The organism is Shimia sp. (genome assembly GCF_049116215.1).
GTDB lineage: Bacteria > Pseudomonadota > Alphaproteobacteria > Rhodobacterales > Rhodobacteraceae > Shimia.
The window spans coordinates 314233-370876 of sequence record NZ_JAGDZB010000002.1 but is presented as its reverse complement, the minus strand read 5'-3'; the positions used below and the strand labels follow the sequence as shown (position 1 = coordinate 370876).

The 56644-nt window shown below is 58.1% G+C and carries 57 protein-coding genes (1 of these 57 cut by a window edge); 39 read left to right on the top strand and 18 right to left on the bottom strand.

Translation table 11 applies throughout. The annotated features are described in order from the left end of the window. The 5 genes from thrC to JXR15_RS07370 form a co-directional block, all read left to right on the top strand. Positions 1–733 carry the 3' portion of a threonine synthase gene (thrC, locus tag JXR15_RS07390; RefSeq protein ID WP_422052590.1) on the top strand. It extends 656 nt beyond the left edge of the window, so only the last 733 of its 1389 coding nucleotides appear in the window; its start codon lies off the left edge, out of view; its stop codon occupies positions 731–733. Beyond that, positions 730–1992: a M16 family metallopeptidase gene (locus JXR15_RS07385; protein WP_422052589.1), complete on the top strand. Its 1263-nt coding sequence runs from the start codon at positions 730–732 to the stop codon at positions 1990–1992. The genes thrC and JXR15_RS07385 overlap by 4 nt, the downstream gene beginning before the upstream one ends. After that, complete coding sequence (locus tag JXR15_RS07380; protein WP_422052588.1) at positions 1992–2582, top strand: GNAT family N-acetyltransferase; 591 nt, start codon at positions 1992–1994, stop codon at positions 2580–2582. The genes JXR15_RS07385 and JXR15_RS07380 overlap by 1 nt, the downstream gene beginning before the upstream one ends. Positions 2583–2714: 132 nt before the next feature. Further along, positions 2715–3524, top strand: a complete 810-nt coding sequence (locus JXR15_RS07375; RefSeq protein WP_422052587.1) for an MBL fold metallo-hydrolase — start codon at positions 2715–2717, stop codon at positions 3522–3524. Between the two features lie 46 nt (positions 3525–3570). Next, positions 3571–4980 (top strand): FAD-binding oxidoreductase, encoded by a 1410-nt coding sequence (locus JXR15_RS07370; protein ID WP_422052817.1) that lies wholly within the window; start codon positions 3571–3573, stop codon positions 4978–4980. A 60-nt stretch (positions 4981–5040) separates the two neighbouring features. Here JXR15_RS07370 and JXR15_RS07365 read toward each other — a convergent pair whose 3' ends face one another. Further along, a complete protein-coding gene (locus JXR15_RS07365) occupies positions 5041–5580 on the bottom strand; it encodes an adenine phosphoribosyltransferase (RefSeq protein WP_422052586.1) in 540 nt (179 codons plus the stop codon). A gap of 162 nt (positions 5581–5742) precedes the next feature. On the opposite strand from JXR15_RS07365, the gene JXR15_RS07360 reads away from it, so the two are divergent. After that, positions 5743–5973: a hypothetical protein gene (locus JXR15_RS07360; protein WP_422052585.1), complete on the top strand. Its 231-nt coding sequence runs from the start codon at positions 5743–5745 to the stop codon at positions 5971–5973. Here JXR15_RS07360 and JXR15_RS07355 read toward each other — a convergent pair. From JXR15_RS07355 to JXR15_RS07345, 3 genes are read right to left on the bottom strand one after another with little or no spacing between them, the layout of a single operon-like run. Further along, complete coding sequence (locus JXR15_RS07355; protein ID WP_422052584.1) at positions 5970–6599, bottom strand: LysE family translocator; 630 nt, start codon at positions 6597–6599, stop codon at positions 5970–5972. The two genes, JXR15_RS07360 and JXR15_RS07355, sit on opposite strands and share 4 nt — an antisense overlap. Positions 6600–6614: 15 nt before the next feature. After that, a complete protein-coding gene (locus tag JXR15_RS07350) occupies positions 6615–7286 on the bottom strand; it encodes a DUF2927 domain-containing protein (RefSeq protein ID WP_422052583.1) in 672 nt (223 codons plus the stop codon). Continuing rightward, complete coding sequence (locus tag JXR15_RS07345) at positions 7283–8170, bottom strand: S-methyl-5'-thioadenosine phosphorylase (protein ID WP_422052582.1); 888 nt, start codon at positions 8168–8170, stop codon at positions 7283–7285. Before JXR15_RS07345 ends, JXR15_RS07350 begins: the two co-directional genes overlap by 4 nt. A gap of 300 nt (positions 8171–8470) precedes the next feature. Between JXR15_RS07345 and JXR15_RS07340 the strand changes: the two genes are divergently transcribed. From JXR15_RS07340 to JXR15_RS07330, 3 genes are all read left to right on the top strand, one after another. Beyond that, positions 8471–9052: a hypothetical protein gene (locus JXR15_RS07340; protein WP_422052581.1), complete on the top strand. Its 582-nt coding sequence runs from the start codon at positions 8471–8473 to the stop codon at positions 9050–9052. 309 nt (positions 9053–9361) lie between these two features. Then, positions 9362–11008, top strand: coding sequence for a SulP family inorganic anion transporter (locus tag JXR15_RS07335; RefSeq protein WP_422052580.1), 1647 nt, complete (start codon positions 9362–9364; stop codon positions 11006–11008). A 131-nt stretch (positions 11009–11139) separates the two neighbouring features. Beyond that, a complete protein-coding gene (locus JXR15_RS07330; RefSeq protein WP_422052579.1) occupies positions 11140–12051 on the top strand; it encodes an AEC family transporter in 912 nt (303 codons plus the stop codon). Here the strand turns inward: JXR15_RS07330 and JXR15_RS07325 are convergent. Both JXR15_RS07325 and JXR15_RS07320 read right to left on the bottom strand, forming a co-directional pair. Then, complete coding sequence (locus tag JXR15_RS07325; protein ID WP_422052578.1) at positions 12048–12680, bottom strand: CatB-related O-acetyltransferase; 633 nt, start codon at positions 12678–12680, stop codon at positions 12048–12050. The two genes, JXR15_RS07330 and JXR15_RS07325, sit on opposite strands and share 4 nt — an antisense overlap. Before the next feature lie 44 nt (positions 12681–12724). Continuing rightward, a complete protein-coding gene (locus JXR15_RS07320) occupies positions 12725–13330 on the bottom strand; it encodes a flavin reductase family protein (protein WP_422052577.1) in 606 nt (201 codons plus the stop codon). A gap of 91 nt (positions 13331–13421) precedes the next feature. Here JXR15_RS07320 and JXR15_RS07315 point away from each other — a divergent pair, with 91 nt between their 5' ends. Beyond that, positions 13422–13907 (top strand): GNAT family N-acetyltransferase, encoded by a 486-nt coding sequence (locus JXR15_RS07315; RefSeq protein WP_422052576.1) that lies wholly within the window; start codon positions 13422–13424, stop codon positions 13905–13907. Between the two features lie 517 nt (positions 13908–14424). Next, positions 14425–15192, top strand: a complete 768-nt coding sequence (locus JXR15_RS07310) for an EcsC family protein (protein ID WP_422052575.1) — start codon at positions 14425–14427, stop codon at positions 15190–15192. A 21-nt stretch (positions 15193–15213) separates the two neighbouring features. Here JXR15_RS07310 and ptsP read toward each other — a convergent pair whose 3' ends face one another. From ptsP to JXR15_RS07285, 5 genes are all read right to left on the bottom strand, one after another. Continuing rightward, positions 15214–17457: a phosphoenolpyruvate--protein phosphotransferase gene (gene ptsP, locus JXR15_RS07305; RefSeq protein ID WP_422052574.1), complete on the bottom strand. Its 2244-nt coding sequence runs from the start codon at positions 17455–17457 to the stop codon at positions 15214–15216. A gap of 323 nt (positions 17458–17780) precedes the next feature. After that, positions 17781–19019, bottom strand: a complete 1239-nt coding sequence (locus JXR15_RS07300; protein ID WP_422052573.1) for an aspartate kinase — start codon at positions 19017–19019, stop codon at positions 17781–17783. 192 nt (positions 19020–19211) lie between these two features. Continuing rightward, positions 19212–19856 carry an SDR family NAD(P)-dependent oxidoreductase gene (locus JXR15_RS07295; protein ID WP_422052572.1) on the bottom strand — a complete coding sequence of 215 codons (645 nt, stop codon included), beginning with the start codon at positions 19854–19856 and terminating at the stop codon, positions 19212–19214. A gap of 21 nt (positions 19857–19877) precedes the next feature. Then, positions 19878–20351, bottom strand: coding sequence for a DUF1178 family protein (locus JXR15_RS07290; RefSeq protein ID WP_422052571.1), 474 nt, complete (start codon positions 20349–20351; stop codon positions 19878–19880). A 69-nt stretch (positions 20352–20420) separates the two neighbouring features. Further along, positions 20421–20903 carry an NUDIX hydrolase gene (locus tag JXR15_RS07285; protein WP_422052570.1) on the bottom strand — a complete coding sequence of 161 codons (483 nt, stop codon included), beginning with the start codon at positions 20901–20903 and terminating at the stop codon, positions 20421–20423. A gap of 738 nt (positions 20904–21641) precedes the next feature. On the opposite strand from JXR15_RS07285, the gene mraZ reads away from it, so the two are divergent. The 11 genes from mraZ (at position 21642) to JXR15_RS07230 (ending at position 32600) form a co-directional block, all read left to right on the top strand. Next, positions 21642–22133, top strand: a complete 492-nt coding sequence (mraZ, locus tag JXR15_RS07280; RefSeq protein ID WP_366140704.1) for a division/cell wall cluster transcriptional repressor MraZ — start codon at positions 21642–21644, stop codon at positions 22131–22133. A 2-nt stretch (positions 22134–22135) separates the two neighbouring features. Further along, entirely contained in the window at positions 22136–23128 is a 993-nt protein-coding gene (gene rsmH, locus JXR15_RS07275; protein WP_422052569.1) for a 16S rRNA (cytosine(1402)-N(4))-methyltransferase RsmH, read from the top strand. Further along, positions 23128–23475 carry a cell division protein FtsL gene (ftsL, locus tag JXR15_RS07270; RefSeq protein ID WP_295177963.1) on the top strand — a complete coding sequence of 116 codons (348 nt, stop codon included), beginning with the start codon at positions 23128–23130 and terminating at the stop codon, positions 23473–23475. The genes rsmH and ftsL overlap by 1 nt, the downstream gene beginning before the upstream one ends. After that, a complete protein-coding gene (locus tag JXR15_RS07265) occupies positions 23472–25256 on the top strand; it encodes a peptidoglycan D,D-transpeptidase FtsI family protein (protein ID WP_422052568.1) in 1785 nt (594 codons plus the stop codon). The genes ftsL and JXR15_RS07265 overlap by 4 nt, the downstream gene beginning before the upstream one ends. Positions 25257–25277: 21 nt before the next feature. Further along, complete coding sequence (locus JXR15_RS07260; RefSeq protein ID WP_422052567.1) at positions 25278–26759, top strand: UDP-N-acetylmuramoyl-L-alanyl-D-glutamate--2,6-diaminopimelate ligase; 1482 nt, start codon at positions 25278–25280, stop codon at positions 26757–26759. Next, positions 26756–28198 (top strand): UDP-N-acetylmuramoyl-tripeptide--D-alanyl-D-alanine ligase, encoded by a 1443-nt coding sequence (locus tag JXR15_RS07255; RefSeq protein ID WP_422052566.1) that lies wholly within the window; start codon positions 26756–26758, stop codon positions 28196–28198. The genes JXR15_RS07260 and JXR15_RS07255 overlap by 4 nt, the downstream gene beginning before the upstream one ends. Continuing rightward, positions 28198–29280 carry a phospho-N-acetylmuramoyl-pentapeptide-transferase gene (gene mraY / locus JXR15_RS07250; RefSeq protein ID WP_422052565.1) on the top strand — a complete coding sequence of 361 codons (1083 nt, stop codon included), beginning with the start codon at positions 28198–28200 and terminating at the stop codon, positions 29278–29280. The genes JXR15_RS07255 and mraY overlap by 1 nt, the downstream gene beginning before the upstream one ends. Positions 29281–29560: 280 nt before the next feature. Further along, positions 29561–30379: a hypothetical protein gene (locus tag JXR15_RS07245; RefSeq protein ID WP_422052564.1), complete on the top strand. Its 819-nt coding sequence runs from the start codon at positions 29561–29563 to the stop codon at positions 30377–30379. 65 nt (positions 30380–30444) lie between these two features. Next, positions 30445–31845, top strand: coding sequence for a UDP-N-acetylmuramoyl-L-alanine--D-glutamate ligase (gene murD, locus JXR15_RS07240; protein ID WP_422052563.1), 1401 nt, complete (start codon positions 30445–30447; stop codon positions 31843–31845). A 162-nt stretch (positions 31846–32007) separates the two neighbouring features. After that, positions 32008–32325 (top strand): HPF/RaiA family ribosome-associated protein, encoded by a 318-nt coding sequence (locus JXR15_RS07235; RefSeq protein WP_422052562.1) that lies wholly within the window; start codon positions 32008–32010, stop codon positions 32323–32325. 101 nt (positions 32326–32426) lie between these two features. Then, positions 32427–32600, top strand: coding sequence for a hypothetical protein (locus JXR15_RS07230; RefSeq protein WP_422052561.1), 174 nt, complete (start codon positions 32427–32429; stop codon positions 32598–32600). 19 nt (positions 32601–32619) lie between these two features. Here the strand turns inward: JXR15_RS07230 and JXR15_RS07225 are convergent, their stop codons facing one another. Continuing rightward, positions 32620–33804 carry an NAD(P)/FAD-dependent oxidoreductase gene (locus JXR15_RS07225; RefSeq protein WP_422052560.1) on the bottom strand — a complete coding sequence of 395 codons (1185 nt, stop codon included), beginning with the start codon at positions 33802–33804 and terminating at the stop codon, positions 32620–32622. A 196-nt stretch (positions 33805–34000) separates the two neighbouring features. Between JXR15_RS07225 and JXR15_RS07220 the strand changes: the two genes are divergently transcribed. Together JXR15_RS07220 and JXR15_RS07215 are read left to right on the top strand one after the other, a co-directional pair. Continuing rightward, positions 34001–34492 carry an RNA polymerase sigma factor gene (locus JXR15_RS07220; RefSeq protein WP_422052559.1) on the top strand — a complete coding sequence of 164 codons (492 nt, stop codon included), beginning with the start codon at positions 34001–34003 and terminating at the stop codon, positions 34490–34492. After that, positions 34489–35226 carry an anti-sigma factor family protein gene (locus JXR15_RS07215; RefSeq protein WP_422052558.1) on the top strand — a complete coding sequence of 246 codons (738 nt, stop codon included), beginning with the start codon at positions 34489–34491 and terminating at the stop codon, positions 35224–35226. Before JXR15_RS07220 ends, JXR15_RS07215 begins: the two co-directional genes overlap by 4 nt. Positions 35227–35297: 71 nt before the next feature. On the opposite strand, the gene JXR15_RS07210 is transcribed toward JXR15_RS07215, so the two are convergent. The 4 genes from JXR15_RS07210 to JXR15_RS07195 all read right to left on the bottom strand — a co-directional run bounded on the left by JXR15_RS07210 (position 35298) and on the right by JXR15_RS07195 (position 38439). Next, complete coding sequence (locus tag JXR15_RS07210; protein ID WP_422052557.1) at positions 35298–36008, bottom strand: c-type cytochrome; 711 nt, start codon at positions 36006–36008, stop codon at positions 35298–35300. A 66-nt stretch (positions 36009–36074) separates the two neighbouring features. Continuing rightward, on the bottom strand, positions 36075–37367 hold the full coding sequence (locus JXR15_RS07205) for a sulfite oxidase (protein WP_422052556.1): 1293 nt from the start codon (positions 37365–37367) through the stop codon (positions 36075–36077). Between the two features lie 200 nt (positions 37368–37567). Further along, positions 37568–37753 (bottom strand): hypothetical protein, encoded by a 186-nt coding sequence (locus JXR15_RS07200; RefSeq protein ID WP_422052555.1) that lies wholly within the window; start codon positions 37751–37753, stop codon positions 37568–37570. Positions 37754–37770: 17 nt separating this feature from the next. Then, the gene (locus JXR15_RS07195; protein ID WP_422052554.1) at positions 37771–38439 is read right to left on the bottom strand and encodes a rhodanese-like domain-containing protein; all 669 of its coding nucleotides are present in this window, start codon (positions 38437–38439) and stop codon (positions 37771–37773) included. A 324-nt stretch (positions 38440–38763) separates the two neighbouring features. Between JXR15_RS07195 and JXR15_RS07190 the strand changes: the two genes are divergently transcribed. From JXR15_RS07190 to JXR15_RS07120, 15 genes are all read left to right on the top strand, one after another. After that, on the top strand, positions 38764–39930 hold the full coding sequence (locus tag JXR15_RS07190; protein ID WP_422052553.1) for a peptidoglycan glycosyltransferase FtsW: 1167 nt from the start codon (positions 38764–38766) through the stop codon (positions 39928–39930). A 12-nt stretch (positions 39931–39942) separates the two neighbouring features. Continuing rightward, positions 39943–41040, top strand: coding sequence for an undecaprenyldiphospho-muramoylpentapeptide beta-N-acetylglucosaminyltransferase (murG, locus tag JXR15_RS07185; protein ID WP_422052552.1), 1098 nt, complete (start codon positions 39943–39945; stop codon positions 41038–41040). A 1-nt stretch (position 41041) separates the two neighbouring features. Beyond that, the gene (gene murC, locus JXR15_RS07180) at positions 41042–42448 is read left to right on the top strand and encodes a UDP-N-acetylmuramate--L-alanine ligase (RefSeq protein ID WP_422052551.1); all 1407 of its coding nucleotides are present in this window, start codon (positions 41042–41044) and stop codon (positions 42446–42448) included. A gap of 63 nt (positions 42449–42511) precedes the next feature. Beyond that, the gene (locus JXR15_RS07175; RefSeq protein ID WP_422052550.1) at positions 42512–42781 is read left to right on the top strand and encodes a DUF2484 family protein; all 270 of its coding nucleotides are present in this window, start codon (positions 42512–42514) and stop codon (positions 42779–42781) included. After that, positions 42778–43044, top strand: coding sequence for a DUF2484 family protein (locus JXR15_RS07170; RefSeq protein ID WP_422052549.1), 267 nt, complete (start codon positions 42778–42780; stop codon positions 43042–43044). The genes JXR15_RS07175 and JXR15_RS07170 overlap by 4 nt, the downstream gene beginning before the upstream one ends. Further along, positions 43034–43348: a hypothetical protein gene (locus JXR15_RS07165; protein ID WP_422052548.1), complete on the top strand. Its 315-nt coding sequence runs from the start codon at positions 43034–43036 to the stop codon at positions 43346–43348. The genes JXR15_RS07170 and JXR15_RS07165 overlap by 11 nt, the downstream gene beginning before the upstream one ends. Before the next feature lie 77 nt (positions 43349–43425). Beyond that, on the top strand, positions 43426–44352 hold the full coding sequence (murB, locus tag JXR15_RS07160) for a UDP-N-acetylmuramate dehydrogenase (RefSeq protein WP_422052547.1): 927 nt from the start codon (positions 43426–43428) through the stop codon (positions 44350–44352). Between the two features lie 281 nt (positions 44353–44633). Then, positions 44634–45512: a D-alanine--D-alanine ligase gene (locus JXR15_RS07155; protein WP_422052816.1), complete on the top strand. Its 879-nt coding sequence runs from the start codon at positions 44634–44636 to the stop codon at positions 45510–45512. Beyond that, positions 45500–46375 carry a cell division protein FtsQ/DivIB gene (locus JXR15_RS07150; RefSeq protein WP_422052546.1) on the top strand — a complete coding sequence of 292 codons (876 nt, stop codon included), beginning with the start codon at positions 45500–45502 and terminating at the stop codon, positions 46373–46375. Before JXR15_RS07155 ends, JXR15_RS07150 begins: the two co-directional genes overlap by 13 nt. After that, complete coding sequence (ftsA, locus tag JXR15_RS07145; protein ID WP_422052545.1) at positions 46372–47706, top strand: cell division protein FtsA; 1335 nt, start codon at positions 46372–46374, stop codon at positions 47704–47706. Before JXR15_RS07150 ends, ftsA begins: the two co-directional genes overlap by 4 nt. 359 nt (positions 47707–48065) lie before the next feature. After that, positions 48066–49727, top strand: coding sequence for a cell division protein FtsZ (ftsZ, locus tag JXR15_RS07140; protein ID WP_422052544.1), 1662 nt, complete (start codon positions 48066–48068; stop codon positions 49725–49727). 209 nt (positions 49728–49936) lie between these two features. Next, positions 49937–50860: a UDP-3-O-acyl-N-acetylglucosamine deacetylase gene (gene lpxC, locus JXR15_RS07135; protein ID WP_422052543.1), complete on the top strand. Its 924-nt coding sequence runs from the start codon at positions 49937–49939 to the stop codon at positions 50858–50860. Between the two features lie 108 nt (positions 50861–50968). Continuing rightward, positions 50969–51823 carry an outer membrane protein assembly factor BamD gene (locus JXR15_RS07130; RefSeq protein ID WP_422052542.1) on the top strand — a complete coding sequence of 285 codons (855 nt, stop codon included), beginning with the start codon at positions 50969–50971 and terminating at the stop codon, positions 51821–51823. Between the two features lie 35 nt (positions 51824–51858). Next, on the top strand, positions 51859–53505 hold the full coding sequence (gene recN / locus JXR15_RS07125; RefSeq protein ID WP_422052541.1) for a DNA repair protein RecN: 1647 nt from the start codon (positions 51859–51861) through the stop codon (positions 53503–53505). Positions 53506–53650: 145 nt separating this feature from the next. Further along, entirely contained in the window at positions 53651–55339 is a 1689-nt protein-coding gene (locus JXR15_RS07120; RefSeq protein WP_422052540.1) for a chloride channel protein, read from the top strand. Between the two features lie 3 nt (positions 55340–55342). Here JXR15_RS07120 and JXR15_RS07115 read toward each other — a convergent pair whose 3' ends face one another. Both JXR15_RS07115 and JXR15_RS07110 read right to left on the bottom strand, forming a co-directional pair. Beyond that, complete coding sequence (locus JXR15_RS07115) at positions 55343–55984, bottom strand: DUF3299 domain-containing protein (RefSeq protein ID WP_422052539.1); 642 nt, start codon at positions 55982–55984, stop codon at positions 55343–55345. Between the two features lie 45 nt (positions 55985–56029). Then, positions 56030–56644: ABC transporter permease (locus JXR15_RS07110; protein WP_422052538.1), on the bottom strand; the 615-nt coding region annotated here is incomplete at its 5' end.

Below are 56644 nucleotides of genomic sequence, written 5' to 3'. Positions count from 1 at the left end.
AAACTCAATCAACTGGGCGCGGGTGCTGGCGCAGGTGGTGTATTACTTCACCTCTGCTGTGAGCCTTGGCGCGCCGCATCGCAAGGTGAGCTTCGCCGTGCCAACCGGCAACTTCGGCGACATCTTTGCCGGCTACATCGGCAAGAAGATGGGCTTGCCCATCGAGCGGCTGGTCATTGCGACCAACCAGAACGATATTCTGCACCGCACCATGGAAACCGGCGCCTACACCAAAGAAGGTGTGACCCCGTCAATCAGCCCGTCGATGGACATTCAGGTCAGCTCCAACTTTGAGCGCGCGTTGTTTGATGCATATGGTCGCGATGGCGGTGCTGTGGCGCAGTTGATGGAGGAGCTGAAGGACGGCTCCTTTGCGATCTCCCAAGGCGCGATGGAAACGCTGCGCGAGCATTTTGACAGCGGGCGGGCTTCGGAAGACGAAACCAACGCCACCATTGCCGATGAATTTACCGCGTGTGGAGAAGTTCTTTGCCCCCACTCCGCAGTTGGCGTAAAGGTCGCGGATGCCTATTTGGGCGAGGTGCCTATGGTCACTTTGGCCACGGCACACCCGGCTAAGTTCCCGGATGCGGTGGAAGCCGCGATGGGGGCACGGCCTGCACTGCCGCCGCATATGGCGGATATGATGGACAAAGACGAACGCGTGACCCGCGTGCCCAACGACTTGGGCGCACTACAGGCGTTGATCAAGGAACGGATAGCACAGCGTTGACAGTCAAACTGCACACACTCTCCAACGGATTTCAGATCGCCACAGAACATATGCCGGGGCTTGAGAGCGCCTCGATTGGCATTTGGGTGAGCGCGGGTGGCCGCCATGAACGCGCGCCGCAAAACGGTATTGCGCATTTCCTGGAGCATATGGCGTTCAAAGGCACAGAACGCCGGACCGCGTTGGAGATTGCGGAGACCATCGAAGACGTGGGCGGTTATATCAACGCCTACACCAGCCGCGAGGTCACGGCCTATTACGCGCGGGTGCTGAAAGACGACGTGGCCCTGGCGCTGGACGTGGTGGGCGACATTGTGTTGAACCCGATTTTTGATCCCAACGAGATCGAGGTCGAGCGTGGCGTGATCTTGCAGGAGATTGGCCAGGCGCTGGATACGCCAGACGATGTGGTGTTTGATTGGTTGCAGGAACGGGCTTATCCGGATCAACCGATTGGCCGCACCATTTTGGGTGAAGACGATCATGTGCGCCGATTTGGCCGCGAAGATCTGTCGGCCTTTGTCACTGAGCACTATCGGCCAGAGCGTATGATCCTGTCCGCGGCTGGCGCCGTGGATCATGATGAAATTGTGCGCATGGCAGAAGAGATGTTTGGTCATCTTGAGCGGGGGCCCGCAATTGAGCTGGTGCCGGCGCGGTTTGCCGGGGGCGAATACCGCACCGAAAAGGCACTGGAGCAGGCGCATTTTGCGATTGGCTTTGAAAGCCCGGACTATTGCAGCCCGGACATCTACACCGCGCAGATTTATTCCAGCGCTTTGGGTGGCGGCATGTCGAGCCGTCTGTTCCAAGAGGTGCGTGAAAAACGTGGGCTGTGTTATGCGATTTTTGCCCAGACCGGGGCCTATGCTGACACCGGCATGACCACGATTTACGCGGGCACCTCCGGCGAACAGATTGCAGAGCTGGCTGAGATCACCATTGATGAGCTGAAACGTGCGGCGGATGACATGAACCCGGTGGAGATTGCGCGGGCCCGTACACAGATGAAAGCCGGGCTGTTGATGGGGCTGGAAAGCCCGTCGAGCCGTGCAGAACGTCTGGCACGTATGCTGGCGATTTGGGGGCAAATCCCTACCTTGCCGGAAACAGTTGAGCGCATTGACGGTGTCAGTGATGCGGACGTGCGCCGTTTTGCGGAGCAGATGGCCAGCCAAGCCCGCAGTGCCATGGCGCTTTATGGCCCCGTCTCTGCGGCGCCTTCTTTGGACGCATTGGAAGCGAGGCGCGCTGCTTAATGCTGCTGACGCGTCGCAAGGTTCGGATCGAAACCGAGCGCATGACGTTGCGCCCGCCGATCCATGCGGACTTTCGCGAGTGGGCGGAGCTGCGCTCTGCCAGTGCGGATTTTCTGGTGCCTTGGGAGCCGGTGTGGGCCAGCAGCCATTTGAGCCGCAAGAGTTTCACCAACCGCGTGTACTGGGCGCAGCGCTCAATTTCCAACGACACGGCTGTGCCGTTGTTTATGTTCCGCCGGTCTGACAACACCTTGGTTGGGGCGATCACGCTGGACAACATCCGGCGTGGGCCGGCACAAGCAGGCACGTTGGGCTATTGGGTTGGGCAGCAGTTTGCGCGGCAAGGCTTTATGAGCGAAGCGATTGAGGCGGTGGTGCATCATGCCTTCTCCCGTTTGGACCTGAGCCGGATTGAAGCGGCCTGTCTGCCGGAGAATGTCGCCAGCCGCGGTGTGCTTGAAAACTCCGGTTTCAAGTATGAAGGCGTCGCTCAGAGTTACCTGCAAATCAACGGGCGCTGGCGCACGCATGTTTTGTATGCCGCCCTGCGTCATGACCGGCGCGGCCGGACATTGGCTGGGCAAGTTTAAGGGGCTTTGCCCCAACCTCAGCGGCACTGAGGCTTCCCCAGGATATTTGAGGCAAGAAGAAGCCCAAGAAACCGTGCCCCCCCCAATAGCGACGATTTCTGCTACTCTGTGTGAATCAGGGAGGGATGCAGAATGCGATTTTTGGTACTTCTGGGACTGATGTGGGCGACAGCGGTAAGTGCGCAAGATCGGCGGCCCAGCCATTGTATAGCGTTGGCGCAGGTGCCGGGCATTGAATATTTGCACAAGGCGTCTTTTCGAGAACCGGTGGACACCCACTCGGTGCGGATCAGCTATATCAGCCACGCCTCCTTCCTGATCCAGAGCCATGACGGCATTGATGTGGTGACGGATTATACTGGGTTTCTGGGCGCAACCACTCTGGTGCCAGATGTGGTTACAATGAACCACGCGCATAACACCCATTGGACCGCCAACCCGGATCCGGCGATCCCCAATGTCTTGCCGGGGTGGGGCGATTATGGGCTGGGGATTGAGCATCATCTGGATTTGGGCTCGATGCTTGTCCGCAATGTCTCCACCGATATTCGCAGCTTTGGCGGGGTGGAGGAGAAAGGCAACTCGATCTTTGTCTTTGAAGTTGCGGGGCTGTGCATCGGCCATTTGGGACATTTGCATCACGAGCCCAATGACGCGCAATATGCTGCTTTGGGCCGTCTGGATGTGGTGATGGCGGCGGTGGACGGTGGCATGAGCCTGGATGTGCCCACCATGATGCGGGTGCTCAAGCGGCTCAAGGCGCAGGTGGTGATCCCAATGCATTGGTTTGAAGACTGGACTTTGAGCGCGTTTTTGACCGGTATGTCCGATGACTATTTGATCGACAATGACGGGCGCTCCAGCCTGACGGTGAGCCTGCGGGACCTGCCGGATCGGCCCACCATCAAAGTGCTCTCGCCACGCTATCTACAAGACCCATAAGGGATTTTGCGTGGACCTTGCCGCGGGGGCAGCGTACATCAAGTCCATGAGTTTACATGATGCTTCCCCCGAATTTGTCCAATCCCTGTCTGAACAGCTGCCGGACGGCACCTTGCGCAGCCCGGAGCCGCGCTATCTTGAAGAGCCGCGCGGGCGGTCCTTTGGCAATGGTGGGATCGTGGCGTTGCCGCGCTCGGTCGAAGAGGTCGCAATCGTTGTGAAGGTATGTAATGCGGCCAGTGTGCCGGTGGTGCCTTATGGCGGTGGTACCGGGCTTGTTGGCGGGCAGATTGTCGAAGATGGCGCAAAGCCAGTGATCTTATCGCTGGAGCGTGTGAACAAGGTGCGAGACGTGCGGCCATTGGAAAACGTGATGATCGCGGAAGCGGGCGTAATCTTGCAGGACGTGCAGGCGGCGGCCGAAGCGGCGGACCGGCTGTTTCCACTGTCATTGGGCGCAGAGGGCACGGCGCGGATTGGGGGCAATCTGGCGACCAATGCGGGCGGCGTGAATGTATTGCGCTATGGCAATGCGCGCGACCTGTGTTTGGGGTTGGAAGCGGTGCTACCCAATGGTGAGATCTGGCACGGGCTGACGCGGCTGCGCAAAGACAACACCGGCTATGATCTGCGCAACCTGTTGGTGGGGGCGGAAGGCACGCTGGGCGTGATCACGGCGGCGACGCTGAAGCTGTTTGCCCGGCCAAAATCGGTGGCCACGGCAATCATGGTGGTGAAGGATCCGACAGCGGCCTTGCGCTTGCTGGCTATGGCGCGGGATTGCGCAGGGGAATCCGTCTCGGCGTTTGAATTGATGCACCGCAATGGCATGGATTTTGTGGCCGAGACCCTGCCGGACGTGCGTTTGCCGTTTGAAACACCACCGGAGTGGTCGGTGTTAATCGAGCTGGGCACCGGTTCGGGGGCGGAGGACCTGCTGGAAGAACTGTTTGGCGAAGCGCTTGAGGAAGGTTTGGTCGAGGACGGCCTGATTGCGCAAAGTGCGCGCCAGAGGGACGACTTCTGGAACCTGCGGGAGCATATTCCAGTGGCCAATAAGGCGATTGGCTCAGTGGCGAGTCATGACATTTCCTTGCCGCTGGAAGCCTTGCCCGAGTTCATCACCGAGATGAGCGCCAAAATTGCCGCGCAATGCCCGCTGCGCGTCAATTGTTTTGGGCACCTCGGCGATGGCAACTTGCACTACAACCTGTTCCCGCCCAAGGGCGGCGATCGGCATGACTACGATGATATTCGCCACAAATTGAGCGCGCAGATTTATGACCTTGTGCACCAATATGGTGGCTCGTTCAGTGCCGAGCATGGCGTTGGGCGGCTTAAAGTTGGTGATTTGCAGACATACGGCGACCCGGCGCGGCTGGCGGCGATGCGCGCGATTAAAACGGCGCTGGACCCGAAGGGGATCATGAACCCGGGCGCGGTGCTCGCGCCCTAGGTCTTCATTTGTCCAAAAATATCCTGGGGAGTCGCCGAAGGCGACGGGGCAACGCCCCTTTTACAGACCGTCGAACTCACAAAGCACGGAGACATCCATGCCCATGGCCTCAAGTTTCTTGCGGCCGCCAAGCTCCGGCAGGTCGATGATGAAGGAACAGCTGATGATCTCGCCACCAAGGCGTTCGATCAGCTTGATGCCGGCTTCAGCGGTGCCGCCGGTGGCCAGCAAATCATCTACGACCAGCACCTGTTCGCCTGGCTGAATGGCATCGTCGTGGATTTCGACAATCGCTTCGCCATATTCCAGCTTGTAGTCCTGCGAGATGGTGGTGCCTGGCAGTTTGCCTTTTTTGCGGATCGGCACAAAACCCACGCTCAACTGGTGGGCAATCGCTCCGCCTAGGATAAACCCGCGCGCTTCCAGGCCCACAACTTTATCGATGCGGGTGCCGGCGTAGGGGTGCAGCATTTGGTCAATCGCCATGCGAAAACCGCGTGGGTCGGCAAACAATGTGGTGACATCGCGGAACATGATGCCTTCGTGCGGGAAATCGACAATGGTGCGGATGTAGTCTTTGACGTCGGCGCTTTTGGGCATCTTTGGTTCCGGGGTTAAATTTCAGACGCAGCAGGTTTGGCGGATGCAGGCGCGGCGCGCAAGGGCGGAGTTTGTCGCGGTGGTGCGAGTTTGCTCTGGACGGGGACCACGTCCCCTCTGTAAGCAGATTTTGGGCAGGGATGCAGCTTGGGTGGGTGTCACATGGGATCAAAAGACGCGGCGCAGCCGGACAAGACCAAGGACAAGTCAAAGCCTAAGGAAAAGTCCAAAGTCAAAGTGAAGTCCAAAGCCAAGAAAGACAGTCAGTTGATCCTGCGGCTGGACAAGAAAGAGCGCGATGCCTTTGTCGATCTGTGCAAGGTTATGGACACCAGTGCTGCCCGCGAGATTCGCGGCTTCATTCGTAAGTTTATGAAGAAAAACAAACGTTAAGTGGCGCGTTTTAGCGTGGCTGTCAGCAGCCCCATGCCCATCAATGTGACGCCCCCCAGACGGGTCAAACCATGCATCACCGCTGGACGTTCAATGCGACTGCGCAGCCGGTCCGCCAGCAGCGCATAGGCCAGCGCGTTGAATGCCGCGAGCGTGACAAAGGTGCTGATCAGGATGGCAAATTGCGGCATCATCGCGGAGGTCGGATCAATGAACTGCGGCACAAAAGCGATGAAGAATCCGATGCCTTTAGGGTTTAAAGCGGTCACAGCTGCGGCCTGGCTAAGAACGCGAGACGGGGGCAGGTCGGTGGATTTGCCAATGTTTCCCAAACTGGCCTGACCTGCGCCCCGCATCATTTTGTATCCAAGCCAAAGCAGATAAATCGCGCCGGCCCACTTTAGAGCAGTGAACGCCGTGGCGGAGGCCAGCACCAAGGTGCCAAGACCCAATAGGGACGCCGTCATGGCGATCAAGTCGCCAAGCGCGACGCCCGCCGCTGTTGCGACTGCAACCTTGCGACCTTGGGTCAGCGCGTAGCTCAGCACCAGCAAGATCGTGGGGCCGGGGATCAGCAGAAGGGCGGTAGAGGCGGCGACAAAGGTCAGCCAGAGATCAAGGGACATCGCGGTGTTCCAGAGTTATGGGTAGTGGCGTCTGATGGCCATAAGGTCTTGCCCCTTTATCTGGGTAACAGACACGCCGTTTTCGGAGAATATGCTGCGATTGGTATAGTACGGATTTTTGATGTCGGTCAAAAAACCCAAACCTTGGGTGATTTCTTCGAGCACTGTCGATTTGATGGCGTTTGTGTGCAGGCCGGTGCTGATCACAATGGCGCCACGCTGAATGCGAAGGCCGTTGTTCCACCAGATGTGCACGTACGCGGCATCAATGGTGTTGCCGTCCAGACCGCTAATCCTGGTGCCTTGAAGCTTGGCGCCTTGTTGTACGTCCAGCATCAAAATAGGGAGTTTTGGTCGTTTCTCGCTGTACTCAAGGTGAATGCCGGCGCCGCTGGCGTTGAGCTCGGCGATGGCGTTTTTTGCGGCGGCCTCAACTTGGGCCACTCGTGATGTTGGAATGCCCGGGTCGATGCGCGTGATGCCCACCGTAAGGCGTCGAGCGTTGCGCTTAGACCATTTCACAACTGGCTTTTTGCACTTGGCTCCGGGGGCGGCGGCGCAGGACACAAGTTTATAGAACTGATCGTCGCTAAGCCGGCCATTGGTACTGACATATTCCTGTGCGTTTGCAGCACTGAAGGTGACGAGCGTGACAAGGGTGAAAACCGCACGAATCCGTGAGATCATGCCAGCACCCGGCCTGCGACCGCATCCAGCTTTTTGATCATCTCCGGATCGCGTTTGTCTGGCGCTGTCATGATGGCAAACTCCAGCGCCTTATCGCAGCCGTGTTCGCAGTCGGCGCGCTCGGCTCCCAAGAGAGCAGGCAGGCCACGTACAAGGTTACGGGCTTTCTCGCTGTTTCCGGTCAAAGTGGCAATGATTTCAGTGACATCCACTTCGCCGTGCTCCGGGTGCCAGCTGTCATAATCGGTGACCATGGCCACCGAGGCGTAACAGAGCTCGGCTTCGCGGGCCAATTTGGCTTCGGGCATGTTGGTCATGCCGATCACATCTGCGCCCCAGCTTTCGCGGTACATTTTGCTTTCGGCCAAGGTGGAGAACTGCGGGCCTTCCATAGCCAGATAGGTGCCGCCCTTGTGGACTTTGATGCCCGCATCGGTGGCGGCGGTGAAGCAGGCCTCTGAGAGGCGCGGGCAGGTTGGGTGCGCCACGCTGACGTGGGCGACAAGGCCAGGGCCAAAGAAGGATTTCTCGCGCGCAAAGGTGCGGTCAATGAATTGATCCACAATAACAAAATCGCCCGGTGCCATTTCTTCGCGGAAAGAGCCGGTGGCGGAGACAGAGATCACATCGGTCACGCCAAGACGTTTGAGCGCGTCGATGTTGGCGCGGTAAGGCACGGAGGTGGGCGTGTGCACGTGGCCGCGGCCGTGGCGTGGCAGGAAGGCCATTTTGACGCCATTCAAGCGGCCGGTGAGGATTTCGTCAGACGGCGTGCCAAAAGGGCTTTCGACCGCCTGCCATGTGGCGTCTTCCAATCCGTCGATGTCATAGATGCCAGAGCCGCCAATCACGGCGATCATGGTTTCTTTGGTGGCCTCAGTCATGCCCGTCTCCCAGTGCTACGCTTTGGGCAAAGTTGTGCGCACAAGGGGCCGGAATTGCAAGGAAAAGCCGGGTCGGTAACGCGTCTGTAATGCGTCGGTATCGCGGAGGTGCAAATTTGGCTGGCATCAGGCGTCGATGACGCGTTGGCGCAGGTGGCACAATTGTCGGGAACCTAAAAGGAGGTGCACGACAATTTTGGTGTCGTTGCCACAGCTATGCGGCTCTTTGGTGTGTGGTTGCCTTAGGGTTGTGGGCGTTATAAGGCTTTTCATCAACAATTGCACAGAAGAGGTGGCCAGTTGAAAGCACGTACCGTCGTTACCGCTCTTTCGCTTGTCGCTGGTTTGCCGCAGGCCGTACACGCAGAGTTTTCTAAGGAGCAGTTGGAAGTTCAAATTGCTGAAGCCGGTAAATTTGAATGGCATGACGCTAATGGAAACTTGGAGTCATGGACGCGGACTGAGATCTCGAATTGCCAACTCACGCTAAAAACCTTCAAATTTGATGATCAAAATAGCGTTTATTTGTTTTCGTCGGATATGATTGATGTGCGCAGTTTCGGACTAAATGATGCGGATGAGAAAACTGGACTGAATGTCACCGACCTGACGCGCAGTACGCCTGAGGCCAAAATGAAAGTAATTTACGTTGGCTACGTCCTCAAAAGCGGCGAGGAGCTTGTGCGCACACTGCCAATGGCTAGAGCCAACCCCGAAAAATCGTATGAAGTGGGGCCGGTAATTGAGGGCCGGCAGTATGTGATTGGGTCTCGATCCCGAGGAGGGTTTATGGCCACCGAACCATCAACCCTAGAACCTTTTGAGGAATGGCTGGACGCCATCGAGATATACGCCAAAGAGTACTGTGAGACGATCAGTTAAATTCGGTAGAACAGCCCTTTGGTGCCTCTGCGCAAATTGGTAGTGGAAGCCACGACGACGGAAGCGTCAGCCTTTCGAAGCTCAACTTATTCTTTCCAGGAACTTGGACCATGGCCCGGGTGTCTTTGATTTGCGATCCTGCTGCTTAAGAAGTGAGCGACAGTTGCGAACAAATCGCCACTCGTATTGCAGATTTGGCGCTAGGCGAACGCGCTAAGTGCCATCTCAGCAGGGCCGCTATTGTTTGTTAAGGGCAAACCCGCTAGGGAGGCGCGAAGCGAACACTCCCAAAATTACGCAGGTATCCATATGAGACGCGCGGCGTTGGCCATGCTGGCCAAGAATATTTCTCCCCCCAACCTGTCCATCATGCAGGACGAAGGGTTCACTCCAAGCCGGGTTAAGACCGAGGTGCTCTCCGGTTTGACCGTGGCCTTGGCCCTGGTGCCGGAAGCGGTGGCCTTTGCCTTTGTGGCCGGTGTGCACCCCTTGGTTGGTCTTTATGCGGCGTTTTTGGTTGGCTTGATCACCGCGCTGATTGGCGGCCGCCCGGGCATGATCTCTGGCGCAACCGGTGCTTTGGCGGTGGTCATGGTCGCCTTGGTGGCCGAGCATGGCGTTGAGTATCTGTTTGCGACCGTGATCCTGATGGGGGTTTTGCAGATCATTGCGGGCGCGCTGCATTGGGGCAAGTTCATCCGCCTTGTGCCGCATCCTGTAATGCTAGGCTTTGTGAACGGTCTGGCGATTGTGATTTTCCTCGCGCAGCTGACACAGTTCAAAGACCCTGCGAACACCGATGCATGGCTGGCTGGTCCGCAGCTGGCGATGATGTTGGGTCTTGTGGTTCTGACAATGGGCATCATTTGGGGTCTGCCGAAGCTGACCAAAGCCATTCCAGCGCCGCTGGCGGGCATTGGGATCACCGCAATTATCGTGATTGTGTTTGGCATCAACGTGCCAACGGTGGGTGATATGGCCTCGATCAAAGGGGGCTTCCCAAGCTTCCACGTGCCGTTTGGCTCTGGCGAAGGTATTTACCCGCCTGCGCTGTTGGCGCCGTTCAATCTTGAGACCCTGTGGATCATCCTGCCTTACGCGGTGATCCTGGCGGCAATTGGTCTGATCGAAAGCCTACTGACTCTGAACCTTGTGGGCGAGATGACCGGCAAGCGTGGTGGTGCGTCCCAAGAGTGTATCGCGCAGGGGACAGCCAACGTTGTGACCGGTTTCTTTGGCGGCATGGGCGGTTGTGCGATGATTGGTCAGTCGATGATCAACGTAAAATCCGGTGGCCGTACGCGGATTGCCGGGATTGCTGCGGCGCTGTTCCTGTTGGCGTTTATCGTTGTTGCAAGCCCGTTGATTGAGCGTATCCCGCTGGCCGCTCTGGTGGGCGTGATGTTCATGGTGGTGATCGGCACGTTTGCCTGGAACAGCTTCCAGATCATGCGCAAAGTACCCAAAATGGATGCCTTTGTGATTGTGCTGGTGACGGTTGTGACCGTGCTCGAAGACCTCGCCGTGGCGGTGGTTGTTGGCGTGATCGTAAGCGCGCTGGCTTACAGCTGGCAGAACGCGCGGCGTATCCACGCCAACACCCGTGAGAGCGAAAGCGATCCGGGCGCGAAGGTTTATGAGATCGAGGGACCGCTGTTCTTTGGCTCTGCTGAAGGGTTTGGCGAACTGTTTGAAGTGGACAGCGATCCGGATCATGTGATTGTGGACTTCGCCCGCTCCCGTGTTGTGGATCAGTCGGCGTTGCAGGCAATTGAAGCGCTGGCTGGCAAATATGAGGCGGCGGGCAAGCAGGTTGTGCTGCGTCACCTGAGCCGGGATTGTCATGAGTTGCTCAGCAAGGCAGGCAACCTGATGGTCGATAGTGATGACGATCCAGAGTATCAGATTGCCGTGGATTATCCTGTGAAGACCGGTGTGTTTGGCGGCGGGCACTAACCACTGCGTCCAATGACTGAGAAATGGGCTGGCCGAGAGGCTGGCCCTTTTTGTTTGGCAAGTCTTTGGGGGGCTCTTGTGCAATGGCGGTTTCAGGCGCAATAGAGGTGGGACACACCGGAGCAGCTCTTATGACTTTTCTTGCCATTCTGATCGGGCTTTTGCCGTCCTTCCTGCTCGTTGGGCTGGGTGGGCTGCTGCGCAAACGTTTGTCGGCCAATGCTTGGCAGGGCTTGGACAAGCTCAACTTTGAAATCCTGTTCCCGGCGCTGTTGTTTGTGGCGGCAAGTCAGCGACCTTTGGAGGTTGCTCAGGTGGTGGGCATTGCGCCATTGGTCTGGGCGCTTCTGGCGGTGGGGCTGGTTGTTGGCTATGGCGCGCGGCGGTTTGGGCCGGAGCGATTTTTGGATTTTGCCGGGGCGTGGCAGACCGCGTGGCGGTTCAACACGGCGCTGGCGTTTATTGCGATTGCCACCACAGAGAAGGCTGACGCCGGTGTGATGGCGGTGGCAATTGGCATGGCGGTGCCGATGGCCAATGTCTTTGCTGTGAGCGCGCTGAGTCGGGGCGGCAGCTTTGGACTGTGGGGCACGGTCAAGAAAGTGGCGCTCAATCCGTTTTTGATTGCCTCTTTGGGCGGCGTGTTGGTCGGGCTATCCGGTCTTACGATCCCGGCGCCGGTATTGGCTCCGTTGGAGATGCTGGCTGCGGCAGCGATCCCGATCGCGTTGATCTCGGTGGGGGCGACGATGAACTGGGGCGCCTTGGCGCGTATGGATTCGTTTAGCGGCATCATTTGCGCCACCAAGCTCTTGGTGATGCCGGTGGCGGCGCTGGTGCTGGCATTGGCGCTGGGGCTAGAGAGTGGCGTGGCGGTGGTGCTGGTGATCTGGGCGGCCTTGCCCACGGCGAGCGCGGCGCATGTTTTGGCGTCTGGGTTCGGGGCGGATAGGGAGCTGTCCGCGACACTGGTGGCGCAGACAACTTTGTTGGGGGCGGTGAGCCTGCCGGTGTGGATCACATTGGCGGAGGTGGTGTTCTAGACCGCCTTCAAGACGGCGACATCACCAGCCATGATGGCTGGGATCGCGCGCTCGATTTTTTCTTTGGGCCAGTCCCACCACGCGATGTCCAGAAGCTGCGCAATGGTCGCCTCATCAAAGCGCTTTTTCACTACAGTTCCTGGGTTGCCGGTGACAATGCCAAAGGGGGGCACCGTGCCGCGCACAACCGCGCCTGCGCCGATGATGGCGCCGTGGCCGATTTGTGCGCCTGGCAAGATCATAGCGCCATAGCCGAGCCAGACGTCGTGGCCGATAGTCGTATCCCGTTTGTCGGGTTGGTAGCCTTCCGGAACAGTGTGGCCAAAGACGGGGAAGGGGTAGCAGCTCAACCCGTCCATGGCGTGGTTCGCGGAGGACGTGATGAAGCGCACGCCGTGAGCGATCTGACAAAATTTGCCGATGCGCAGGGTCTCTTGGCTGAACGGGAAGAGATAGGGCGCGAGGTGCGACGCCCAGTCTTCCGGTGGGGTGAAGTCGGAGGCGTAGGTAAAGTCTCCGATGTCAAATTTTGGATGATCAATCACTGCAGACAGCAGCACAGTGCCTGCGTGTTTGCTGCCATCCGGCAGGGTGATCGGTAAGGCGGTATTGGGATCGGGAAGGGGCATGGAGCCCTCCTTAACAAATGTCCCTCGCGCCTGAGGCCCCTGACTTACTGATCGGGGCGGGCGAGGGTGAAGGTGTTGTCGACCACCGCGTAGTCCTTGTAGCCGAGGCGGCTCAGAGGGCGGTAGGTGGTGACGTCAAAGATACCATCCACAATGCAGTTGTCACGCAGGTGTACGCCGGTCACTTCGCCGATGGCCATGAAGTTGTTCTCGCCAAGCAGTGGCACAATTTGGGTCAGGCGGCATTCCAGTGAGGCGGGCGCACCCACAAGGCGCGGGCAGTCGATGGTGTCACATTGGGCGGCTTCCAGGCCCGCGGCCGCAAACTCGTCCTCATCTTTGCCCAGCGGTCCGGACGAGATGTTCATCGCGTCGCGGATGCTCTCCTCGACGATGTTCACACAGAACACTCCGGTGGCGCGGATGTTGGACAGGCTGTCTTTGCCCTCGGCCTGATCGTCTTTCTTGCCGGTGGAGGCAAACATCACCTGCGGAGGATTGTCCGCAAGGGCGTTGAAAAACGAATAGGGCGCGAGGTTGCGTACGCCATTGGTATCTTGGGTGGAGACCCAAGCGATCGGGCGTGGGCTGACGATGGCTTTGAACGGGTTGTGCGGCAGGCCGTGGCCGTCTTTGGGCTGATAGAACATCGGACTGACTCCATATTGGTTTGCAGGCAGTCCTAGCGTCATGTTAGGGGCGATGAAACCGCAAAATGAACGACGGGCATGAGGCGCGCAGGTGATTACGCTAGCTGTGGAAACCGGTGAAGATTGGTGGGAAGTGGAGGCGCTTTATGACCTCTGCTTTGCGCCGGGGCGTGAGGCGCTGTCTTCGTACCGTTTGCGGGATGGTGTGGACCCTGTGGCGGGGCTATCGCTTGTTGCTCGGGATGCTGACGGAATCTTGGCGGGGGCCATCCGTTACTGGCCGGTGAAGATTGGCGCTGTGCAGTCCTTGTTGCTAGGCCCGGTGGCGGTGCACCCGACACACCAAGGCGAAGGTTTGGGCCGATCTTTGATTGAGGACAGCTTGCAACGCGCGGCCCCTTTGGGTTGGCAGCGGGTGATGCTGGTGGGGGATGCGTCGTATTATCAGCGGTTTGGTTTTGAGAAGCTGGAGGGCGTGGTGATGCCGCCGCCGACCAATCCAGACCGTGTGCTGGGCCGGGTGCTTGCGGAAGGCGCTTGGGATGGTGTTGTTGGGGATGTGGAGAGTGTGGGGTAGGCCTGCAAAAATGGCACCGAACCTACCGAGTGTTCTGTGATTCGCCTCGCCGAGTTGCCGCAGCTACAGGGCTTGGCTTAGAAGCTTTATTAAACGTTTGGGAACGGCATCACCGAAAAAACTACTGAAATCTTACTCCGCACCAAATGAAGAACTGTCTCCAAACCCATAGCATGGGAAGTAGCAGTACAAGGCCTATCCGCCCCTCCTTGGAAGTTTCTCCAGGGATGAGCATTGAAGCGGCGGTGATACCCAAAAGGGCGACGGATACGGTTAGTAGAATTAGCGTAACCACGCCTAGTAACACTATTAAGGGGCTACGACGCATTGATTTTTCTATTCCGTTTTAGAATCGTACTAACGATTAGTCATGTCCCTAGAGCGCCTCAAGAAGCAAGCTTTAGATCAAGTATTTATTCGTGCAGTTTCTGAAATGGTTGTCAAAAAGCGTGCCCGTTCGTCTGGTGGCGACGCATACAACGGTTGAAACCGAGACCGGTCCTATTACCTCTAACCCATGAACCAAATCGAGATTCTACCGGACGTTCCGGAGCAAGACATTGACGTAAACACCGAATTGGACGCTTTGGCCAAGCGCTATGGCGGGGCCAGTGGGCTGGGCATGAAAGTGCTTGGCGTGTTGGGCATGCCGGTGGCGGGGTTGCTCAAGAGCTTGCCCAATGAGGTTCAGAACGGACTGGGCGGGGCGACAGAAGTGGCCTTGATGCAGGCGGTGAAGTGGGCCGATGGCAGCCGGGGCTTGGTGAAAGATCAGCCGGATTGGATCAACGCCAGCGTCACGGCGGCGCTGGGCGCGGCGGGGGGCGCTGGGGGGGTGACGTCGTCACTGGCGGAATTGCCGATCACGATCACGGTTTTGCTGCGCGCGATTCAAGGCGTGGCGGTGCAATATGGGTTTGACCCGAGCCATGAGAGCGTGCGGTTTGATTGTGTGCGCGTGTTGGCGGCAAATGGGCCATTTGAGGAAGATCGCGGCGCGGATCTGGCGATGCTGGAACAGCGGGCGGGACTAGCAATGGGCGGCACCAAATGGATCAGCACGGTGATTGTGCCCAAGCTGGCGCCGGTGCTGGGGCAGAAGCTGGCGGCGCAGATGGTGCCGGTGATTGGCGCGGCGGCAGGCGCGGCGACAAATTACGCTTACACCAGTTATTATCAGGACATTGCACATGTGCATTTTGGCCTGCGCAAGCTGGCGGTGGAGGCGGATGTGTCGCCGGAGATGCTGGTGGAAGGTATGCGCAAGCGGTTGGGGAAAGAGTAGCCGGGCGACCGGCCACTTCCATCAACTGCTGCTGCGCAGATATTCCATCACGTCAGGGCGCACCGATTGCTCGCCGCGCTCCCGTGCGGCGTGGATCACACGGCGCAGCTCTCCCAGATCGACCCGACGGATCAGACTTTTTACTGGGCCAATCGAGGCTGGTCGCATCGACAGGTTGCGCAGGCCCATGGCGGCGAGACAAACGGCCTCAATTGGGCGGCCCGCGTCTTCGCCACAGAAACTGAGTGGCGTGCCGGTGTCGATGCAGCGGTTTACGATGCCTTCGAGGAAAGTCAGGAAGCTGACGTTGAGCGTGTCATAGCGGCGACGTACGCGTTCGTTTTCGCGGTCTGCGGCAAAGAAGAACTGTTTCAGGTCGTTGCCGCCAATGGAGAGGAAGTCGACCTCTTCGTAGAATTTTTTGGGGGCAAAGGCCAAAGACGGGGTTTCCAGCATTGCGCCCACTTCGATCTCGGACGGGAGCGGATGGCCAAGGATTGTCTCGCGCTCAATGGCTTTGTCCACTTCGGCTTTAGCGGCTGTGTATTCTTCATACTGCGCAATGAAGGGGAACATGATGGTCAAGGGACGGCCATTGGCAGCCCGCAAAAGCGCTTGAAGCTGCATGCGCATAACGCCGGGTTTGTCCAAAGCCACACGCACCGCGCGCCAACCCAGCGCCGGGTTGGGCTCGTCTTGCGGCGCCATGTAAGGCAGGACTTTGTCTGAGCCAATGTCGAGCGTGCGGAAGACCACACGTTTGCCTGCGGCCGCGTCCATAACGGTGGCATAGAGCTGCGCCAGCTCGGTCCGTTTGGGCATTTGGTTGCGGATCAGGAATTGTAGTTCGGTGCGGAACAGGCCAACACCTTCCGCGCCAGAGGACTCCAGCGACGGCAAGTCAGCCATCAGGCCCGCGTTCATCGTCAGGTGCACCACCGCGCCATCGCGGCTTTTGGCTTCTTTGTCGCGGATGCTGGCGTAGCGTTCCTGCGCTTTGGCGGCCATGGCGATCTTGTCGCGGAAGGCGGTCACAACCGTGTCGTCCGGGCGCAGGTGCACAACGCCCTGATCGCCGTCTACCATAATGTGGTCGCCATTCAGCGCCTCGGTGGTGATTTTGTCGGCGTGGATCACCAAAGGGATCGCCAAAGCGCGGGCAACGATGGCCGCGTGGCTGCCGACCGAGCCTTCTTCCAGCACGATGCCCCGGAGTTTGCGGCCATATTCCAGCAGCTCGGCCGGGCCGATGTTGCGTGCAATCAGGATGGGATCGGTTGGCATGTCCGCGCCGGTCTCGCTGCCTTGGCCGGTGAGAATGCGCAGCAGGCGGTTGGACAAGTCGTCGAGATCATGCAGGCGTTCGCGCAGATACTGGTCGGTGACCTGCTCCATGCGGGCACGGGCGGTGGATTGTTCTTTCTCCACAGCGGCTTCTGCGGATAGGCCGCGGGCGATGTCCTGCTCCATGCGCTTCATCCAGCCTTTGGAATTGGCAAACATGCGGTAGGCTTCGAGCACTTCCAGCTGCTCTTTGTCGCCGCGTTTCACCCCATCGAGCATTTTGTCGACACCCACACGCAGCTCTTCGACAGCGTTGTGCAGGCGAGGGAGCTCCACATCCGGATCATCGGCCACTGGATTTGTGACCACGACGCGCGGTTCGTGTAACCAGACATGGCCCTCGCTTGCGCCTTCCTGTCCACAGGTGCCGCGAAAGAGTTCAGATTGCTGGTGCAGCGCACTCATGGCGGCGCCTTCGCCAATAAAGGCGCCCAGTTCGGTCATTTCGGCCAGCACCATGGCAACCACTTCCAAAGCGTAAACCTCATCCGGGGAATAGCCACGTTTGTCTTTGGACTGCACCACCAGCACACCAAGGTTGTCGCCCAGGCGCTGCACCGGCACGCCACAGAAGCTGGAGTAGATCTCTTCGCCGGTTTCCGGCATGTAGCGGAAGCCTTTTGCGCTGGGAGCGTCGTCAGTGTTCACCACTTTAGAGGTGCGCGCCACGCGGCCCACAAGGCCTTCGCCCACACGCATGCGGGTTTGGTGTACCGCTTCGGCATTCAGGCCTTCGGTGGCGCAGAGTTCCAGAGTTTCTTCGTCGCGAAACAGATAGATCGAGCAGACCTCTGTGCCCATAGACGTGGCAATCAGATGGGTGATTTTGTCCAGACGCTCTTGCCCAGCACTGTCCTCAGCCAAAGCATCGCGCAGACGCCCCAGAAGTTTGCGGCTCTCGGTCTCGGTTTTTTGCACCATCTGAGGTGGGGTCCTTGTCGCTACTCGGGGCCGAATAGAACACAACATAGAGGGAATCAAAACGGTTTATGCTGAAGTTCAGGCGGCAATATTACGCCGCAATGCAGCGATTTTTTGGAAGAAAATTCGAAAAAGGCGTTTTGGGGCTTATGGGGCAGGATTTCTTTGCGTAAAGGCGCGCGCTGCAGCGTAGCGAGGGCGTCGGTGCTGTGCGACCAAATGGAGGCCAAAAGAGGCAAAATGCCGCAAATTCGGGCGTTTATGAAGCGGCAATAAAAAACGCGCGGCCGGTGGGCCGCGCGTGGTGTTTTGGGGCAGACTGGTTAGCCAGCTTTTTCCAGCTCAAAGGCGTCGTGCAGCGATTGCACCGCCAGCTCCATATATTTGCGGTCAATCAACACCGAGATTTTGATCTCCGAGGTGGTGATGACTTTGATGTTCACGCCTTCGTCGGACAGCACTTTGAACATCTTGGCCGCGACGCCAGATTGCGAGCGCATGCCGATGCCCACAACAGAGACTTTGGAGACATCTTCGTCGATCACCAGCTCTGCGAAGTTCAACCCGCCGGAGGTTTTGAGCTCGTCCAGCGCGGTTCCGGCGCGTTTCACCTGATCGGTAGGCAGGGAGTAGGTCATATCTGTGCGGCCATCTTCCGAGATGTTTTGCACGATCATGTCCACGTTTACGCCTGCATCGCTGAGGCAGCCGAAGATGATGGAGGCGATGCCCGGGCGGTCGGCCACCGACAGCAGGGTCATTTTGGCTTCGTCGCGGGAGTAGGCCACACCGGCCACAACATTGGATTCCATGATTTCCTCCTCATCGCAGACCAGCGTGCCGGCCTCGTCGGATTGTTCTTCAAAAGAGCTGAGTACGCGCAGTTTCACTTTGTAGCGCATGGCCAGCTCGACAGAGCGAGTTTGCAGGACCTTGGCGCCCAGTGAGGCCAGTTCCAGCATTTCTTCAAAAGCAATTTTGTCCAGCTTGCGGGCTTTGGCGCAGATGCGTGGGTCGGTGGTGTAGACCCCGTCCACGTCAGTGTAGATGTCGCAGCGTTCCGCCCCGAAGGCGGCGGCAAACGCCACGGCGGTGGTGTCAGAGCCACCGCGCCCCAATGTGGTGATGCGGCCCTCGTCAGAGATGCCCTGGAAGCCAGCCACCACAGCCACGCGCATGCCTTCGCCAAATTTGGCGTTTAAGTTGTCGGTGGGGATCTCTTCGATCCGGGCCTGGCTGTGTGCCGAGGTGGTTTTGAGTGGCACCTGCCAGCCTTGCCAGCTGCGGGCCGGGACGTCCATTTCCTGCAAAGTCAGCGCCATCAGGCCAGCGGTGACGTTTTCACCGGAGCTGACAATGGCGTCATATTCGCGCGCATCATAGAGCGGGGATGTTTCATCCACAAAGCCAACAAGCTTGTTGGTTTCGCCGGACATGGCAGAGACAATGACAATCACGTCATAGCCTTTGGCCACTTCCACACCGACGCGTTTTGCGGCGCGGCGGATGCGGTCCAGGTTGGCGACAGAGGTGCCACCGAATTTCATCACAAGTACGGGCATGGCGCGTCCTTATATCGTAAGTCGCAGGCGGTGTACGCGGTTGATGGTCAAGAGGCAAGAAGGATTGGCGCGGGAGGCCGGCGTGTGTGGCGGTGGCGCAAAGCTTGAGGGCAGGGCGAGAGCGGGGGCCAACCCCTCCGGCACATGGGATGTGCCTCCTCCCCGGGATATTTAGGGAATGAGAATGCGGGGTCAGACCGGGTGCGCGCGGCCGTCCCAGGTTTCAAAGCAGCCGGTTGTGTCCAGACTGAGCGCGTGGAATCGCTCGACCAGCCCGGCGGTGGACTCAGCCACGGTGATGTCGCCGGCGTCGCCACCCATATCGGTTTTTACCCAGCCGGGATGATAGATGCCGACAGCGATGCCGATGTGTTTGAGGTCTTGTGCCAGGTTGAGGCCAAGGTTCAGCGCGGCGGCTTTTGACGCGCGGTAGATGTAGCCGCCACCTCCCACCTTGGTGGAGGAGCCCATCTGGCTTGAAATGATCGCAATTTTGGGGTTTTGCGCCAGTTGTAGGTTGGGCAACAGGTTTTGCACGGTCAGGAACACGCCAGTGACATTGGCGGCGAAGGAGTTGGCCCAAAGCTCTGGCGCGTAGCCGTCTGCGAGGTTTTGACCTTTGTCCAGAAACACACCGGCGTTGCAAATCAGCAGGTCTACCGGTTGGGTGTCCAGCGCCTGTGCCATGGCGCGCTGGCTATCTGCGTCGGTCACATCCAGTTGAAGGCATTCGCCGCCTGTGCGGCTGGTGCCGGTGACCTGATGGCCTTGGGCGCGCAGGGTTTGATCAAGCGCCAGTCCTATGCCGCGGTTGGCGCCGGTGATGACTACATGCATGGGGTGGCTCCTTGTGGGGGATCAGTTGGTCTTGCGGCCAATGTTGAAAGGCAGTGGGGCAACCGGTACGCCATCGTCAATCAGGGCTTTGGCCTCTTCTACCTTGGCTTCCCCATAGATGGGGCGCTCAGGCGCCTCGCCATCGTGCATGGCGCGGGCTTCGCTGGCGAAGTCTTTGCCAACGTAGTCCGAGTTGGCCTCGACGTGGGTGCGCAGTTCTTTAAGCGCCTGTTCTGCCGGAGACGCGGGAGCGCTCAACGGGCCGGGTGCGCTTGGTGTCTTGGGGGCTGGCGCCGGTGTTGTGTCTTGCGGCTGTGTCGCGGCGGAGCGGGCAGGGCGCACGCGCGGGGCCATCATTGCCTTTTCCACGTGGGTGTCGCCGCAGACCGCACAGGACACCATGCCGGCAGCCTTGAGTTTGTCAAAGGCGTCTGCGGATTGGAACCAGCTGTCAAAGCGGTGGTCGTTGGCGCATTTAAGTGTGTAGTTGATCATTGAAGTGACGTGCCTAGGTTCTGTTGCGCGAACATAGGCGTCCGGCCCCATGGGATCAAGCAAGCGTGGCTATGGCTTGGCGCGGATCATGTCGGGATCAAAGCTGCGCACCAATTGGGCCAAATCAGGATGATAGATGCGTTTGGCCGCCTTTTTGGGGCTGAGCCATTTGCGCTCACGCTGTCCGGCCTCCGGGTAGATGCGTGCGAGCTTGTCCACTTCGAGGGGGTAGACCAGCACGCGGATGGCTTGGCCGCGTTTGGCGCCGCGGGTTTTGCGATAGCGATAGGTGCCAAGGCAATATTTGCGGGCACGCCCGAGAATGCCCGCTTCTTCCCAGGCTTCTTGCGCGGCAGTTTTGTGAGGCTTGAGGCCGTCCATCGGCCAGCCTTTGGGCAGCAGCCATTGGCGGGTGCCACGTGAGGTGATCAGTAGTACCTCTGTCTTTCCTTTGTGGATGCGATAGGGCAGCGCGGCAAACTGGATGTTTTTTCCCCGCTTCTGCGCTTTGCGGATCATGGCCTCTGTCGCGGCCGGGTCAAGCAGGCCCATGTGATCTCCTAAGGCGTGTGCGTGCTGTGGTGGCGGTACTCTAGCAGGGTGCTTGGGGGGGCCAAGAGGCGGTGCGAGATTTCTTTCTGGCCTGTGTCTGGCCTGGGTTTGGGATTTTGTGGGAAAGATATGGGAATTATGTTTGGGAAATCATGGGATCGGCTTGGGAGGGGAGGCGGATTTGCGCCGAATCGGTTTGGCGATGGCGGGAATTTGCCTCTATTTCGCGGTGGTTGCGGGGTGCTCTTGACGTTCTGTGGAGAAAAAGTGGGATAACTTGGGAAAAATTTTGGCGCTGTGTTTGGGGTGCTATTTTGTGGGTGTTGGCACTGACTTCGGCTAGATGTTGCGGTGCGGTCTACGCTTTTTCCTTCTGATTTACGCGTTTGGGCCGGTTTTGAGCGCTCGGGCGAGCGGTTCGCCCGCAAATTCCTGTTGATTTCCATGAATTCCCATGGCATCCCTAATTACACGATGAAGACGGGACATAAAGAGAGGCGCTAAGACCTCCGATCCCAAGTCAGGTTTCATACAGGCACCCGCTTTCATCGAAAAAAAGAGATCCGGTGCGTGGGCGAGCAGAACATCCCCCCAGGTGGCACGCGCAACTGGACTACCCGCAAAAGCGGGACGAGGGCGGCGGATTGATCAGTGGCAGCAGATCAATCCGCCGTTTTCCCTTCCGGCCCCGGGGTGGTCGGAGCAACAGGTTGAAAGGGGCCATAGGCAGTGGCGCTCATGTTTCGCGGCGAAAGCCGTAACAAGGTGGATAGCAAGGGACGGATGTCGATTCCGGCCAAGTTCCGCCGTGTGCTTGAAGCAGGCGACCCTGAGTGGAAAAGTGGCGAAAACCCCAACCTGGTGATTGTCTACGGCGGCAAAACGCGCGATTTCCTGGAATGTTTCACGGTTGAGGCGATGGATGATGTGGTGGCCCGCATCATGAAAATGCCCCGTGGCAGCAAAAAGCGCCTCGCGCTTTCGAAATTATACCTCACCCAATCTCTGGAAGTGTCGGTGGATGAAACCGGCCGTCTGGTGTTGCCCAAAGAGCAGCGCGACAAGATTGGGCTTGAGAATATGGCCTTCTTCGGTGGTAAAGGCGATACGTTTGAGATCTGGAACCCAGAGACATATGACGCGACCCAAGAAGAAGCGCTGGAAGCGGATGATGATTTTGATCCGGACGCTGACCCCTCCATTTATCTCGATGGCGACGAGGATTTCTAAGCATGGCGACGTCAGATGAACCCGCCGCCAAACGCCCTCACATTCCCGTTCTACTTGCGCCGTTGCTGCGCGAAGTGGCGCCGGTGTCGGGCCGTTGGCTGGATGGCACCTTTGGGGCGGGCGGCTATACCCGTGGATTGATCGAGGCCGGGGCCAGTAAGGTTTACGGTGTGGATCGTGATCCCCTGGCGTTTGAGATGGCCGCGCCCTGGGTGGGCGACTATGGCGATCAGATTGAGCTGGTTGGCGGCGTGTTCTCCAAAATGGATGAGTATGCGCAGGATTTGGACGGGGTGGTGCTTGACCTTGGGGTGAGCTCCATGCAGCTGGATCTGGCAGAGCGCGGCTTTTCATTTATGAAAGACGGCCCGCTGGACATGCGCATGAGCCAAGATGGGCTCTCCGCTGCCGATTTGGTGAATGAGGCAGAAGAGGCTGAGATCGCCAATATTCTCTATCAATATGGCGAGGAGCGCGCGAGCCGCCGTATTGCAAAAGCCATTGTGCGGGAGCGGGCGGTTGAGCGGATCACCACAACATTGCGATTGGCGGGTATTGTCGAAAGTTGTTTGCCACGCTCCAAGCCGGGGCAGAGCCATCCGGCGACACGCAGTTTCCAAGGGCTGCGGATTGCGGTGAATGATGAATATGGTGAGCTGTTTCGTGGCTTGATGGCGGCGGAGCGGGCGCTCAAACCCGGTGGTTTGCTGGCGGTTGTGACTTTCCATTCGGTGGAAGATCGCATGGTGAAGCGGTTTATGCAGAGCCGCGCAGGCAAGACTGGCAATGTGAACCGATATGCGCCAGAGACCGAACAAGACAAACCGGCGTTTGAGCTGATCACCCGTAAGGCTGTTGGGCCGGATCCGGATGAGTTGGAAGACAATCCGCGGGCACGCTCGGCCAAGTTGCGCGTGGCGCGGCGCACCGATGCACCTTTCGGTGACATTGCGGAAAAAGCTATTGGCATGCCGACACTTGGGGGACGTAAGTGATGCGGATGGTGTTGTTCATCCTGGCCGCAGGGATGGTGATTGGGCTCTCGGTCTGGGCCTATCAAGAGAACTATCGTACTCAGGCGATGATTGGTGAGACCGAGCGCTTGCAGCGTGAGATCGGCGAGGCGCGGGCGCGTCTGGCTGTGTTGAAGGCGGAGTGGGCTTACCTCAACCGTCCGGACCGGCTGCGTGATCTGACGGAAATCAACTACAACGACATGCAGCTTTTGCCGCTGCGCCCAGATCAGTTTGGCCGCATTGAGCAGGTGGCGTTTCCATCTAACGACGCGCCGATTACGTTTGAGAATGCCGTCGAAGTCTCCTCTGAGGAGGCCAAGCCATGATCCGCAAGCCTTTACGCCCTCTGGCGTCGATTTTGCACGCGCGCAGTGCCGGAGAAAACCCCGATCAGATTGAACGTGCGAACCTGCGTGAGCGCCACGAAGAGATGCGCAACAAAGGGCGAGCGCGGGCTGAAGGCCGATTGTTGATCATGGGCGTGCTGTTTGCGGGCGCGTTTTTGACGGTTGGCGCGCGGATGGCTGTTGTCAGCACGTCTGAGGCCACCGAGCCGCGCACCAGTTATGCGGGTAGTCGTATTCAGGCGGAGCGGGCGGATATTGTCGACCGTCAGGGCCGCATTCTGGCGACCAACCTGGAAACACACTCCATCTATGCGCATCCGCATGAGATGATTGATCCGGCCTACGCGGCGCAGAAGTTGGCGGAGATCTTCCCTGATTTGGATGCCGCGAAGCTGGAGCGCCGGTTTAATGATGGGCGTAAGTTCTACTGGGTGAAGAAAAAGATCTCCCCGGAGCAAAAACAGGCCGTGCATGACATTGGCGAGCCGGGCTTGCTGTTTGGGCGTCGCGAAATGCGGCTTTATCCAAACGGGCGTCTGGCGGCGCATATTCTGGGTGGGGCGTCTTTTGGCGAAGAAGACGTGCATGACGCCGAATTGGTGGGTGTTGCGGGCGTTGAGAAGTACTTTGACGATGCGCTGCGTGATCCGGCCAATGGTGACAAAGCACTAACCCTGTCGATTGATTTGACGGTGCAAACCGCAGCGGAGCGGGTGCTTTGGGGCGGCATGAAACTGATGAACGCCAAAGGCGCGAGCTCGGTTTTGATGGATGCGCACACCGGCGAGATTGTCTCTATGGTGAGCCTGCCGGATTTTGACCCGAACAACCGGCCCAATCCACCCGTGCAGGGGCAGGCGGCGGACAGCCCGCTGTTTAACCGTGCGGTGCAGGGGCTGTATGAGCTGGGGTCGACGTTCAAGATTTTCACGGCAGCACAGTCGATGGAACTTGGGCTGGCGAACCCGGAAACTAAGATCAACACCGCAGGTCCGTTGCGTTGGGGTAAATTTAAAATCCGTGATTTCCGCAACTACGGCGCGCAGTTGACACTGACCAAGGTGATCGTGAAGTCTTCCAACATTGGCACCGCGCGTATGGCGCAGGTGATTGGCGCGGCGCGGCAGCAGGATTTCCTGAAACAGCTTGGCTTCTTTGAGCCAACACCAGTGGAACTGGTCGAAGCCAAAGGCGCCCAGCCGCTGTTGCCAAAAAACTGGTCCGAGCTGTCGACCATGACCATTTCCTATGGCCACGGTATGTCGGCCAGCCCGTTGCATTTGGCGGCAGGCTATGCGGCGATTGCCAATGGCGGCACCAAGGTGGTTCCGACGATCCTGAAACAGGACAACGTGGTTAAAGGTGAGCGGGTGATGACACTTGCCAGCGCCGAAGCCTCTCGACTGATGCTACGCAAAGTGGTGAGCGAAGGCACGGCCTCCTTTGGCGAGGTGCCGGGATACGCTGTCGGTGGCAAAACCGGCACCGCAGACAAGCCTTTGGAGAGCGGGCGCGGGTATTATGAGGACAAGGTGATTGCCACCTTTGCCGCCATGTTCCCAGCGCATGATCCCAAATATGTGCTGATCCTGAGCCTGGATGAGCCGGTGGAAACCTCTGGTGATGAACCGCGACGGACAGCGGGTTGGACCGCAGTGCCGGTGGCGGCAGAGATGATCACACGCGTGGCGCCGCTTTTAGGGCTGCGTCCCGAGGTTGAGCCTGCGCCTTTGGCTGATATAACGCTGACATCAAACTAAGCCAAATAAGGGCATTCACAGATGGCAGCAGGCACAAAACAGCTTTCAGAATTGGGTCTGACAGCCATGGGTGGGCTGAACCCGGCGATCACCGGTTTGGCAGTGGACAGCCGTGAGGTGAAAGATGGGTTTCTCTTTGCTGCTTTGCCGGGCACGCGGGTGCATGGCGGGACGTTTATCCAGTTTGCCCTTCGCATGGGCGCGGCGGCGATCCTGACCGATGCGGCGGGCGCCAAGATTGCCGAACAGGAGTTGGCCGCAAGTGACGCCGCGCTGGTGATTGCCGAAGATCCGCGTCAGGCGCTGGCCTATACGGCGGCGCTTTATTTTGGCAAGCAACCCGGGATCATGGCGGCGGTCACGGGCACCAATGGCAAGACCTCAGTGGCGACCTTCCTGCGCATGATCTGGCAGGAGTTGGGGCTTGAGGCGGTGAATCTTGGCACAACTGGGGTTGAGGGTGACTTCACGGCGCCGCTCAATCACACCACGCCAGAACCGATCACCTTGCATCGCACGTTGGCGGCTGCGGCGGACGCCGGGATTGGCTTTGCCGCGATGGAGGCCAGCTCGCATGGCTTGGCGCAGTGTCGTTTGGATGGGGTGCAATTGAAGGCGGCGGGGTTCACCAATTTTACGCAGGATCACCTCGATTATCACGAGACCTTTGACGAGTATTTCAACGCCAAGGCAGGGCTGTTTGGCCGGGTGTTGCCAGATGATGGCACGGCGGTGATCAATGTGGACGATCCGCGCGGACTGGATATGGCGATCATTGCCGGGGGCCGTGGTCAGGGTGTGATCACCGTGGGTAAGGCTGAGGCGGACCTCGCGCTGATGGCGCAGCGGTTTGATGCCACGGGGCAGGACATTCGGTTTACATTCCGGGGCAAGGCCTACCAACAACGCCTGAACTTGCTGGGCGGGTTTCAGGCGGAAAACGTCTTGTTGGCCTCAGGATTGGCGATTGCCTGTGGAGCGGAGCCGGAGCGGGTGTTTGAGGTTTTGCATGAGCTCAAAGGCGTGCGCGGGCGGATGCAGTTGGCGGCGACGCGGGAAAACGGCGCGGCGGTCTTTGTCGACTACGCCCACACACCGGATGCGGTTGCGACAGCGCTTCAGGCGATGCGCCCGCATGTGATGGGGCGTTTGATTGTGATTGTTGGCGCGGGCGGCGATCGCGACGCGGCCAAACGTCCGTTGATGGGGCAGGCGGCAGCGCAAAACGCCGATGTAGTCTATGTCACCGATGACAACCCGCGCACGGAAGATCCGGCCACGATCCGGGCGGCTGTCATGGAAGGCGCGCCAGAGGCCACAGAGGTGGATGACCGCGCCAAAGCCATTTTGTTGGCAGTGGATGCGCTGGGGCCCGGCGATACGTTGTTGATCGCAGGCAAAGGCCACGAAACCGGTCAGATTGTGGGCGAGGATGTGTTGCCGTTTGATGATTGTGAACAGGCCAGTGTGGCCGTGGCTGCTCTGGACGGGGGGATCGCATGAGCCTGTGGACATCTGAAGCGGCTGCAAAGGCCACCGGTGGCAAAGCCAAAACTGCGTGGGCCTGCAATGGTGTGTCGATTGACACGCGTACCATTGAACCAGGCGATTTGTTTGTGGCGTTGACGGCGGCGCGGGACGGGCACGAGTTTGTGGCGCAGGCGTTGGAAAAAGGCGCGGCTGCGGCCTTAGTGAGCCGGGTGCCGAAAGGCGTGTCTCCAGATGCGCCATTGTTGATTGTCGACGATGTGCTGGAAGGGCTGGAGGCGTTGGGTAACGCCGGCCGCGCCCGCACGGACGCGCGGGTTGTGGCGGTAACGGGTTCGGTTGGCAAAACCTCCACCAAAGAAATGCTGCGCGCCATTCTGGAAGAGCAGGGCCGGACCCATGCTTCTGTGGCGAGCTATAACAACCATTGGGGCGTGCCGCTGACCCTCGCGCGGATGCCGCAGGACACCGAGTTTGCGGTGATCGAGATTGGCATGAACCATCCCGGTGAGATTTCACCGCTGGCAAAGATGGCCCGCCCACATGTGGCCTTGGTGACCACGGTGGCGGCGGTGCATCTGGAGGCCTTTGAGAACGTTGAAGGTATCGCGCAGGAGAAGGCGGCGGTGTTTGACGGGTTGGAAGCAGGTGGCGTGGCGATTGTGAACGCGGACATTGAGACCGCAGACGTGTTGCGCAGCCATGCGCAGAGATTGTCAGCCGAGATCCAGGACTTTGGCGAAAGTGCAAAGGACTGGCGACTGGGCGACGTTAAGCTGACCGGCAACATCACTGTTGCCCGTGCCATTCACGGCGGCGATTTGGCGATGTTCAAAGTGCAAAGCGCCGGACGGCATTTTGCGATGAACGGGCTGGGGGCTTTGGCTTCTGCTGAGGCATTGGGTGCCGATTTGGCGCTGTCGGTGGCGGCTTTGGGCCGTTGGACGCCTTTTGTCGGCCGCGGCGCGCGGGAAACCATTTATCTCGATCCGGTGGAAACTGAACGCACGTTGGAGTTGATCGATGAGGCCTATAATGCCAATCCAACCAGCCTTGGGGCAGCGCTGGAGGTTCTGGCGGCTGCGAAACCAACAGATGGCGTGGGCCGGATTGGCAAGGGGCGGCGGATTGCCTTTGTTGGTGATATGAAAGAGCTGGGCCCGCAAGAGGTTGAGATGCATGCGGAGTTGGCTGCGCATCCGGCAATGGCTGACATTGATATTGTGCATTGCGTGGGGCCGTTGATGCGCCGTTTGCACGCGGCCTTGCCCGAAGAAAAGCAAGGGCAATGGGCGGAGACAACGGCGGAGATTGTCCCGGATGTACGCAAACTGGTGGATGCCGGTGACGTGGTTATGATCAAAGGCAGCCTGTCGATGGCATTGGCCAAGGTGGTTGACGCCATCCGCAAACTGGGCCATCCCGCCCCGCAATCCAAGAACGAGGACGCGTAATGTTTTATTGGCTGACCAGTCTGTCAGACGGCGGTGATTTTTTTAACCTGTTTCGCTACATCACTTTCCGCGCCGGTGGCGCGTTTATGACGGCACTGATCTTTGGGTTCCTGTTTGGGCGCCCTTTGATTGACGTGCTGCGCCGCAAGCAGGGCAAAGGCCAGCCGATCCGGGACGATGGTCCTGAGGGGCATTTTGTCAAAGCTGGCACGCCCACGATGGGGGGCTTGTTGATTGTTGGCGCGCTGGTGACCTCGACCTTGTTATGGGCACGATGGGACAACGGCTTTGTTTGGATGGTGTTGTTTGTGACATTGGCCTACGGACTGATTGGTTTTGCGGATGATTACGCCAAAGTGTCCAAGCAGAACACCAAAGGCGTGTCGAGCAAAGTGCGCCTGCTCCTGGGGTTCTTGATTGCAGGTGTGGCCGGGGTCTGGGCCACCTATTTGCAGCCCGAAACGCTGCAATTTCAACTGGCTGTGCCGGTGTTCAAAGAAGTCCTGATCAACCTCAGCTGGGCCTATATCCCGTTTGCCATGTTTGTTGTGGTGGGCGCGGCCAATGCGGTGAACCTGACAGATGGTCTGGATGGTCTGGCGATCATGCCGGTGATGATTGCCGCCGGTGCGTTGGGTGTGATTGCCTACGCCGTGGGCCGGGTCGACTTCACCCAGTATTTGGATGTGCACTACGTGCCGGGCACCGGTGAAATCCTGATCTTTGTGGCAGGGCTCATTGGCGGCGGTTTGGGCTTCTTGTGGTACAACGCGCCTCCGGCTGCGGTGTTTATGGGCGACACGGGCTCGCTGGCTTTGGGCGGCGCCATTGGCGCCATTGCCGTGGCGACCAAGCACGAGCTGGTTCTGGGCATCATTGGTGGTCTGTTTGTGGTGGAGGCGCTGAGCGTCATCATTCAGGTGCTCTACTTCAAACGCACCGGCAAACGTGTGTTCCTGATGGCGCCAATCCATCATCACTATGAGAAAAAAGGCTGGTCTGAGCCACAGATTGTGATCCGCTTCTGGATCATTGCGGTGATCCTAGCAATGATTGGACTGGCGACGCTGAAACTGCGATAAGGGGGTTTTATTGTAGTTTTGGAAAAGTGAAATGGGTTTAGATGATTTTGAAGGACATGAAGAACATAAAGCCGACCGTTGCATTCTCCATATAGGGCCGCCCAAAACCGGTAGTACGACCATTCAGCGAACTCTCAGCCGCGCGGCGCCAAAATTGGTGTCATCCGGAGTGCTGTATCCATCCGTCGCCGTGAATCATCGGTTCCTGGCGACTTTGTGCTCCAGCGATCCAATGCGTCTGCGTCAGGTGACGAAGCACAACATAACCCAGGCTGAGGTTATGGCGCGCAACTTGGAGAGCCAGCAGCTGTTTGAGGCCGAGTTCCGCGCCACAAAACCTCGGCTTTTGATATTGAGTTCGGAACACTTGGTGCAATTGCACCAAGACAGACGCGGGCTGGACACGCTGCGGGACTATCTATTGAGATTTGCAAAGCGTGTAGACGTCATATTCTATGTGCGTGACCCGCTTTTGTTGATGATCAGTCGGTTGTTTCACGGCATTAAGCGCGGTGACCGGAGGTTAAATGCTCCGTTGGGCAATATGCCCGAGTCTCCGGCGCCAGAAATAATTGAAGCCTATCGCGCAGTTTTTGGTTCTGACCATCTCAAGTTACTGATGTTTCCGGGGGATTTGACACGCAAGACGGACATTATGGAGAGCTTCTGGCGTACCGTGGGTCTGTCGGCGCTAGGTCGTGAAATTGACACCGTAAATGCGAACCAATCTCTCTCCGGTGCAGGGCTGCTGATTGCAGATGCTTTGTCAGACATTCAAGATGACAACTCAAACCGTGTTATGAATGGCTCTCGTCTGCAGCACATTCGCGGGCCAAAACTTCGGTTGGAGGCCGCCAGCGTCGCACAGATGCGCGCGCGTTGTGAGGAAACCTACAGATATTACCGCGAGACATGGGGCATTGAGTTCCCTGATCGCGATCTGGAAGGACCACCGCCGACACAGCAAGACCTTTTCACCGCTGACTCGGTGCAAGGGATCGCGCAAACCTTTTCCGAGGTGGCTGAAGAGTTGAAGGCGGCCAAGCGGGAAGTCGCGCAGTTGCGACGCAAGCTCAATCAGGAAAAAAGTAGACAATAGTGCCTGTGTTCCAGTCGTTTCTGGCTTAGATGACATAAGCGACATTGAAGGTAGGTAGATCAAAGATGATTCCAGTGCAGGGATTTGAAGGCGGAAAGGTCGCCGTTCTGGGGTTGGGCCGGTCCGGTTTGGCCACTGCAAGAGCCTTGCGCGAAGGCAGCGCGGAGGCAATTTGTTGGGACGACAATCCAGCCGCACGGGAAACCGCTGAAGGCGAAGGGTTCACCTGTCGTGATCTGTCACGCCAAGGCGAGTTTGAAGACATTGCCAGCCTGATTGTGTCGCCAGGCATTCCGCATCTCTACCCGGAACCCAACCCCGTGGTTGCGGCTGCTTTGGACGCAGGTGTGCCAGTAGACAATGACATCGGTCTGTTTTTCCGCTCTTTTGCAACGCGACAATGGGACAGTTTTGAAACCATGCCCAAAGTGGTGGCGGTGACAGGCTCCAACGGGAAATCCACCACGTCGGCGCTGATCCACCATGTGTTGAGCGAGGCGGGACGGCGCACGCAACTGGCGGGCAATATTGGTCGCGGGGTGCTCGATATTGACCAGGCCGAAGACGGCGATGTGGTTGTGTTGGAGCTGTCGAGCTATCAAACCGACTTGGCGCGCAGTCTGACGCCGGACATTGCAGTGTTCACCAACCTGAGCCCGGATCATTTGGACCGGCACGCGGGCATGGGCGGCTATTTTGCCGCCAAGCGCCGCTTGTTTGCCGAAGGTGGGCCGGATCGCGCGGTGATCGGTGTGGATGAGATTGAGGGCAAGTATCTGGCGGGGCAGCTGTCTGAAGGAGCTGCGGATGATCGGGTGATGCGGATTTCAACCGACCGCAAGCTGACCGGGGCGGGCTGGAACGTTTTTGCCCGCAAGGGGTACCTGAGTGAGTATCGAAAGGGCCGTCAGGCGGGCTCGTTAGACCTGCGGTCAATCAAAGGCCTGCCGGGGACGCACAATCATCAGAATGCCTGTGCTGCCTATGCGGTGTGCCGTGCGTTGGGCTTGGCGCCTCGGGTGATTGAGACTGGGTTTGCTTCGTTTGGTGGCTTGCCCCATCGCAGCCAGATCATCGCTGAGCAAGATGGCGTGACCTATGTAAATGACAGCAAGGCGACCAATGTGGATGCAGCCAAAAATGCGCTGGCGGCCTTCAAAAACATCCGCTGGATTTGTGGTGGTTTGGAGAAAGAGGGCGGGCTTGGCGATTTGGCAGAGAGTGCCGGTGGCGTAAAGAAGGCCTATGTTATTGGGCGTGAGGCTGCGGGCTTTGCGATGCAACTCAAAGGGGTCGAGGCTGAGGTGTGCACAGATATGGCGACGGCTGTAGCCAAGGCTGCGGCTGAGGCAGAGGCGGGCGATACGGTGTTGTTGGCCCCGGCCGCGGCGAGTTTTGACCAGTACAACAGCTTTGAAACACGCGGCGAAGATTTCGCGGACTGCGTTGCGGAGGCGCTTAAATAATACGGTTGGCTAAGGCGTCTTTTTAGGTACGTTTGACAGACATCAAAGTGGGCGGAAAATGGCCTGTTTATTCTGAATTCACGCAAGGAAATGAAGAGCTTGTTCCTTGTAAATCACGCAGACGTTCATAGGTCTGTAGTGTAACGATGAAAGGATCTGACGATGCAAATTCAGGTGAATACCGACAACTTCATTCATGGTGACGAGCGTGTGATCGAGGTGGCTGAGCTGGCCGTTTCCAACGATCTGCAGCACATGAGCGACCGTCTGACCCGAGTGGAAGTGCATCTGAAAGATCAGAACGCGGACAAACATGGGCCGGACCATATTCTGTGCACCATGGAGGCGCGTCCGCGTGGTAAAGGGCCATTGTCTGCGCACCATGAAGCGGCAGACATTCAGGCGGCGCTGAAAGGGGCGGCGAAGAAGCTGCGCACCCGCCTGACCAGTGAATTTGGCAAGGCAGGCAACCACCACTGAGCCATGGGATAATCTCAAAAGCTAAGAATTGCATGGCGTCGCCGGACTTTGGCGACGCCACTTTTGTGCTACGCTGTTTCTAAACTACGGGGGAAGGGACTGTGCATTTTGATTTAGCACATACGGTGATCATTGTTGTGGCGCTGGTCGTGATCAAACTTTTCGTGATTGTCACAGGGCTTGTTTCGGAAGAAGAGCGAAAGCAGGTCAGTTGGAAGATGATCCTCGCCTATTTTGTCGTCATTCTATTTGTGAACGCTGTGTGGGAGCACTGACTTATCAAGGCTGTTCCACTTACTCTAGTTTTGCTGAGATTTCTTGTCCGGCGGCCCATCCTGATGACCAGGCCCATTGAAAGTTGAAGCCGCCAAGCCAGCCCGTGACGTCGGCGGCTTCGCCAATCACATAAAGGCCGGGCATGGTTTTGGCTTCCATGGTTTTGGAGGACAACCCGTCCGTGTCGATACCACCCAAGGTGACTTCAGCTGTGCGGTAGCCTTCGGTGCCGGTGGGCACCAATTCCCAGCTTTTTAAGCTGTCACACAGGGTGCGCAGTGTGACGTCGGACTGATCTGCAAGATTGCCGGAGAGGTCCATTTCACCTGCCAGATGCTCGACCAAGCGGCTTGGCAAAAGTGTGGCCAGTTCCGTTGTCAAGTTGCGGCGGCCTTGGGCTTGGCGCCGGCTGCGCAATTCTTCAAATGGGTCGATGTCCGGAAACAGGTTGAGGGCAATCGGTTGGCTTTCTTGCCAATAGGAGCTGATTTGCAGCATCGCGGGCCCAGAGAGGCCGCGGTGGGTGAACAGCATGGCTTCGTCAAAGGCTGTACCGTTGGCTGTGGCTCGGACCGGATGGGCCACGCCGGAGATGGCTTTGAAGCGGCCATCGGAGAAGGTGAAGGGCACAAGTCCTGCGCGGGTGTTAGTGACCTTGAGGTCAAACTGGCGGGCGATGTCATAAGCCAGACCTGTGGCGCCCATCTTGGGAATAGATTTGCCGCCGGTCGCCAGCACGAGGTTCCGGCACGTCAGAGTTTCGCGGCGACCGGATTTTTCGATGTCGATGGTGAAGCTTGTTCCGCCATGTCCAACGGACACAATCTGGGTTTCCAGCCACAGCTCAGCCCCGGCTTGCGCCATCTCGGCCCGCAACATGGCGATGATGTCTTTGGCGGAGTTGTCGCAGAACAGTTGGCCTAGGGTTTTCTCGTGATAGGCGATGCCGTGGCGCGCCACCATGTCGATGAAGTCCCACTGGGTGTAGCGGCTGAGGGCGGATTTGCAGAAATGCGGATTGCCGGAAAGGAAGTTCTCGGGACCGGCATACATATTGGTGAAGTTGCAGCGTCCGCCGCCGGAAATCCGGATCTTCTCACCGGGCGCTTTGGCGTGGTCAAGCACCAGCGTGCGCCCGCCGGTTTGCGTCGCACACATCATGCCAGCGGCGCCAGCACCCAAAATTATGGTGTCCCAAGTCATGGGCGCGGGGTGCCTGATATGGCGGCTTGCGTCAAGGGGCGAGGGGGAGGGGGAACCAGTTGAGAATTTTGCAATTGGCCTGCATCTTATTTGGATTTCGATTGCACAAAAGCTGGCAGTGGCAGGTCTGATCCATTACGTTGTGCGTCATGAGACGCGACAGCTCACTAATTTGCAAACGGCCTGCGGCATAGTAATGACGATCGACGTCTTGCTACCGGAACTGCGCGCCTATGCGCTGTCTCTATCCAAACATCGGCATGATTCCGAAGATCTGGTACAAGATGCCATCGAGCGGGCATTGCGATCAGATAAGCGCCCCAAACCGCTGGCTGATCTGCGCCCATGGATGTTCCGCATCATTCGCAATCTGCATGTGGATGAGACACGAAAAAAACGGGTGCGCATGGAATATTCCAATATGCAAAGCCGTTTATCTAGTGATCTAACGCAAAGCCACAACCATGCCGAAGACATGACGGTGCGGATGACATATGCAACTTTACCCGCAGCCATGCGGGAGGTGTTGTTTCTGGTGGATGTCATGGGCATGAAATATGCCGAAGCTGCAGAGATTATGGATGTGCCGCATGGCACGGTGATGAGCCGAGTGAGCCGGGCGCGGCGCGCGCTGATCAAAGCAATGCAAGCCGGCCCTGAGGGGGCTGATGAGGATACCAAAAAATGACCGATCTAAACGACAGCGATTGGGACCTGATCAACGCCTATGCGGACGGCGAATTGCCTGACTCTGACTTGGCGGCCTTCGAGGCGCGCTTGACCAATGAGCCTGCGATACAAGAGGCGTTGCAGCAGGTGCAGATGGTGTCCAGCGCATTGGCGCAGATGCGCCCGGAGGTGGCCCCGGCTGCGACAAAGCCCGTGCAACCGGCAAACCGGAACTGGCGCCCGCTTGCGGCTTGCGCCTCTTTCGCGGCTGCGGCGATTGTGGCAGCGGGCGTGTTCTTCATGTCATCCAAGGCGCCAAAATCCGCCATTGAACTACATCAGGCTTTCTTGGACACAAACTACACACTGTCGTCAGGGTCCGATGTTCACACAATAGACGTGCAAGCAAATCCTCAGGCACCAGAATTGCTGATGGCCAATCTGTTTCTGGTGGAACAGGTTGCTTGGTCAGGGGATCGCAGTGCCGCGCATTACAAAGGGCGCAACAATTGCCGTCTGACGCTAATTTCCGGGCCAAATGTGACTGCCGGTGACGCACCGGACGGCATCCGGTCTGCGAAGTGGCAAACCGACGGGCGTGGCTTTGTGGTGATGGCGTCAGGCATGGATCAGCGTCGGTTCAACGCAATAGCGGAGTTTTTGCGTCAGGCGACCGATGCGCCCACGCAGCCCAATACGGTTTTGGCAATGAAACAGGCCACGGATGCGGCCGCGCCCTGTCAGCAAGTCTAAAAAAGGGATAGCCCATCACCATTCAAATCCGCGTTTGGGCCGGAATGGTGAAAGGCTTTGGTTGCGCAAGATTAGCTTTTGCCAGGGAAGTTGGGGCGGTCTTCGCCGTAGTGTTCGCTGAGATAGTTCAGAATGACGGTCAAATCCGGCTCTTCGATTTCACTCATGCCCTGATCTTCGACCATCCATTCAAACAGTTCGATCCAGCCTTCGCGGGTGAGACCCTGCTGAGCCACAATCATCTCTGAGTGACAGGCGGAGCAAGCGTAGTAGGTTTCTTCCACGCCCGGTGCGTCAAACAGGATTCCAAACTCGTACTCTTCTTCCTCTGCTTCGGCCGCTGCTGGCGCTGCTGCGGTGTCAAAACTCAGTGGCGCATCGCTGTTCTGATTGAGATAGGCAATCAGGTTGGCCCGGTCAGAGGTTTTCTTCATGCCTGCGAAGGTCATTTTGGTGCCTTTGACCAGCGCTTTTGGTTTGGTCAGGAAGGCGTCAAGTTGATCGACAGACCAGGTGCCACCAAGCGCAAACAGCGCCTTGGAGTATTTGTACCCGTCCACGCCCGCGATCGGCGCGCCCACGATACCATAGAGATTGGGGCCGGTCTTTTTCTTGCCGCCCTGATCCACGGTGTGGCAGGCCTTACATTTCTTGAATGCCTTTTCCCCTTTGGCAAGGTCTGCCCGGGACAGAAGATCGGCAACGGTTTCGGCAGTGGACATGGCTGGCAGAGCAATCGTGAGGCAAAGGCCCAGAGTTGCCCCGATGGCGGGGATACGCATGGCGGTCTCCTGAAGTGATAAAAATTTTAGTACGGACGGCGTCAACGCGCCGCCCGTGTGTTGGGGTTAGCTGACGCGCAGGCCAACCCGGTGCATGGTGTTGTTGAGATACCCTTTGGGGTTCCAATCAATGGCAAACGGCTGCATCTCGCCATTGCTGTCCGTGGCGCGGGCCCAGACTTCGTAGTAACCGGCCTGCGGGAACGACACGTTCGCGCGCCAGTTCTGCCAGGCGCCGGAGTTCACCGGGGCGTCTAGCTCTGCGTTTTGCCAAGTGGTGCCAAAGTCAGATGAAATCTCCATCTTTTCGATGGTGCGGTCACCGGACCACGCGTGGCCGCGCACTTCGGTTTCCATGCCCACATCCGCGCCATTGGCAGGGAAGGTCACCAGTGATTTCACCGGCATACGCTCGATGATCACAAAGTCCTCGGTCGCAACCTTTTCACCCGGAGCCACCGGACGGTTTGGCACACGGTAAGCCTTGCCGGTCATTTTAGGACCGTCATGCACCACGTCGCGCAGCTCAATGCGTGTCAGCCACTTCTGCGCCGTAGACGCAGGCCAACCCGGCACCACTAGACGCAGCGGCGCGCCGTTGAGAGGGTGCAGCGGTGCGCCATTCATTTCAAACGCGATCAAGATCTCGTCGGTCATCGCCTTGGCAATCGGCATCCCACGTGAAATTGGCAGCTTTTCTGGGTCGCCGGACAGGTGGGTGTCTGCACCGTAGTGGGCTGTGTAAACCACGTTGGACTGCACGCCGGCCGCTTCCAGAACGTCTTTCAGACGGACGCCGGTCCACTCAGAACAGGCCACCGCACCATAGGTCCACTGGTTGCCTTTGGCAGGTGGATTGAAGAAGCCACGGCCGTTGCCGCCACATTCCAACGTCAGGGCGCTGGTGACCACTTCGAATTTTTCTTTTAAGTCAGCAATGCTCAGCGTCATGGTCGTGTCGACAAAACCATCAATGGTCAACGTCCAGCTTGCCGCATCAACATCCACTGGCGGAATGCCGTTGTTGCGCACAAAGTGGCGCGAGGTTGGGGTGATCGCATCGTCCAGCAGCTCTGGCGGAGTTTCCGCATTCACCGGGCGGTCGTTCAGCAGCGTCAGACCGTCTTTGCCAACCAGAACGTCCTCAGACGCCATCGCTGCGGGTACAAAGCCAATCGGTATATTGCGGTGAAATGGGATCGACGTGCCCACCATGGCAGCCATTGTCGCCAGGCCTGTGCGTTTGAGGAAGCCACGGCGGTCTGGGTTGGGCACCCGACCAAAAAATTCCTTGTCCGCCTTTTCCGGATTTTCTGCAAAAAAGCTGTTTACGTCCTTAGTCTTGTCGTTGTCGGCCATATTGTCCTCCCATGGCGTCCTGCTGTTGGGCGCAGCCCACTGTTTGGTGGTTGCAAGGAAGAAACGGATGGGTGCGACAATTTATTCCCTTGAGATGCATGTTTTTTGGCAGGTGTGTGAATTTGTAGAGAAACTGCACAAAAAACCGCTCCAGACAGTTTGTCGGGAGCGGTTTTTGTCACTGGCTAGGAGGCGCTTTATCAGGCCACGTGGCTCGGCGTGTCTGTGTTGTCCAAACCCGACATGCTTGGTGGCATTGTTTTGAACTCGGCCACGGTGCAGGATAGGGGTTTGGATTTCGTCTGCACGCCTTGCATTGACGCGTTCACCTCAAAGAAGGCGGCCGCGTTTTCCTGTGTCAACTTGTCCAGACGTCCCACAGTCACGTTGATTTCGTTGATGCCTACTGAACGATGTCCGGCGTACCGGCACTTTTCAGGGTGTCATTTTGCGAACTGAACGCGGCGACGGCGGTGGCGTCTTTGTCAAAAATAACAAGAGCGGAGATTTCACCGGAGGCGGGCGCGCGGTTATAGGTGGACGACAGGTCCTCTTGCACGGCGGCAAAATCGCCGCCTTTCAATGCTGTCATACTGGTGCGCGACCAGGACACGGTGCGGCCATGGTTGGTCAGGGTCTTTTTACTGCGTTGCAGCACTTGCAGCGCCGCCACGCTGGCGCCTTCCCAAGCAGCGAAGCCATCGCGGAAGTAATTGACGTTGGGGAAGCTCCGCTCGACAGCCATCTCAGCGGCTTTGGAGGAGCGCATACAGGAGTGGCCGTTGCAGCAGAATACAAACGGTGCGTCTGCGGCGACAACCTCAGCCAATGCATCTTGGGTCAGGGCGGATTTTACGTCCAGATGCACGGCGCCAGGGATGCGGCCGGCGTCAAAATCGGATGGTTTGCGCACATCGGTGAAGGCAACACCGTCATCGAACAGCTGGCCCGCTTCTTCAGAGGACACCGTGGTTGCGCCGGAGACGGTTTCGGGGGAGGTGGCGGAAAGCACGGCAAAGGGCAGCAACGCCAGGGAGGCGCCTGCCGTAAGTGTGCGACGGAAGTTGTTCATTTTGCTCTCCAAGTTTGAAGGCCGGGGGGACCATTGGCGCTAGGTGGCGCGCAAACATTCTGAAATACTGATGATCTGTAAAACCTGAGTGATTTTTGCTTGGGCGCAGGGGTGGGTTGCGCACGGCGTGTTGGGAGTGTGTTAAGGCGCATATTTTTGCGACCGGTCTGTGCTGGCTACGAGTCGTTAATCTACCGCGGGTGGCCCTGTTGGCGTGAAAATGCCGTAGCGGATTCTCTTTACTTTCCATAAAGCGCTTTGGGTGTTAGTGTTTCACTCAGACCCGGAAAACGGGCGTTTTGAGGCAGAGATCGGCGGTTCCCGATGACAGAGATGGTGTATGGCGCGTTGCCTTCGCAGGCGCGTGAGCCCGTGCTCCCCAAGTGGTGGCAAACCCTGGACAAATGGACGATGGCGTCCATTGTGATGTTGTTTTTGATTGGCTTGATGCTGGGCATGGCGGCCAGTCCGCCTTTGGCGGCCAAGAACGGTTTTGCGCCGTTTCACTATGTGCAGCGGCAGGTCATCTTTGGCGGTGCGGCCCTCGTGGCCATGGTTGTCACGTCGATGATGTCGCCACAATTGGTGCGACGTCTGGCGGTGATGGGCTTCGTAGTGACCATGGTGGCGCTGGCCTTGTTGCCGGTGTTTGGCACCGATTTTGGCAAAGGCGCCACCCGTTGGTATTCGCTAGGGTTTGCGTCGTTGCAACCGTCCGAGTTTCTCAAGCCAGGGTTTGTTGTGGTCGCCGCGTGGCTTATGGCCGCCAATGAGGAGATCAATGGTCCGCCCGGACGGCGTTGGTCTTTCCTGTTGATGATGACCATTGTGGTCATGCTCGCCCTGCAGCCGGACTTTGGCCAGGCTTGCCTGATCCTGTTTGGCTGGAGCGTGATGTATTTCGTCTCTGGTGCGCCGATGTTGCTGATTGGTGGCATCTGCCTGTCGCTCATTCCGGTGGCCAATTTTGCTTACAACAATTCGGAGCACTTTGCCCGTCGGATTGACGGCTTTTTGGACCGCTCCGTCGATCCAACCACACAAATTGGCTACGCCACCGAGGCGATCCGCGAAGGTGGGTTGTTTGGTGTTGGCGTGGGCGAGGGCCAAGTGAAATGGTCGCTGCCGGATGCGCACACGGATTTCATCATTTCCGTAGCCGCCGAAGAGTACGGGCTGATCCTCGTGTTTGCGATTATGATCCTCTACGCGACCATTGTTTTGCGGTCCTATTTCCGACTCATGCGTGAACGGGACCCGTTCATTCGCCTGGCCGGCACCGGCCTTGTGGCGATCTTCGGCGTACAAGCGCTAGTCAACATGGGGGTCGCGGTGCGGCTACTGCCTTCTAAAGGCATGACTTTGCCATTTGTCAGCTACGGCGGCTCCTCCCTGATTGCAGGGGGGATTGCAGTTGGCATGATTTTGGCGTTTACCCGCTCGCGTCCACAGGGCGAAATCAGTGATATTTTACGGGGTCAAACCCGTTAACAGGTGGGTGCGATGAGCAAACAGCCTCTTTTAGTGATCGCTGCCGGGGGGACCGGTGGCCATATGTTTCCTGCGCAGGCTTTGGCCGAGGTCATGCTGCGCAAAGGCTGGCGGGTGAAGCTCTCCACCGATGCGCGCGGTGCGCGCTACACCGGTGGCTTCCCGCATACGGTGGAAATCGAAGAGATGAGCTCGGCGACCTTTGCCCGTGGCGGGGTGTTGGCCAAGTTGGTCGTGCCGTTCAAGATTTTGGGCGGCGTGCTGGGCGCGATGTCCAAGATGCGCAAAGACCGACCTGATGTGGTTGTTGGTTTTGGCGGCTACCCGACCATTCCGGCAATGGGCGCGGCCTGGCTGATGAAGTTGCCACGAATGATCCATGAGCAGAACGGCATTTTGGGCCGCGTCAATCAGGTCTTTTCCAAGAAGGTGGATGTTGTGGCCTGTGGCACTTGGCCAACAGCTTTGCCAGATGGCGTCGAAGGCACACCCGTAGGCAATCCGGTGCGTAAGGCGGTGATGGATCGCGCGGGGGCAGGGTACATTGCGCCCGGAGACTACCCGATGTCGCTGCTGGTGATTGGCGGCTCCCAAGGGGCGCGGATTTTGAGCGATGTGGTGCCAAGCGCGATTGCATATCTACCATCTGAAATTCTGAAAAACCTGCGGGTGAGCCATCAGGCGCGCGGCGAAGATCATGAGCGGGTGACGGCGTTTTATGAAGAACAGGGCATTTCGGCCGATGTGCAGCCGTTCTTCCAAGACGTGCCGTCGCGCATGAGCGAGGCGCAGCTTGTGATTTCCCGCTCTGGGGCGAGTTCTGTTGCTGACATCAGCATCATTGGGCGGCCTTCTATTCTGGTGCCTTTTGCTGCGGCAGCGGGTGACCATCAGACCGCCAATGCGCGCGGATTGGCAGAGGCAGGGGGCGCAATTGTGATCCCGGAAGGCCTGCTGACCCAAGAGACATTGACCGAAAACATCACAACCATCCTGTCCAATGCTGCCGGGGCCACACAGATGGCCACCGCGGCGTTGTCGGCGGGCAAGCCCGACGCGACCGAGACCCTTGTGGCGCTGGTCGAAGATCTGGCCAAGAAGGACCAATAATATGAACGCAGCAACCAAACTTCCCGGTGACGTGGGCGCCATCCATTTTGTGGGCATTGGCGGTATTGGCATGTCCGGCATTGCCGAGGTGCTGCTCAACCACGGCTATACGGTGCAGGGGTCTGATTTGAAGTCGACCAAGATCACCGAACGGTTGGCGGATATGGGCGCGACCATTTTTGAGGGCCAGCGGGCCGAGAACCTTGCGAACGCCGAAGTGGTGGTGATTTCTTCCGCCATTAAGCCGGGCAACCCAGAGCTGGATGAAGCGCGTTTGAAAGGCCTGCCTGTGGTACGCCGCGCAGAGATGCTGGCCGAGCTGATGCGTCTGAAATCCAACATTGCGGTGGCGGGCACCCATGGCAAAACCACCACAACCACCATGGTGGCGGCGCTGCTTGATCATGGCAAGTTTGACCCCACCGTGGTCAATGGCGGCATCATCCACGCCTATGGATCCAACGCACGTGTGGGCGATGGCGAGTGGATGGTTGTGGAAGCGGATGAAAGCGACGGCACGTTTAACCGTCTGCCCGCGACCATTGCGATTGTGACCAACATCGACCCGGAGCACATGGAGCACTGGGGCACCGAAGAAGCGCTGCATCAGGGCTTCTATGACTTTGTGTCCAACATTCCGTTCTACGGTCTGGCTGTCTGCTGCACCGATGATCCGGACGTACAGACTTTGGTGGGTAAGATCACCGACCGTCGTGTGGTGACCTTTGGTTTCAACGCGCAGGCTGATGTGCGGGCGGTGAACCTGACCTACAAGGCGGGCGTGGCGCATTTTGACATTCAGCTGCAGGGCGAAGACGCTGTGATCGAAGGCTGCACGTTGCCGATGCCGGGGGATCACAACGTGTCCAACGCGCTGTCTGCCGTGGCGATCTCGCGGCATCTGGGTATGAAGCTTGATGAAATCCGCGCCGGTCTCGCCGCTTTTGGCGGGGTCAATCGCCGCTTCACTAAAGTGGGTGAAGTTATGGGCGGCGTGCCTGTGATTGATGACTACGGTCACCACCCGGTGGAGATTGCTGCCGTGCTGAAAGCTGCACGGCAGGCGTTGGGTGACAGCGGTGGGCGCGTGATTGCTGTACATCAGCCACACCGCTATTCGCGTTTGCACTCGCTGTTTGAGGATTTCTGTACTTGCTTCAACGAGGCGGATGTTGTGGGCATTGCCGACGTCTTTGCGGCGGGCGAAGCGCCGATTGAAGGCGCCAGCCGCGATGACCTGATCAACGGATTGGTTGCACATGGGCACCGTCATGCGGTGGCGATTGGCCAAGAGGCGGACCTTGTGGCGCTTGTAAAAGAAACCGCCAAGCCTGGCGACATCGTGGTGTGTCTTGGTGCCGGTTCGATCAGCGCCTGGGCCAATGCGTTGCCCGGCCATCTGGGCTAAGTCCTTGTCAAATGTGTTGCGCGCGGTAGGCTGCGCGCGAATGACCTAGACGGGATGTTTAACGTGAGCCTTTCCTTGATCCTTGCCTGCCTTTGGGTACTGGCCTCCGCGCTGGTGGCGGCTTTGCCAATGCGCAGGCAATATGTGCCCGGTGTGGCCTTGCTGATCGCGGCGCCGGTGCTGATTGGCGTGATCTTTTATGAACATGGCGCTTTGCTGGGATTTGCGGCGCTGTTTGGCTTTGTGTCTATGTTCCGGCGGCCACTTCTGTATTTTGGCCGCAAAGCGCTTGGCCTGCCTGCGGAGCGCCATGAGCCGGAGAGCGACGCATGACCATTTCCATCACAGCGGCTTTTGTTTGGCTTATCGTGGCCAACTTGCGGGCGATGTTCCCATCCAAGGATCATCATTGGAAATTTGCTTATGTGATGATCGCAATTGGCATTCCGATCCTAATTGGCGTGGCGATCCAGAACAGCATCTGGCTCGCGCTGGTGCTATTGGGCATGGGGGCGTGGATCATGCGCTGGCCGGTGATTTACCTGTGGCGCTGGATCAAACGTGTGAGTGGTATGGAGACTCCAAGTGATCCTTGATTTTACCCTCGCGCTGAATGCGCTGATCTGGTTTGCAACGCTGATCCTGCCGCTCTACGGACTGATCACTGGCTACAAGCTGCGCCGAGACCTGATGATGCGGGCGAGTCTGTTGATTGTGTGTCTGGTTGTGGCTCTGCTGACATTGGAAGTGACATTGAATGTCTTTGCCACAGGCGCGGATCGTGAAGAGCTAACCGTCCTGCAAGGGTACCGTCCTTGGCTGTTCTTTGGCACGTCCGGCAGCTTGGCCCTTGGCTGGGCGCTTTTTGTCATGGGCAAAGCAGTGCGTGGGCGTAAGTAACCAAGCGCAGGCTCTTGCTGTGTGACTCGCGCTTCGGTATCGGTGCGCAACAGGCATTTTGATTTCAAGGAAATACCATGACGACATTGCCGACCCCACGTGGAAAGCTGACCGAAGGCAAAGAACTCTCCGGGCTGACGTGGATGCGCGTGGGTGGACCGGCGGATTTTTTGTTTCAGCCAGCAGATGTGGAAGATCTGGCCGCGTTCCTGAAGGCGTTGCCTGAAGATGTGGCTGTGTTTCCGATGGGGGTTGGCTCCAATCTGATTGTGCGCGACGGCGGCATGCGCGCTGTGGTGATCCGCATGGGGCGCGGGTTTAATCACATCGAAGTGGAAGGCAAGCGCGTGCGGGCTGGCGTGGCGGCATTGGATGCCCATGTGGCGCGGAAGGCGGCACAGGCCGGCGTGGATTTGACATTTTTGCGGACCATCCCAGGTGCGATCGGAGGCGCGGTGCGGATGAACGCGGGCTGTTACGGCAGCTACACAGCGGATGTGTTTGTCGAGGCCACAGCGGTCACCCGGGCAGGGGAGATTGTGACGCTCACCGCTGAGGATCTGAACTTCCAGTATCGGCAGACGGATTTGCCCGAAGGCTGGGTGATTGTCGAAGCGGTTTTGGAAGGCCCATCCGGGGATCCTGAAGAACTGGCGCAGCGTATGGAAGACCAACTTGCCAAACGCGACGCCACGCAGCCAACCAAAGACCGCAGTGCGGGCAGCACCTTCCGCAATCCGGCTGGGTTTTCCTCCACTGGCAAGGCGGATGACGTGCATGATCTGAAGGCTTGGAAAGTGATTGACGACGCTGGCATGCGCGGCGCCCGCGTTGGTGGTGCGCAGATGAGCGAGATGCACTCCAACTTCATGATCAACACCGGTGACGCAACTGCCGCAGATTTGGAAAATCTTGGCGAGGAAGTCCGAAAAAGGGTTTTCCAAAACAGCGGAATAGACCTACAGTGGGAAATCATGCGCGTCGGCGAACCGGCGGCGGATTGATGCCTCAGTCTGGACCCGTTAAACGGTCATTAACCAAGAACTGAGATCACTAATAAAACAAGGGCGCAAAGCCCGACTTTAGGGTCAATGACCCATTGAGCGCAGGGCCATGTGCCCACCCCGAGCAGGCAGTCCATGCCTGATGAATAAAACAACAGCCCAACGCGGCTGTGAAAAATGAGTCCAAAAAGGGCTTGTATAAGAACAGGGCCAAAAAGGGTCCGGGACATTGAGGCACAGTGGGACTGTCAGAGCAGGCAACCCCCAAGGTGGCAGTATTGATGGGCGGCCCCTCTGGAGAACGAGAGGTGTCACTGTCTTCAGGGCGTGAATGCGCCGCTGCCCTTCGGGACGCAGGATTGGACGTGGTTGAGGTCGATGCGGGCCCCGATCTGGTTGCGCGTTTGCAAGAGATCAAGCCGGATGTTGTGTTCAATGCGCTGCATGGCCGTTGGGGAGAAGATGGCTGTGTGCAAGGACTGCTCGAATGGCTGCGCATTCCCTACACCCATTCCGGCGTTCTGGCGTCCGCCTTGGCGATGGACAAACAGCGCTCCAAAGATGTGTTTAAGCGGGCAGGCTTGCCTGTTGTAGAAAGCGTGATTGCCGATAAGGTTGAGGTGTCCAAGCGCCACGTGATGGCGCCACCCTATGTGGTGAAGCCTAATAACGAGGGCAGCTCCGTTGGCATCTATATCGTCAACGAGGGAGCTAACACGCCGCCACAACTGGCGGAGACCATGCCGGATGAGGTGATGGTTGAGACCTTTGCGCCGGGTCGCGAGATGACCACCACGGTGATGGGCGACCGTGCCTTGGGTGTGACCGACATCATCACCGACGGCTGGTATGACTATGAGGCAAAATACGCTGAAGGTGGCTCCCGCCACGAGGTGCCAGCAAACATCCCGCAAGAGATTTACGACGCCTGCATGGACTACGCGGTGCGTGCGCATCAGGCATTGGGCTGTCGCGGTGTGTCGCGCACAGATTTCCGCTGGGACGAGAGCCGCGGTTTGGACGGGTTGATCATTCTGGAAGTGAACACACAGCCGGGCATGACACCCACGTCTTTGAGCCCCGAGCAGGCGGAGCTGATTGGTCTGTCTTTCTCTGACTTCTGTGCGTGGATGGTGGAGGACGCTTCATGCGATCGGTGACCGCGGTTCGCCGCGATAACGCGCCCTCTCGATGGGTCTACCGCTTTGAACGGTTGATGCTGACGCCGCTGTTCCGTCTATTTTTGCGGGTAGTGGTGCCGTTTGTTGTTGTGGCTGGTGCGACAACGGTCTGGCTGTCTGATGCGGACCGGCGCGAGAGCTTGAATCTGGCTGTGGCGGATTTGCGCCGCGATATTGAAACTCGGCCAGAATTCATGGTGTCTGCGATGACCGTGGATGGCGCATCGCAAGGCACCTCGGAAGACATTCGCGATATTCTGTCTTTGAGTTTCCCAACCAGTTCCTTTGATTTGGATTTGCCCGCCATTCGGGAGCGGGTCGAGGAGTTGCCGGCCATTGCCCGTGTTGCGGTGCGTGTGCGCCCCGGGGGCATTCTGGAACTCAATGTGGCGGAGCGCACTCCGGTTGTGGTGTGGCGCACTCATGAAGGGCTGACGCTGGTCGATCCGAAGGGCAATGTCACCGGTCCAGCCTTGTCACGTGTGGCGCATGCGCAGATGCCTTTGATTGCAGGCGAAGGTGCCGAATTGCATGTGCCTGAAGCCTTGCGCCTGTTCTCGGCCGCTGCGCCTTTGGGTCCGCGTGTGATTGGGCTTGTCCGCGTGGGCGAGCGGCGATGGGATCTGGTGTTGGATCGCGGGCAGCGGATCAAATTGCCAGAGCAAGGCGCAGTCGAGGCGCTGGACCGCGTGGTCGCGCTCAACAACGCCGAAGAGCTTTTGGAGCGAGATATAAAAGTGGTCGATATGCGTTTGGCGCATCGGCCCACAGTACAACTAACAGAACAGGCCGTAGACGCCTGGTGGCAAGCCAGCCAAACGACGGGGACAGTGGGACAATGACAGAGCTTTATCAGAGCCAGCGTGCCATGCGCGCGATGCGCAAAACGGCGATGCAGCGTGGTGTGATTGCGGTGTTGGATGTGGGGACGTCCAAGATTGCCTGTCTGGTTTTGCGATTTGACGGCACCGACCGTTTGGCCAGTGTCGAAGGTATAGGTTCCATGGCAGGGCAGTCCGGCTATCGTGTGATCGGCGCCAACACCATCATGTCCCGTGGTGTGAAGTTTGGCGAAATTGACACCATGCAGGAAACCGAACGTGCCATTCGCACCGTGGTACAGGCGGCGCAGAAGATGGCGAAGATCCGGGTGGATCATGTGATTGCCTGTTTCTCCGGTGCGGAGCCGCGTTCCTATGGTCTGGATGGTCAGATCGATCTGGAGGGCCACACCGTGGACGATCAGGATGTTGCCCGTGTGCTGGCGGCCTGTGACGTGCCGGACTATGGCGCAGAGCGCGAAGTATTGCACGCGCAGCCGGTGAACTTTGCGCTCGACCATCGGTCCGGCCTTGGCGATCCACGTGGGCAGGTGGGGCAGACGTTGACCACCGACATGCACATGCTGACCGTGGACAAGGCGGCGGTGCAGAACCTTGTGCATTGTATTCGCCGCTGTGATCTTGAACTCGCGGGCATTGCCTCCTCGGCGTATGTGTCTGGGCTGTCCGCTCTGGTGGAAGACGAGCAAGAGCTTGGCGCGGCCTGTATTGATATGGGTGGCGGGGCGACCAGTCTGTCAATCTTCATGAAGAAACACATGATCTTTGCGGACACCGTACGTATGGGGGGCGACCACGTCACCGGCGACATTTCCATGGGGCTTCAGGTGCCGACCTCTACAGCTGAGCGGATCAAGACGTTCTACGGCGGCGTTGTCGCCACTGGCATGGACGACCGCGATATGATCGAGTTGTCCGGAGACACCGGTGATTGGGAGCATGATCGTCGCACCGTTAGCCGCGCCGAGCTGATTGGGATTATGCGTCCACGTGTTGAAGAAATCCTCGAAGAGGTGCGTGCGCGTCTGGATGCGGCTGGATTTGAGCATTTGCCAAGTCAACAGATTGTGCTGACCGGTGGAAGTAGCCAAATTCCCGGATTGGACGGGCTGGCTTCCAAGATTTTGGGGCAGCAGGTCCGCCTTGGCCGTCCGATGCGGGTGCATGGATTGCCACAAGCCGCCACGGGGCCGGGCTTTGCCGCGACCGTGGGCATGTGCCTGTTCGCAACACATCCGCAAGACGAGTGGTGGGACTTCGACCTGCCGGTGGATCGTTACAACACACGGCCGTTTGGCAAAGCGGTGCGCTGGTTCAAAGAGAATTGGTGAGAAAGGGGACGCGGACGCGTTTTTGGGGGTGACCTCTGATTAAGCCTTGGTTAAGTTCTGGATAACCGCGATCAAAACGCGGGTCCGGAGCACCGAGCAGTGGTCTCCAAACATGAACATAGCAAACTCCTGCGGCGCTATTTGTGCCCTGGGTGCTTGTGTAGTGTTGTGTGACACTTGTCTTGCCCCGCAAAATCTGGCGGTTTCGGCAAGATGCCGCTAGTTTTTACATTTTTCCCCCATATTTTGTGGCGAAATGCGCTTTTTGGGATGACGATTCTGGAAAGCCTGTTTAATAATGGAGCTGAGTAGGCAGAAAATAGCCCGCTGTGGCGGGTAAACAACAGGCGGACAGTTCTATGACATTGAATCTGACGATGCCCGACGAGGGTGATCTGAAGCCCCGCATCACCGTATTTGGTGTTGGCGGAGCAGGCGGCAACGCGGTCAACAACATGATCGACAAGGAGCTTGAAGGCGTGGAGTTCGTGGTTGCGAACACCGACGCGCAAGCGCTTCAGCAGAGCAAATCTGACAGCCGTGTGCAATTGGGCGTGAAGGTCACCGAAGGTCTGGGCGCTGGGGCACGCGCAACCGTCGGTGCTGCCGCTGCCGAAGAAAGCATCGAGCAGATCGTGGATCACCTCGCAGGCGCACACATGTGCTTTATCACGGCAGGTATGGGCGGAGGCACCGGCACAGGTGCGGCCCCAATCATCGCGCAGGCAGCGCGTGAGCTGGGTGTTCTGACCGTGGGTGTTGTGACCAAGCCGTTCCAATTCGAAGGCGCAAAGCGTATGCGTCAGGCCGAAGAGGGCGTGGAACAGCTGCAGAAGATGGTCGACACGCTGATCATCATTCCAAACCAGAACCTGTTCCGTTTGGCGAATGAAAAGACAACCTTTACCGAAGCCTTTTCTATGGCGGACGACGTTCTGTATCAGGGCGTTAAAGGTGTGACAGACCTGATGGTTCGTCCGGGCCTGATCAACCTCGACTTCGCAGACGTACGCGCTGTGATGGATGAGATGGGCAAGGCGATGATGGGCACCGGTGAGGCCGAGGGCGAAGATCGCGCCATTCAGGCTGCTGAGAAGGCCATCGCCAACCCACTGCTGGATGAAATCTCCCTGCGCGGTGCAAAAGGCGTGTTGATCAACATCACCGGCGGCCACGACCTGACCCTGTTCGAACTGGACGAAGCGGCCAACCGTATTCGCGAAGAAGTCGACGCCGATGCCAACATCATCGTGGGTTCCACCATGGATGAAAACCTTGACGGCGGCATGCGTGTGTCCGTTGTGGCAACTGGTATTGATGCGGCTGAGACCAACTCTGCAATGCCTCTGCCGCGCCGCTCCATGCGTGAGCCTCTGACGGCGACGCCAACCATCGAAACCGCACAGCAGGTTCCTGCTGTAGAAGAAGTGGCCCCGGCGGCTGCAGTTGAAGCTGCGCCCGCAGTGGCAACTGCTGAGCCATCGTTGTTCCAACAAATGGACACGCAGCAGGCGGCAGCGCAGGAACAGATGGAAGACATCTTCGAAGAGGAAGCGCCCGCGGTTGCTGCTGCACCGGCTGCGCCAACTTTTGATGCGGCATCTGCTGGTGCAGACGTACCAGCGCCAGCTTACCAGCCAACGCCGGCTCAGGCTGTCCAGCCAGAGATGTTTGATGAAGAGCCACAGGGGTTTGTTGCGCCACAGCGTCCTGCGCCTGGCACTCCAACACCACAGCTGATGCAGCGCCTGCAAGCTGCTGTTGAAAAAGCGCCTGCTGCGCCGGCCCGCCCTGCGGTACCTGCGCCTGCACCAGAGCCTCGGGCAGAAGAGCGTCCACGGTTTGGTATCAACTCGCTGATCAATAAAATGACCGGTCATGGCGCCGAGCAGGGTGCGACACAAACCGCACAGCCTGTGCGTCAGCAGCCAGCGGTTCAAACAAGTGAGCCAGCGCCGCAGATGGACGAAGATCAGGAGCGGATTGAAATCCCCGCCTTCCTGCGTCGCCAAGCGAACTAATTTATTTGTGAAATACTGTGAATAGGCCGCCCAATTGGGTGGCCTTTTTCTTTTTAAAAACAATTAAGTGCGTCATTGTGCGCGATGTTTTGCCGATTTGTTACAGTGATGTTTCACACCGTTACAAAGCTTTATTTGAGAAGACAGGGCAAAGCGCCTACCTCACTATTGCGGCCAATGGGGTGTGCCGCGTCACTTTGGGGAAACCAGTGCAAGCAACGCTAAAGACACCAGTTCATTTTCAGGGCACCGGCCTTCACTCGGGCGCAACTGTGCACCTGACTGTTCGACCAGCCTCCACCGACTATGGGATCTGGTTCAAACGCACAGACGTCTTGCTTGGGGATGCGATGATCCCGGCACGCTGGGATGTGGTTGAGCAAACCGCGCTTTGCACCCGCATCAAAAACGAGGCTGGCGTCTCTGTTTCCACAATTGAACACTTGATGGCCGCTTTGGCTGGCTGTGGCATCCACAACGCCTTGATCGAAATTGACGCGCCGGAAGTGCCTATTCTGGATGGCAGCTCGGCAGATTTTGTACTCGGTTTTCTGAAAGCTGGCATCGTGCGCCAAGGCGCGCCAGTTTGGGCAATCCAAGTGTTGAAGCCAGTGTCTGTGACTCGCGGTGATGCAACAGCCACCCTGGTGCCCGCGGATGAAATGCGGATTGATTTTCACATCGACTTTACCGACGAGGCGATTGGTCAACAGACCAAAGAGCTGAACCTCGCCAATGGCAGCTTCATTCGCGAACTTTGCAACAGCCGTACCTTCTGCCGTCAGGCTGATGTCGACGCCATGCAGGCCAACGGTTTGGCCTTGGGTGGTGATCCGGCGGAAAACGCCGTGGTGTTTAACGGCGCTGACGTGCAGGCCAAAGGTGGGCTTCGCCACGCGGATGAACCTGTGCGGCACAAAATGCTGGACGCGATGGGGGATCTCTATCTCGCCGGCGCACCTTTGTTGGCGCATTATCAGGGCCACCGTGCAGGGCACTCGCTGACAAATGCCCTGCTGCGTGAGTTGTTCTCGCATCCTGACAATTGGCGTTTGGTGGAATGTGACGCTGCGCAAGCGGCACGCCTTCCAGGTGCTGGCGTGCACATGGGCGAATTCCCAGCCGTCGCATAAGGTCGGATTGAAACAATTCCGTCCAAAGGCGTTTTGCCCCGCAAATTTCTATGCTAACAGCATGTGAAAGAGGGGGGTAACCCCCACAGGGAGCAGAAGGTAAGCACTATGTCAGGCATCGGAACGCGCACCCGCCTACTCGGTTCGGTTCTGGCTTTGGCCTTTGCGGTGGCCTGTAGTGACAACAGCGCCAGTGATGCACGCCGTGGCTTGATTGACATGGAGCAATTCACGCCGGAGCAAATCTTTGAACGCGGTGAGTTTGAGATGGCACGCGACCGGGGTACCGACGCGGCGTTTTTCTTCTCTGAAATTGAGCGGCTCTATCCCTACAGCGAGTTGGCCAAGCGCTCGATGGTGATGCAGGCTTTTGCCTATCATTCCGATGGGGCTTACCCGGAGGCACGGGCCGCAGCGCAGCGCTATATCGATTTTTATCCGGCAGACGAAGATGCGGCCTATGCGCAGTATTTGCTGGCGCTGACCTACTATGATCAAATTGACGAAGTGGGCCGCGACCAAGGGTTGACCTTCCAAGCTTTGCAAGAGCTGCGCAAAGTGATCGAAATCTATCCGGAAAGCGAATATGCGCGATCCGCGATTTTGAAATTTGATCTGGCCTTTGACCATCTGGCATCCAAAGAGATGGAAATTGGTCGCTACTATCTGCGTCGGGATCACTACAGTGCAGCGATCAAGCGATTCCGTGTGGTTGTCGAAGACTTCCAGACCACGACACATGCGCCAGAAGCGCTGCACCGTCTTGTGGAAGCCTATCTGTCGCTGGGGCTTTATGGTGAAGCCCAAACCGCTGCGGCAATTCTCGGGCACAACTTCCAATCCACCGAATGGTATCAGGACAGCTACAAACTGCTGCGCGAAAACGGGCTGGAAGCCAAAGCGGACGGCAGCAGCTGGCTCAATCAGGTTTATCGCCAGACGCTGCAAGGCAAATGGCTGTAACAGGGGGCGGGGCATGCCCTGTTGTGTGAGGCCTAATGCTGCGCTCGCTTGAAATCCGCGACATGTTGATCATTGACCGCCTGGACCTTGCGTTTCAGCCGGGGCTGAATGTGCTGACCGGCGAAACCGGTGCCGGGAAATCCATTTTGCTGGACAGCTTGGGATTTGTGCTTGGCTGGCGTGGCCGTGCGGAGCTGGTGCGTGCCGGGGCCGATCAAGGGGAAGTGGTGGCAGAGTTTGATCTGCCAGAGGGCCATCCTGCCCATGCCATTCTGGACGACGCGGGCTTGCCTGGCGGCGATGAGCTTATCCTACGGCGTATCAATCGCAGTGACGGGCGCAAGACCGCTTGGGTGAATGACCGCCGTGTCTCCGGTGAAGTGCTGCGGCGGCTTTCCGAAACCTTACTGGAGTTGCACGGCCAACACGATGATCGCGGGTTGTTAGACCCCAAAGGCCACCGTGACGTGTTGGATCTCTTTGCCGGTACAGAGAAATTGCGCGCAAAAACGCGCAAGACATGGTCTCAAATGTCGGCCGCAGGCAAGGCGCTCAAGGCGGCACAGGTCGCCTTGGAAGAGGCCAAAGCAGAGGAAGATTTCTTGCGCCATGCGGTGGCCGAGCTAGACAAGCTGGATCCGCAGCCGGGGGAAGAAGCCGAGCTGGATACGCGCCGCCGAATGATGCAGAACGCTGAAAAAGTGCGCGCGGACGTGAGCCGCGCTCATGCGGCCCTTGGCAATGACGGTGCGGAAAGTGCGATGGGCGACGCGATGCGATGGCTGGGGGATGCCGCCGCGGAAACGGGTGATACTCTGGAAGCCCCTGTGGCCGCATTGGAGCGTGCTCTGAATGAGCTCGCGGATGCCATCGACGGCGTTGAACGTAGTCTTGAGGCTTTGGATTTCAATCCTCATGAGTTGGAAGAGCTCGAAGAACGCTTGTTTGCGATCCGTGGTTTGGCCCGGAAATATAACGTGTTGCCGGATGATCTGGGCACCTACGCTGAAGAGCTGCGCGCTCGATTGACTGCGTTGGATGCTGGCGAAGGCGACATCGCCGCTCTTTCGGCGGATTTGAAAGAAGCTGAAGCGGCATATGATGTGGCTGCAGATGCGCTGAGCGCCGCACGAAGCAAGTCCGCAAAGAAACTCGACAAAGCTGTGATGGGGGAGCTGGCCCCACTGAAGATGGAACGCGCGGTGTTCACCACAAGCGTGACACCTGGTGACGCCGGGCCGGATGGTCGAGACGCCGTGGAATTTGTGGTCGCCACAAACCCGGGGGCGCCCTCCGGCTCATTGGCCAAGATTGCTTCCGGTGGCGAGTTGAGCCGCTTTCTTTTGGCGCTCAAAGTGTGTCTGACCAATGATATCAGCGGTATGACCCTGATCTTTGACGAAATTGATCGGGGCGTTGGCGGCGCAACTGCGGATGCGGTTGGGCGTCGCCTCAAAGCGCTGGCCGAAGGCGGACAGGTGCTTGTGGTCACCCACTCCCCGCAAGTGGCGGCGCTTGGGGCGCATCATTGGCAGGTGGCGAAGTCGGTCAAACAGGGCCAAACCCTGAGCCGCGTGGTGCCGCTGGATGATGGCGAACGTGTGGATGAGGTGGCGCGGATGATCTCCGGCGATACCATCACACCTGAGGCGCGGGCGGCTGCTAAAGCTCTGATGGGGTGAACCTGTCCATCATTGGGACAAAAATCACGCACGCGCAGGCACTTTGGCGTGAAACCCCCTGCTTACCTCTTTGCGTTACAAGAAAATTCTGACTAGATCGAAATAACCACACTCGGCACTCTTACCCTGGAGATTTTGCAGCACTATGGCGAAGTCGGTAGGCTCCTTCCTTGCAGAAAGCGCACAAGACGCGGCGGATACCTGTCGTGGCGGTTGGAAGGTTTTGGTCAACAAAGGTCCAAGCCAGTTTCAGTTCTGGATCATTGCGCTTGGCATTGGGATTGCGGCGGGGTTTGCGGCGCTTCTGTTTCGCAAAAGTATCCACTGGTTACAGTCCACGCTTTACGGTGCAGAAGATGTGACGCTGCTGCATTCATTTGCAGACACTTTGCCGTGGTATTGGCTGGTGATCATTCCGACGATTGGCGGTCTGGTAGTAGGACTCATTCTCAACAAGTTTACACCGGACGGGCGCGTGCGCTCCGTGGCGGATGTGATCGAAGGGGCGGCGCTGCAGGAAGGCCGTGTAGAGCGCAAAGCGGGCATTGCCTCTGCCTTTGCCAGCCTGATCACCCTGTCTTCCGGAGGGTCGACCGGCCGTGAAGGTCCGGTAGTGCACGTGGCCGGTATGATTGCCACCTGGGTCAGTGTGCGGATCAACGCGGATGGGATTACCGGGCGTGATTTGTTGGGCTGTGCTGTGGCAGCGGCTGTGTCGGCAAGTTTCAACGCGCCAATTGCCGGCGCACTCTTTGCGCTTGAGGTGGTGTTGCGCCACTTTGCGGTGCACGCTTTTGCTCCGATTGTGATCGCTTCCGTCGCGGGTACGGTGATCAACCGTCTGGAATTTGGCGATGTGACCGAGTTCACGCTCAACACCGGCACCGCGCTGCAATTTTACCAGGAGTTGCCAGCCTTCCTGATCCTGGGGGGACTGTGTGGTCTGGTGGCTGTGGCGCTGATGTGGACGATTTTCTGGGCCGACGATATGGCCAGCCACTTGCAGGAAGACCTGCGCATCCCGCGTTGGCTGCGCCCCGCAATCTCTGGCGCGCTGCTCGGCATTTTGGCGATCTGGTTCCCGCACATCATTGGTGTGGGCTATGAGACCACCTCTGCGGCGCTGACCGGCAACCTGCTGCTGCATGAAGCTGTGGTGTTTGCGGTGCTGAAGGTGATCGCCGTGTCGATCACCATGGCAGGCCGCATGGGCGGCGGGGTGTTCTCACCGTCTTTGATGGTGGGCGCGCTGACAGGGTTGGCCTTTGGCATGATTGCCACGGCGATCTTCCCGGATGTGTCGGGCACCACGACGCTTTATGCGCTGGCCGGCCTTGGGGCTGTGGCTGCCGCCGTGTTGGGTGCACCCATTTCCACCACATTGATTGTGTTTGAAATGACTGGCGACTGGCAAACCGGTCTGGCGGTGATGGTGGCGGTGTCGATCTCCACCGCGCTGAGCTCACGTTTGGTGGATGGATCGTTCTTCCTCACTCAGTTGGAAAGGCGCAACGTGCACATTGCAGCAGGGCCGCAGGCGTATCTTTTGGCGATGTGTGGTGTCGGGAAGGTGATGCGGAGTAAGGATGATCCCAAGGCGGCCCCCGAGGAGCGCTGTTGGGAGATGGTATCTGAGGGGCTTTATGTCGATGGGACAGCCACGCTGGAAAGTGCGATGCCGATCTTTGAAAAGACTGGTGAAATCTTTCTACCGGTGGTGACGCTGGGCGGCGAAGATGCGCCTCCTGAGTTGCTTGGGGCCGTGTTCCAGGTGGACGCGCTAAGGGCGTATAACAAAGCGTTGGCAGCCACCGCGGCGGAAGAACACTCCTAAACCTCAGGAGTCGTAGGCAATCACACTGTCTGCTTCCATGGTGTAGGTCACGTCTACGTCTGCTTCGCCGTCCACCATGTACAGCGCGTGGCTGTCAAATTCGCTGCGCAATTCGCCGCTGATCCACACCGGTGTGTAGAGGCTGTCAGTGGGGTAGCCCGCAGGATAGCGCACATGCACAATTTGATTTGCTGGCGGCGGAGGGGTGTGGATGCAGGCGCCGACGGTGGGTACCAGAAGGAACTCAACAGCCAGATTGCCGTCGAGCTCGAGCGGTAGAAGGTAGCCAGGCATGCGGATGGTTTGGCCAACCAATTTGGTGTTTGGCGCCTGAGACTCGGCCTCCAACTTGGTCATGATGCGCAGCCGCTCTTCAAGCAGGAAGTCAGCGTCAATGCCCTCGTTGGCCAATTCCACCCTCAAGCTGGCGGCATCATCCTTGGCGTTGGCATCGGTCTCACTCAGATAATCCAATCGCAAAATGCGCGCCAAAGTTTGCATTTGCAGGTCTGTCAGATCTTCAAATGGGTTTTCAAAAGAAGACGTTGGACCTTCGAGATCGGTCCAACCAATTTCCTGAGCTTGTTCTGCGAAAGTCGCGGAGGCCGCCAATGATAGGGCTGCTGATAGTAAGAGCGCTTTCATGGCGGGGCCTCCGGATGTGATTTTTGTGCGTCCTATTTGCGCGGCTTATAGTCGTGTGGTCAAGCCGTCTGCCAACGTCATGCGATAGACACGCCATGCTGGCAACAGGCTGGCCAATCCGCCAAAACACAATACTGTGAGTAACAACTGGCCTTCACGCAGTGTGAAGAGGCTTTCGCCCAAGGTGACGCCAAACCGGTTGGCCAGAATTGGCTCTGCAAACAAGCCTGCCCCCCAAAAGATGAGCACACCAACGCCGATGCCTGTGGTGGTTACCAAAAGGGCTTCCGATACAATCATGAGGACCACATCGCGCGGTGTCGCCCCAACCGAGCGGAAGATGGCAAACTCGCGTCGCCGGGCTTCCAATGCAGCCGATAACATCACCACCATGCCAATCATACTGGCCACGACCACTGCCAAAGACATCAAGCGCAGCGCGTTTTCCGCTGTGCCGGTGATGGACCAGAGCTGCAGCAAAGCGACATTTGGCATCACAGCGGCCAGAGGTTCTGCTTTGTAGGTCGCAATGGCACGCTGCACGCCCAAAACGGCGGTACGGTTGCTCAGGCCTACATAAACGGCGTTGATCTGACCGGGCACAAAAGCGTGGTCGTGATCATGTCCATGATCGTGACCATCATGCACTTCGTGTTCGTC

Coding starts and splice junctions, on each gene's coding strand:
- JXR15_RS07220 (WP_422052559.1), top strand. CDS start 34,001: ATGACGATCGACGTCTTGCTACCGGAACTGCGCGCCTATGCGCTGTCT.
- JXR15_RS07375 (WP_422052587.1), top strand. CDS start 2,715: ATGCGATTTTTGGTACTTCTGGGACTGATGTGGGCGACAGCGGTAAGT.
- JXR15_RS07290 (WP_422052571.1), bottom strand. CDS start 20,351: ATGATCAACTACACACTTAAATGCGCCAACGACCACCGCTTTGACAGC.
- mraZ (WP_366140704.1), top strand. CDS start 21,642: ATGTTTCGCGGCGAAAGCCGTAACAAGGTGGATAGCAAGGGACGGATG.
- JXR15_RS07265 (WP_422052568.1), top strand. CDS start 23,472: ATGATCCGCAAGCCTTTACGCCCTCTGGCGTCGATTTTGCACGCGCGC.
- JXR15_RS07210 (WP_422052557.1), bottom strand. CDS start 36,008: ATGCGTATCCCCGCCATCGGGGCAACTCTGGGCCTTTGCCTCACGATT.
- JXR15_RS07380 (WP_422052588.1), top strand. CDS start 1,992: ATGCTGCTGACGCGTCGCAAGGTTCGGATCGAAACCGAGCGCATGACG.
- JXR15_RS07260 (WP_422052567.1), top strand. CDS start 25,278: ATGGCAGCAGGCACAAAACAGCTTTCAGAATTGGGTCTGACAGCCATG.
- JXR15_RS07130 (WP_422052542.1), top strand. CDS start 50,969: ATGTCAGGCATCGGAACGCGCACCCGCCTACTCGGTTCGGTTCTGGCT.
- JXR15_RS07320 (WP_422052577.1), bottom strand. CDS start 13,330: ATGTTCTATCAGCCCAAAGACGGCCACGGCCTGCCGCACAACCCGTTC.
- ftsA (WP_422052545.1), top strand. CDS start 46,372: ATGACAGAGCTTTATCAGAGCCAGCGTGCCATGCGCGCGATGCGCAAA.
- JXR15_RS07115 (WP_422052539.1), bottom strand. CDS start 55,984: ATGAAAGCGCTCTTACTATCAGCAGCCCTATCATTGGCGGCCTCCGCG.
- JXR15_RS07365 (WP_422052586.1), bottom strand. CDS start 5,580: ATGCCCAAAAGCGCCGACGTCAAAGACTACATCCGCACCATTGTCGAT.
- JXR15_RS07195 (WP_422052554.1), bottom strand. CDS start 38,439: ATGAACAACTTCCGTCGCACACTTACGGCAGGCGCCTCCCTGGCGTTG.
- JXR15_RS07120 (WP_422052540.1), top strand. CDS start 53,651: ATGGCGAAGTCGGTAGGCTCCTTCCTTGCAGAAAGCGCACAAGACGCG.
- murC (WP_422052551.1), top strand. CDS start 41,042: ATGAACGCAGCAACCAAACTTCCCGGTGACGTGGGCGCCATCCATTTT.
- JXR15_RS07285 (WP_422052570.1), bottom strand. CDS start 20,903: ATGGGCCTGCTTGACCCGGCCGCGACAGAGGCCATGATCCGCAAAGCG.
- JXR15_RS07370 (WP_422052817.1), top strand. CDS start 3,571: ATGAGTTTACATGATGCTTCCCCCGAATTTGTCCAATCCCTGTCTGAA.
- rsmH (WP_422052569.1), top strand. CDS start 22,136: ATGGCGACGTCAGATGAACCCGCCGCCAAACGCCCTCACATTCCCGTT.
- JXR15_RS07360 (WP_422052585.1), top strand. CDS start 5,743: ATGGGATCAAAAGACGCGGCGCAGCCGGACAAGACCAAGGACAAGTCA.
- JXR15_RS07205 (WP_422052556.1), bottom strand. CDS start 37,367: ATGGCCGACAACGACAAGACTAAGGACGTAAACAGCTTTTTTGCAGAA.
- JXR15_RS07170 (WP_422052549.1), top strand. CDS start 42,778: ATGACCATTTCCATCACAGCGGCTTTTGTTTGGCTTATCGTGGCCAAC.
- ftsZ (WP_422052544.1), top strand. CDS start 48,066: ATGACATTGAATCTGACGATGCCCGACGAGGGTGATCTGAAGCCCCGC.
- JXR15_RS07295 (WP_422052572.1), bottom strand. CDS start 19,856: ATGCATGTAGTCATCACCGGCGCCAACCGCGGCATAGGACTGGCGCTT.
- JXR15_RS07235 (WP_422052562.1), top strand. CDS start 32,008: ATGCAAATTCAGGTGAATACCGACAACTTCATTCATGGTGACGAGCGT.
- JXR15_RS07335 (WP_422052580.1), top strand. CDS start 9,362: ATGAGACGCGCGGCGTTGGCCATGCTGGCCAAGAATATTTCTCCCCCC.
- JXR15_RS07330 (WP_422052579.1), top strand. CDS start 11,140: ATGACTTTTCTTGCCATTCTGATCGGGCTTTTGCCGTCCTTCCTGCTC.
- JXR15_RS07350 (WP_422052583.1), bottom strand. CDS start 7,286: ATGATCTCACGGATTCGTGCGGTTTTCACCCTTGTCACGCTCGTCACC.
- JXR15_RS07245 (WP_422052564.1), top strand. CDS start 29,561: ATGGCGCGCAACTTGGAGAGCCAGCAGCTGTTTGAGGCCGAGTTCCGC.
- mraY (WP_422052565.1), top strand. CDS start 28,198: ATGTTTTATTGGCTGACCAGTCTGTCAGACGGCGGTGATTTTTTTAAC.
- murD (WP_422052563.1), top strand. CDS start 30,445: ATGATTCCAGTGCAGGGATTTGAAGGCGGAAAGGTCGCCGTTCTGGGG.
- JXR15_RS07325 (WP_422052578.1), bottom strand. CDS start 12,680: ATGCCCCTTCCCGATCCCAATACCGCCTTACCGATCACCCTGCCGGAT.
- ftsL (WP_295177963.1), top strand. CDS start 23,128: ATGCGGATGGTGTTGTTCATCCTGGCCGCAGGGATGGTGATTGGGCTC.
- ptsP (WP_422052574.1), bottom strand. CDS start 17,457: ATGGTGCAAAAAACCGAGACCGAGAGCCGCAAACTTCTGGGGCGTCTG.
- murB (WP_422052547.1), top strand. CDS start 43,426: ATGACGACATTGCCGACCCCACGTGGAAAGCTGACCGAAGGCAAAGAA.
- JXR15_RS07255 (WP_422052566.1), top strand. CDS start 26,756: ATGAGCCTGTGGACATCTGAAGCGGCTGCAAAGGCCACCGGTGGCAAA.
- JXR15_RS07310 (WP_422052575.1), top strand. CDS start 14,425: ATGAACCAAATCGAGATTCTACCGGACGTTCCGGAGCAAGACATTGAC.
- JXR15_RS07300 (WP_422052573.1), bottom strand. CDS start 19,019: ATGCCCGTACTTGTGATGAAATTCGGTGGCACCTCTGTCGCCAACCTG.
- recN (WP_422052541.1), top strand. CDS start 51,859: ATGCTGCGCTCGCTTGAAATCCGCGACATGTTGATCATTGACCGCCTG.
- JXR15_RS07225 (WP_422052560.1), bottom strand. CDS start 33,804: ATGACTTGGGACACCATAATTTTGGGTGCTGGCGCCGCTGGCATGATG.
- JXR15_RS07150 (WP_422052546.1), top strand. CDS start 45,500: ATGCGATCGGTGACCGCGGTTCGCCGCGATAACGCGCCCTCTCGATGG.
- JXR15_RS07190 (WP_422052553.1), top strand. CDS start 38,764: ATGACAGAGATGGTGTATGGCGCGTTGCCTTCGCAGGCGCGTGAGCCC.
- JXR15_RS07355 (WP_422052584.1), bottom strand. CDS start 6,599: ATGTCCCTTGATCTCTGGCTGACCTTTGTCGCCGCCTCTACCGCCCTT.
- JXR15_RS07345 (WP_422052582.1), bottom strand. CDS start 8,170: ATGACTGAGGCCACCAAAGAAACCATGATCGCCGTGATTGGCGGCTCT.
- JXR15_RS07215 (WP_422052558.1), top strand. CDS start 34,489: ATGACCGATCTAAACGACAGCGATTGGGACCTGATCAACGCCTATGCG.
- JXR15_RS07155 (WP_422052816.1), top strand. CDS start 44,634: ATGGGCGGCCCCTCTGGAGAACGAGAGGTGTCACTGTCTTCAGGGCGT.
- murG (WP_422052552.1), top strand. CDS start 39,943: ATGAGCAAACAGCCTCTTTTAGTGATCGCTGCCGGGGGGACCGGTGGC.